Origin of the sequence: Amycolatopsis azurea DSM 43854, from assembly GCF_001995215.1 — a bacterium.
Lineage (GTDB): Bacteria > Actinomycetota > Actinomycetes > Mycobacteriales > Pseudonocardiaceae > Amycolatopsis > Amycolatopsis azurea.
On the sequence record NZ_MUXN01000036.1, the window covers coordinates 1 to 57318 of the forward strand.

Annotated in this window: 56 protein-coding genes and 2 pseudogenes; 30 read left to right on the top strand and 28 right to left on the bottom strand. The window is 68.7% G+C overall.

Annotated elements, in window-relative coordinates; translation table 11 throughout:
• The 4 genes from B0293_RS40710 to rimP form a co-directional block, all read right to left on the bottom strand.
• A partial coding sequence (locus B0293_RS40710; RefSeq protein ID WP_039919656.1) for a translation initiation factor IF-2 N-terminal domain-containing protein occupies nt 1–285 on the bottom strand: 285 nt, incomplete at its 3' end.
• 145 nt (nt 286–430) lie between these two features.
• Nucleotides 431–733, bottom strand: a complete 303-nt coding sequence (locus B0293_RS40715) for a YlxR family protein (protein WP_052014612.1) — start codon at nt 731–733, stop codon at nt 431–433.
• Nucleotides 734–756: 23 nt separating this feature from the next.
• Nucleotides 757–1797, bottom strand: coding sequence for a transcription termination factor NusA (gene nusA, locus B0293_RS40720; RefSeq protein ID WP_039919654.1), 1041 nt, complete (start codon nt 1795–1797; stop codon nt 757–759).
• Nucleotides 1794–2333: a ribosome maturation factor RimP gene (gene rimP, locus B0293_RS40725; protein WP_005166663.1), complete on the bottom strand. Its 540-nt coding sequence runs from the start codon at nt 2331–2333 to the stop codon at nt 1794–1796. Before rimP ends, nusA begins: the two co-directional genes overlap by 4 nt.
• Before the next feature lie 135 nt (nt 2334–2468).
• Here rimP and B0293_RS40730 point away from each other — a divergent pair, with 135 nt between their 5' ends.
• Nucleotides 2469–3407 (top strand): ferritin-like domain-containing protein, encoded by a 939-nt coding sequence (locus B0293_RS40730; protein WP_005166662.1) that lies wholly within the window; start codon nt 2469–2471, stop codon nt 3405–3407.
• Nucleotides 3408–3470: 63 nt separating this feature from the next.
• On the opposite strand, the gene B0293_RS40735 is transcribed toward B0293_RS40730, so the two are convergent.
• The 5 genes from B0293_RS40735 to B0293_RS40755 all read right to left on the bottom strand — a co-directional run bounded on the left by B0293_RS40735 (nt 3471) and on the right by B0293_RS40755 (nt 8253).
• Nucleotides 3471–4091, bottom strand: a complete 621-nt coding sequence (locus B0293_RS40735) for a hypothetical protein (protein ID WP_005166661.1) — start codon at nt 4089–4091, stop codon at nt 3471–3473.
• Nucleotides 4092–4179: 88 nt separating this feature from the next.
• The gene (locus B0293_RS40740) at nt 4180–5199 is read right to left on the bottom strand and encodes an aminotransferase class V-fold PLP-dependent enzyme (protein WP_005166660.1); all 1020 of its coding nucleotides are present in this window, start codon (nt 5197–5199) and stop codon (nt 4180–4182) included.
• Between the two features lie 10 nt (nt 5200–5209).
• The gene (locus B0293_RS40745) at nt 5210–5971 is read right to left on the bottom strand and encodes an isocitrate lyase/PEP mutase family protein (RefSeq protein WP_005166659.1); all 762 of its coding nucleotides are present in this window, start codon (nt 5969–5971) and stop codon (nt 5210–5212) included.
• Nucleotides 5972–6247: 276 nt separating this feature from the next.
• A complete protein-coding gene (locus B0293_RS40750) occupies nt 6248–7753 on the bottom strand; it encodes a PH domain-containing protein (RefSeq protein WP_039919652.1) in 1506 nt (501 codons plus the stop codon).
• On the bottom strand, nt 7750–8253 hold the full coding sequence (locus B0293_RS40755) for a PH domain-containing protein (protein ID WP_005166656.1): 504 nt from the start codon (nt 8251–8253) through the stop codon (nt 7750–7752). The genes B0293_RS40750 and B0293_RS40755 overlap by 4 nt, the downstream gene beginning before the upstream one ends.
• A gap of 95 nt (nt 8254–8348) precedes the next feature.
• Between B0293_RS40755 and B0293_RS40760 the strand changes: the two genes are divergently transcribed.
• Entirely contained in the window at nt 8349–8969 is a 621-nt protein-coding gene (locus tag B0293_RS40760; protein ID WP_005166655.1) for a TetR/AcrR family transcriptional regulator, read from the top strand.
• Here B0293_RS40760 and B0293_RS40765 read toward each other — a convergent pair.
• Both B0293_RS40765 and B0293_RS40770 read right to left on the bottom strand, forming a co-directional pair.
• Nucleotides 8952–9596, bottom strand: coding sequence for a GOLPH3/VPS74 family protein (locus B0293_RS40765; protein ID WP_005166654.1), 645 nt, complete (start codon nt 9594–9596; stop codon nt 8952–8954). The two genes, B0293_RS40760 and B0293_RS40765, sit on opposite strands and share 18 nt — an antisense overlap.
• Before the next feature lie 2 nt (nt 9597–9598).
• Nucleotides 9599–11053 carry an ArnT family glycosyltransferase gene (locus B0293_RS40770; protein ID WP_005166653.1) on the bottom strand — a complete coding sequence of 485 codons (1455 nt, stop codon included), beginning with the start codon at nt 11051–11053 and terminating at the stop codon, nt 9599–9601.
• A gap of 114 nt (nt 11054–11167) precedes the next feature.
• Between B0293_RS40770 and B0293_RS40775 the strand changes: the two genes are divergently transcribed.
• Nucleotides 11168–12376 (top strand): sensor histidine kinase, encoded by a 1209-nt coding sequence (locus tag B0293_RS40775; RefSeq protein ID WP_005166652.1) that lies wholly within the window; start codon nt 11168–11170, stop codon nt 12374–12376.
• Nucleotides 12373–13023 carry a response regulator transcription factor gene (locus B0293_RS40780; protein WP_005166651.1) on the top strand — a complete coding sequence of 217 codons (651 nt, stop codon included), beginning with the start codon at nt 12373–12375 and terminating at the stop codon, nt 13021–13023. Before B0293_RS40775 ends, B0293_RS40780 begins: the two co-directional genes overlap by 4 nt.
• Here B0293_RS40780 and B0293_RS40785 read toward each other — a convergent pair.
• The 5 genes from B0293_RS40785 to B0293_RS40805 all read right to left on the bottom strand — a co-directional run bounded on the left by B0293_RS40785 (nt 13013) and on the right by B0293_RS40805 (nt 17641).
• A complete protein-coding gene (locus B0293_RS40785; RefSeq protein ID WP_005166650.1) occupies nt 13013–13375 on the bottom strand; it encodes a winged helix-turn-helix transcriptional regulator in 363 nt (120 codons plus the stop codon). The genes B0293_RS40780 and B0293_RS40785 overlap by 11 nt on opposite strands.
• A 35-nt stretch (nt 13376–13410) precedes the next feature.
• Nucleotides 13411–13992 carry a TetR/AcrR family transcriptional regulator gene (locus B0293_RS40790; protein ID WP_005166648.1) on the bottom strand — a complete coding sequence of 194 codons (582 nt, stop codon included), beginning with the start codon at nt 13990–13992 and terminating at the stop codon, nt 13411–13413.
• Between the two features lie 51 nt (nt 13993–14043).
• The gene (locus tag B0293_RS40795; RefSeq protein WP_005166646.1) at nt 14044–14481 is read right to left on the bottom strand and encodes an SRPBCC family protein; all 438 of its coding nucleotides are present in this window, start codon (nt 14479–14481) and stop codon (nt 14044–14046) included.
• A 680-nt stretch (nt 14482–15161) separates the two neighbouring features.
• Nucleotides 15162–15818, bottom strand: coding sequence for a hypothetical protein (locus tag B0293_RS40800; RefSeq protein ID WP_039919649.1), 657 nt, complete (start codon nt 15816–15818; stop codon nt 15162–15164).
• A 20-nt stretch (nt 15819–15838) separates the two neighbouring features.
• Nucleotides 15839–17641, bottom strand: coding sequence for a CocE/NonD family hydrolase (locus tag B0293_RS40805; RefSeq protein ID WP_005166643.1), 1803 nt, complete (start codon nt 17639–17641; stop codon nt 15839–15841).
• Between the two features lie 73 nt (nt 17642–17714).
• Between B0293_RS40805 and B0293_RS40810 the strand changes: the two genes are divergently transcribed.
• From B0293_RS40810 to B0293_RS40850, 10 genes are all read left to right on the top strand, one after another.
• On the top strand, nt 17715–18086 hold the full coding sequence (locus B0293_RS40810; protein ID WP_005166641.1) for a hypothetical protein: 372 nt from the start codon (nt 17715–17717) through the stop codon (nt 18084–18086).
• Nucleotides 18083–18256, top strand: coding sequence for a hypothetical protein (locus tag B0293_RS43845; protein ID WP_005166640.1), 174 nt, complete (start codon nt 18083–18085; stop codon nt 18254–18256). Before B0293_RS40810 ends, B0293_RS43845 begins: the two co-directional genes overlap by 4 nt.
• A gap of 12 nt (nt 18257–18268) precedes the next feature.
• The gene (locus tag B0293_RS40815; protein WP_005166639.1) at nt 18269–18958 is read left to right on the top strand and encodes a response regulator transcription factor; all 690 of its coding nucleotides are present in this window, start codon (nt 18269–18271) and stop codon (nt 18956–18958) included.
• Nucleotides 18955–20304 (top strand): HAMP domain-containing sensor histidine kinase, encoded by a 1350-nt coding sequence (locus B0293_RS40820; RefSeq protein WP_005166637.1) that lies wholly within the window; start codon nt 18955–18957, stop codon nt 20302–20304. The genes B0293_RS40815 and B0293_RS40820 overlap by 4 nt, the downstream gene beginning before the upstream one ends.
• 4 nt (nt 20305–20308) lie before the next feature.
• The gene (locus tag B0293_RS40825) at nt 20309–21217 is read left to right on the top strand and encodes a LysR family transcriptional regulator (protein WP_005166635.1); all 909 of its coding nucleotides are present in this window, start codon (nt 20309–20311) and stop codon (nt 21215–21217) included.
• 750 nt (nt 21218–21967) lie between these two features.
• Nucleotides 21968–23125, top strand: a complete 1158-nt coding sequence (locus tag B0293_RS40830) for a CaiB/BaiF CoA transferase family protein (protein ID WP_005166633.1) — start codon at nt 21968–21970, stop codon at nt 23123–23125.
• A 9-nt stretch (nt 23126–23134) separates the two neighbouring features.
• The gene (locus B0293_RS40835; protein ID WP_005166631.1) at nt 23135–23902 is read left to right on the top strand and encodes a crotonase/enoyl-CoA hydratase family protein; all 768 of its coding nucleotides are present in this window, start codon (nt 23135–23137) and stop codon (nt 23900–23902) included.
• A 1-nt stretch (nt 23903) separates the two neighbouring features.
• The gene (locus B0293_RS40840; protein ID WP_039919648.1) at nt 23904–24650 is read left to right on the top strand and encodes an acetoacetate decarboxylase; all 747 of its coding nucleotides are present in this window, start codon (nt 23904–23906) and stop codon (nt 24648–24650) included.
• On the top strand, nt 24647–25576 hold the full coding sequence (locus B0293_RS40845) for a 3-hydroxyacyl-CoA dehydrogenase NAD-binding domain-containing protein (protein ID WP_005166628.1): 930 nt from the start codon (nt 24647–24649) through the stop codon (nt 25574–25576). Before B0293_RS40840 ends, B0293_RS40845 begins: the two co-directional genes overlap by 4 nt.
• Before the next feature lies 1 nt (nt 25577).
• Complete coding sequence (locus B0293_RS40850; protein ID WP_005166626.1) at nt 25578–26765, top strand: acyl-CoA dehydrogenase family protein; 1188 nt, start codon at nt 25578–25580, stop codon at nt 26763–26765.
• 67 nt (nt 26766–26832) lie between these two features.
• Here B0293_RS40850 and B0293_RS40855 read toward each other — a convergent pair whose 3' ends face one another.
• From B0293_RS40855 to B0293_RS40870, 4 genes are all read right to left on the bottom strand, one after another.
• Nucleotides 26833–27885 (bottom strand): neutral zinc metallopeptidase, encoded by a 1053-nt coding sequence (locus tag B0293_RS40855; protein WP_005166625.1) that lies wholly within the window; start codon nt 27883–27885, stop codon nt 26833–26835.
• Between the two features lie 387 nt (nt 27886–28272).
• Nucleotides 28273–29172, bottom strand: coding sequence for a lipoprotein (locus B0293_RS40860; RefSeq protein WP_005166623.1), 900 nt, complete (start codon nt 29170–29172; stop codon nt 28273–28275).
• Nucleotides 29173–29325: 153 nt separating this feature from the next.
• The gene (locus tag B0293_RS40865) at nt 29326–29982 is read right to left on the bottom strand and encodes a response regulator (RefSeq protein ID WP_005166621.1); all 657 of its coding nucleotides are present in this window, start codon (nt 29980–29982) and stop codon (nt 29326–29328) included.
• The gene (locus tag B0293_RS40870) at nt 29979–31124 is read right to left on the bottom strand and encodes a sensor histidine kinase (protein ID WP_143254759.1); all 1146 of its coding nucleotides are present in this window, start codon (nt 31122–31124) and stop codon (nt 29979–29981) included. Before B0293_RS40870 ends, B0293_RS40865 begins: the two co-directional genes overlap by 4 nt.
• A gap of 141 nt (nt 31125–31265) precedes the next feature.
• Between B0293_RS40870 and B0293_RS40875 the strand changes: the two genes are divergently transcribed.
• Nucleotides 31266–33026, top strand: a complete 1761-nt coding sequence (locus B0293_RS40875) for a PDR/VanB family oxidoreductase (protein WP_005166616.1) — start codon at nt 31266–31268, stop codon at nt 33024–33026.
• Nucleotides 33027–33464: 438 nt separating this feature from the next.
• On the opposite strand, the gene B0293_RS40880 is transcribed toward B0293_RS40875, so the two are convergent.
• Complete coding sequence (locus B0293_RS40880; protein WP_005166613.1) at nt 33465–34676, bottom strand: LCP family protein; 1212 nt, start codon at nt 34674–34676, stop codon at nt 33465–33467.
• 174 nt (nt 34677–34850) lie between these two features.
• Nucleotides 34851–35594, bottom strand: a complete 744-nt coding sequence (locus B0293_RS40885; RefSeq protein WP_039919646.1) for an SDR family NAD(P)-dependent oxidoreductase — start codon at nt 35592–35594, stop codon at nt 34851–34853.
• Between the two features lie 100 nt (nt 35595–35694).
• Here B0293_RS40885 and B0293_RS40890 point away from each other — a divergent pair, with 100 nt between their 5' ends.
• Complete coding sequence (locus B0293_RS40890) at nt 35695–36321, top strand: acyl-CoA-like ligand-binding transcription factor (RefSeq protein WP_039919663.1); 627 nt, start codon at nt 35695–35697, stop codon at nt 36319–36321.
• A gap of 37 nt (nt 36322–36358) precedes the next feature.
• Nucleotides 36359–37933, top strand: a complete 1575-nt coding sequence (locus B0293_RS40895; protein WP_005166610.1) for an MDR family MFS transporter — start codon at nt 36359–36361, stop codon at nt 37931–37933.
• Between the two features lie 95 nt (nt 37934–38028).
• Here the strand turns inward: B0293_RS40895 and B0293_RS40900 are convergent, their stop codons facing one another.
• Nucleotides 38029–38280: a WhiB family transcriptional regulator gene (locus tag B0293_RS40900; RefSeq protein WP_005166609.1), complete on the bottom strand. Its 252-nt coding sequence runs from the start codon at nt 38278–38280 to the stop codon at nt 38029–38031.
• A 188-nt stretch (nt 38281–38468) separates the two neighbouring features.
• Here B0293_RS40900 and shbA point away from each other — a divergent pair, with 188 nt between their 5' ends.
• On the top strand, nt 38469–39647 hold the full coding sequence (gene shbA / locus B0293_RS44770) for an RNA polymerase sigma factor ShbA (RefSeq protein ID WP_005166608.1): 1179 nt from the start codon (nt 38469–38471) through the stop codon (nt 39645–39647).
• 45 nt (nt 39648–39692) lie between these two features.
• On the opposite strand, the gene B0293_RS40910 is transcribed toward shbA, so the two are convergent.
• Nucleotides 39693–40268, bottom strand: a complete 576-nt coding sequence (locus B0293_RS40910) for a hypothetical protein (RefSeq protein ID WP_005166607.1) — start codon at nt 40266–40268, stop codon at nt 39693–39695.
• Nucleotides 40269–40492: 224 nt separating this feature from the next.
• On the opposite strand from B0293_RS40910, the gene B0293_RS40915 reads away from it, so the two are divergent.
• On the top strand, nt 40493–40771 hold the full coding sequence (locus tag B0293_RS40915) for a DUF3892 domain-containing protein (RefSeq protein WP_005166603.1): 279 nt from the start codon (nt 40493–40495) through the stop codon (nt 40769–40771).
• Nucleotides 40772–40828: 57 nt separating this feature from the next.
• Here the strand turns inward: B0293_RS40915 and B0293_RS40920 are convergent, their stop codons facing one another.
• Nucleotides 40829–41518, bottom strand: a complete 690-nt coding sequence (locus B0293_RS40920) for a GntR family transcriptional regulator (protein WP_005166602.1) — start codon at nt 41516–41518, stop codon at nt 40829–40831.
• Between the two features lie 104 nt (nt 41519–41622).
• Between B0293_RS40920 and B0293_RS40925 the strand changes: the two are divergent.
• The 4 genes and pseudogenes from B0293_RS40925 (at nt 41623) to B0293_RS40940 (ending at nt 45221) form a co-directional block, all read left to right on the top strand.
• Nucleotides 41623–42785: pseudogene (locus B0293_RS40925) on the top strand (amidohydrolase family protein).
• A 43-nt stretch (nt 42786–42828) separates the two neighbouring features.
• On the top strand, nt 42829–43686 hold the full coding sequence (locus B0293_RS40930) for a fumarylacetoacetate hydrolase family protein (protein ID WP_005166599.1): 858 nt from the start codon (nt 42829–42831) through the stop codon (nt 43684–43686).
• Nucleotide 43687: 1 nt separating this feature from the next.
• Nucleotides 43688–44611, top strand: coding sequence for a VOC family protein (locus tag B0293_RS40935; protein WP_005166597.1), 924 nt, complete (start codon nt 43688–43690; stop codon nt 44609–44611).
• A 94-nt stretch (nt 44612–44705) separates the two neighbouring features.
• Entirely contained in the window at nt 44706–45221 is a 516-nt protein-coding gene (locus B0293_RS40940) for an SRPBCC family protein (protein WP_005166596.1), read from the top strand.
• Nucleotides 45222–45297: 76 nt separating this feature from the next.
• On the opposite strand, the gene B0293_RS40945 is transcribed toward B0293_RS40940, so the two are convergent.
• Nucleotides 45298–45954, bottom strand: a complete 657-nt coding sequence (locus B0293_RS40945) for a GntR family transcriptional regulator (protein ID WP_005166595.1) — start codon at nt 45952–45954, stop codon at nt 45298–45300.
• A gap of 105 nt (nt 45955–46059) precedes the next feature.
• Between B0293_RS40945 and B0293_RS40950 the strand changes: the two genes are divergently transcribed.
• Genes B0293_RS40950 through gdhA form a run of 4 tightly spaced genes read left to right on the top strand, consistent with a single transcriptional unit; the run spans nt 46060 to nt 53189 of the window.
• Nucleotides 46060–49416, top strand: a complete 3357-nt coding sequence (locus B0293_RS40950; RefSeq protein WP_039919644.1) for a molybdopterin-dependent oxidoreductase — start codon at nt 46060–46062, stop codon at nt 49414–49416.
• A gap of 16 nt (nt 49417–49432) precedes the next feature.
• Entirely contained in the window at nt 49433–50374 is a 942-nt protein-coding gene (gene lhpI / locus B0293_RS40955) for a bifunctional Delta(1)-pyrroline-2-carboxylate/Delta(1)-piperideine-2-carboxylate reductase (protein WP_005166592.1), read from the top strand.
• Between the two features lie 16 nt (nt 50375–50390).
• Nucleotides 50391–51830 carry a short-chain fatty acid transporter gene (locus tag B0293_RS40960; protein ID WP_005166591.1) on the top strand — a complete coding sequence of 480 codons (1440 nt, stop codon included), beginning with the start codon at nt 50391–50393 and terminating at the stop codon, nt 51828–51830.
• A gap of 15 nt (nt 51831–51845) precedes the next feature.
• Nucleotides 51846–53189 (top strand): NADP-specific glutamate dehydrogenase, encoded by a 1344-nt coding sequence (gene gdhA, locus B0293_RS40965; protein ID WP_005166589.1) that lies wholly within the window; start codon nt 51846–51848, stop codon nt 53187–53189.
• 193 nt (nt 53190–53382) lie between these two features.
• On the opposite strand, the gene B0293_RS40970 is transcribed toward gdhA, so the two are convergent.
• Entirely contained in the window at nt 53383–54180 is a 798-nt protein-coding gene (locus B0293_RS40970; protein WP_005166587.1) for a hypothetical protein, read from the bottom strand.
• Between the two features lie 316 nt (nt 54181–54496).
• On the opposite strand from B0293_RS40970, the gene B0293_RS40975 reads away from it, so the two are divergent.
• Nucleotides 54497–55240 (top strand): polysaccharide deacetylase family protein, encoded by a 744-nt coding sequence (locus tag B0293_RS40975; RefSeq protein WP_052014611.1) that lies wholly within the window; start codon nt 54497–54499, stop codon nt 55238–55240.
• A gap of 82 nt (nt 55241–55322) precedes the next feature.
• Here B0293_RS40975 and B0293_RS40980 read toward each other — a convergent pair whose 3' ends face one another.
• Nucleotides 55323–55865, bottom strand: a complete 543-nt coding sequence (locus B0293_RS40980; protein ID WP_039919642.1) for a GNAT family N-acetyltransferase — start codon at nt 55863–55865, stop codon at nt 55323–55325.
• Nucleotides 55866–56018: 153 nt separating this feature from the next.
• Here B0293_RS40980 and B0293_RS44570 point away from each other — a divergent pair.
• Nucleotides 56019–56246, top strand: a pseudogene (locus B0293_RS44570) (histidine kinase dimerization/phospho-acceptor domain-containing protein); the annotation flags it as partial.
• A gap of 118 nt (nt 56247–56364) precedes the next feature.
• The gene (locus tag B0293_RS44575) at nt 56365–57228 is read left to right on the top strand and encodes an ATP-binding protein (RefSeq protein ID WP_245192135.1); all 864 of its coding nucleotides are present in this window, start codon (nt 56365–56367) and stop codon (nt 57226–57228) included.
• Nucleotides 57229–57318: the final 90 nt, after the last annotated feature.

Sequence of the window (57318 nt, forward strand, 5' to 3'; positions counted from 1 at the left end):
GGCCGGGGCCTCGGTCTTCGCCGCGGGCGCGGGCTGAGCGGGCTTCGCGGCCGGAGCCGGGGCAGCGGGCTTCGCCGGCGGGCGCGGGCCGGGAGTCGGGACGGGCTTCTTGCTCTGGCCGTCCTTGGACGAATAAGCGTCACGAAGACGTCGGGCCACGGGCGCCTCGACGGTCGACGACGCGGACTTCACGAACTCGCCCTGATCCTTCAACTTGGCGAGAACTTCCTTGCTGGTGATGCCGAGCTCTTTCGCGAGCTCATGTACTCGGGCCTTGCCTGGCACAGCTCTCCTCATCTGGGGAGGCCGGCGGCAGACCCGCAGACCTCGTCCTATTGTCGCGCGTTCATTGATTCAGCTTCACGGCTGACTCATGACGGGTCGACCTGCTTCCTGATTCCATCCGGCACCGGGGATGTCCCGGCGCCCTTCACTCCTCGGCGAGCCGCTCCAGGCGTTCGTGGACACCCTGGGCGTCGAGCGACCCCGGAACACGAAGTGCTCGGGGAAACGCCCTGCGCCGCTCGGCCTTGGCCAGACAGTCCGGCTCGGGGTGCAACCAGGCACCCCGGCCCGGCAACCGCCGACGTTCGTCGACGATCAGCCGACCGTCCGCCGCGACCACTCGCAGCAACTCGCCGATCAAGGCCCGCCGACGGCAACCCACACAGGTGCGGACCGGGGCTACCCGGTCGTGCTGGGGGTCGGTTCCCGGCGGCGGACTCTGAACCACTCGTAAGTCTAGCGCTTCGACCTTCACTCAGCCGAACCGGTTGCCGCGGCGGGCCGCGCCTCACCGGCGTGTGCTTCATCACCCTGCTCAGGAGCGGCATCGCTGCGGATGTCGATCCGCCAGCCGGTGAGCCGGGCGGCGAGGCGGGCGTTCTGCCCTTCCTTGCCGATCGCGAGCGAAAGCTGGAAGTCGGGGACGACGACGCGAGCGGTCTTGGCCCGCTCGTCGACGACCCGGACCGATACAACCTTCGCGGGCGACAGCGCATTCCCGACGAACTTCGCCGGGTCCTCCGAGAAGTCGATGATGTCGATCTTCTCGCCGGCCAGCTCGCTCATCACGTTGCGCACGCGCGCGCCGACCGGGCCGATGCACGCGCCCTTGGCGTTGACGCCGGGCACCGTCGAACGGACCGCGATCTTGGTCCGGTGTCCCGGTTCCCGTGCGACGGCGGCGATCTCGACCGTGCCGTCGGCGATCTCGGGGACTTCCAGGGCGAACAGCTTGTTCACCAGCTTCGGGTGCGAACGCGACAGCGTGATCTGCGGGCCGCGGTTGCCGCGCGAGACGGTGACGACGTAGGCCTTGATCCGGTCGCCGTGCTCGTAGGTCTCACCGGGCACCTGCTCGATCGCGGGCAGCACGCCTTCGATGTCGCCGACCTGGATGACGACCATGCCGCGGGCGTTGGCGCGGGCGTCGCGCTGCACCACGCCGGCGACGAGCTCGTTCTCCTTGGCGGAGAACTCGCCGAAGGTCTTCTCGTGCTCGGCGTCGCGCAGGCGCTGCAGGATGACCTGCCGCGCGGTGGTCGCGGCGATCCGCCCGAAGCCCTCGGGGGTGTCGTCCCATTCCTCGTCGGTCTGGCCGTCCGGGGTCAGGGTGTGCGCGAGGACGCGCACCAGCCCGCTCTTGTGATCGATGTCGATCCTGGCGTGCGGCTGGTGGCCCTCGGTGTGCTTGTACGCGGTGAGCAACGCGGTTTCGATCGCTTCGATCACCGTCTCGAAGGGGATGTCCTTGTCCCGCTCGATCGCGCGCAGCGCTGCGATGTCGACGTTCACTTCGGCTCCTCCTTCGGCTCCGTGGTGGCGGCGTTCAGGGCCGACGCATCGGTTTCCAACAGTTTCAGGTCCTCGGCAGGTGGTTGCTTGAACTCGATCTCGATGACCGCTTTGGCCACCGAGGCGTAACCGACGTCCCGGATCTCGCCATCGACGAGCACGCGCGCGGACTTCTCCCCCGCGTGCCCGACCCGGCCGATGAACGCGGCCCCTTCGGCCGGGGTGACCTTCACGAGGCGGAACTTCGCGCGGCGCCAATGCCGTCGCACGGTCAGCGGCCGGTCGAGACCCGGCGAAGTGACTTCGAGCGTGTACGCGCTGGCGAGCACGTGCTCGTTCTCGTCGAGCGCGGCGGAGACCGCCCGGCTGACGTTCGCCACCTCGTCCAGCCCGACTCCGTCGTCCCCGTCGACGACGACCTTGACCAGCTGACGGCGGCCTGCCTGCTGGACCTCGAAGGAATCGAGGTCGAAACCCGCGGCCTTGACGGCTTCGGCCACGATGGGCTCCAGCCTGCTGGCGAGGTCGTTGGGCACGGTGGAGCGCTCCTGTTCGGCTGTGGGCGACCCGGCGGCGTGGATCCGGGTTCGGTAGTGGACCAGCTTATCTGGTGACCCCCGCGTGACGCGCGAGCGGCGGCCCCGCACGGGGTACTGGCAGGATGGGGCGGCGTGACCGGAAGATCGACAGAGCCCACCTTGCCGAGCCGTCGCACTTTCCTGCGGTTGGGAGCGCTGGCCGCGGTGGCCGTGCCGCTGGCGGCCGCCTGCTCCCCCGGGTTCGACGAAAGCCCCGACCCGCTGGGTCCCCTGCTGCGCGCGGCGGAGTCCGACACGGCGGGTGCTAAGGCGGTGAAGGGCGCCGAGGGTGAGGCCGTCGCGACAGCCCGGGCCGCGCACGCGGCGGCGCTCAAGACCGAGGTGGACCGGCTCAACCGGCCCAAGCCGGAGCAGTCCGGCCCGGCGGAGACGCCACCGTCGTCGGTGGACGGGCTCAAGGAACGGCTCGCCGCGGCACGCAAGCAGGCCGAAGGTCTCGTGCCTTCGCTGCCCCGCTACCGCGCCGGGATGGTCGCGTCGATCGCGGCGGGCTGCGCGGCCTTGCAGCAGAGTTCGGAAAAACTCGGCCGCGGCGACGACGCCGGCGCGGTCGAGGTGCCCGCCGGTGTCCAGCTCGCCGGGGAGACGGCGGACGCCGTCCAGCAGGCGCTGGGCGCCGAGCACGCGGCGATCTGGGTCTACGGCCTGGTCAGTGCCTACCTGCCCGCGGCGTTCACGGGCGCGGTGTCGCGGGGTACGGCCGAGCACGTCAAACGCCGGAACGTCTGCGAACGGATGCTTTCCGCGGCGGGACAGACCCCGGCCGGGCCGGAAGCCGCGTACGTGCCGCCGAAGCCGGTGACCGACGCGAACACGGCGATGGAGCTGGTGGCGACGGCCGAGTCGGACACGGCGGCGGCCTGGCTCGGCGTGATCGACCGGACCGACGACGCGGCGCTGCGGACCACTGCGCTGAACGCGCTGGTCGGGTCGGCGCGGCGGGGTACGGCGTGGCGGGCGGAGTTCGGCGCGAAGCCGGTGGCGATCGCGATGCCGGGCCAGTCGGTCTGAGCTACATGAAGGCCCCCTTGCTTGCGCCTGGCGCAAGCAAGGGGGCCTTCATGTACTGAAAGCTCAGCGGCGCAGGTCGCCCGAAAGCCGCAAGGCGTCGGTCGCGATCCGCTCCAGCAGCGGCTTGTCCTTCTGCTTGTCGTAGAAACCGGCCAGCACGATGGCCACCTCGGGCCCGGTGACGTGGGAGTCGTAGGCCGCGTCCTGCCCGGAGATCTTCGGGACGCCCTGCCCCTTGAAGGTGCCGTCGCGCACCAGGTCGGACACGTTGCCCGTGCCGTCCTTGTCGGTGAGCGCCTTGAGCTGGGTCGCGGTGACCTCGCCCGGCATGGTGACCAGGACGACCGACACCAGCGCCTTCTTCCCGCCGGACTCGGTCGTGTACAAGGCCCGCGACAGCCGCGTGCACGGCGTCTGGGTGAAGAAATCCTTGGTCTGGCCGTAGGCCTTGCTCACGCAGTCGGTGGTGACCTGCGGCCCCTCGGCCATCGTGTACTGGAACTGCCCGGTCTTCGACGGCGTGTCCGCGACCGGGGTCACCTCCGGCTCGTGCCGGATCAGCCACCAGAGCAGCGAAGAGACGACCGCGATGGCGACCAGACCGGCGCCTTTCAGCGCCAGGGCCTTGGTGTCCCTCGACGGCGCGGGCGCAGGCGGCGGCCCTGCCGGCCCTGCCGGTCGCACCGGCTGAAGCCGGGCAGTTTCCGTCGGTCCCGGGGAATATTGCGCACCAACCACGGGAACATACGGTAGTTCACGCCGGGCGGGCGGTTCACCTGAACGTGCTTATCACCCGTTCGACGTCGTCAGCGGTGTTGTAGAGGTGGAACCCGAAACGCTGCCTTCCGGCCCGGGTACCGGCCACGATGCCCGCTTCCCGCACCCTGGCGGCGTCGGCGTCGAGGGAAACGATCGCACTCCCCTGAACGGGTGAGCCGAGCGCTTCGAGGAGCGAGTCGGCGAGACCTACGCAGTGCGCGCGGACGGCGTGGAGGTCCAAGGAGCCGAGGTAGTCCAGCGAGGCGGCGGCGCCGACGTAGGCGAGCCAGGCCGGGGACAGGTCGAGCGACCGGGTGCCCTCCGCGAGCCGCAGCGGAAGGCCGTAGACGGTCTGCCAGCGGTCTTCCCCCGCGTACCAGTTCGCCGCGACCGGCACCGCCCGCTCCAGGACTCGCGGATGGACGGCCAGCCAGGCCGCCCCGCGCGGCGCGAGCAGCCATTTGTACCCGGCGGCGACCACCCAGTCGGCCCAGCCGAGGTCGAGCGGCTGCCAGCCGGCGGCCTGGGTGGCGTCGAGCAGGACCGCCGCGCCCGCCGCCTCGGCCGCGGCCCGGAGCCTGCCGAGGTCGATCTGGGCGCCGTCGGCCGACTGCACGACGCTGACCGCGACGAGGTCATGCCCGTCGACACGTTCGGTCAGTTCGGCGAGCGGGACCTCGGTGACCTTCACGCCGCGGTGCGCCTGAGCCGCGAACGGGAAGGTGACGCTGGTGAAGTCGTTCCCGGCGACCAGCACGCTCGCGCCGTCGGGCAGGCCCGCCGCCACGTTCGCGATCAGCTGCGAGACGGACGCGCCGATCGCGACCCGCTCCGCCGGGACCCCGATCAGCGCGCCGAACCCCGCCCGCGTCCGCGCGACGGGCTCGTCGAAGTCCGTCGGACGGGCCTCACCGCGCCGCCACCGCTCGACCGCCTCCGCCACCGCGTCGGCCACGTGTCCCGGCGGGATGCCGATGCTCGGCGTGTTCAGATATCCGGGCGGCACGGTGAAATCGGCTCCGAAGGTCTGCATGCTCCCGAGGTTAATGAGATTCCGGGAGCAGGGTCGCGACATCGGCGTAGGACGGCGGGGTCAGCGGGAGTTCGCCGCCGTCCCGGACGGCCTCGACGGTGCGCAGGGTGGCGGCCAGCGCCATCCGGTACGGCAGCGAACCGAGGCTGACGCGGGCGACACCGAGCCCGGCGAGCGCGGCGACGGTCACCTTTCCGGGCAGGAACAGCAGGTTCACCGGCGCCCCGACGGCGTTCACCAGCCGCTCGACGTCCGCGGGCTCGGCGAGCCCCGGCACGAACACGCCATCGGCCCCGGCGTCCACATAGGACAGAGAGCGCTCGATCGCGGCGTCGATGTCAGGCGTCCCCAGCCAATGCGTGTCCGTGCGCGCGTTGACGAAGAGACCGGGAGCGCGGTCCTTCGCCGCCGCGATCTTGGCCGCGTGCCACACCGGGTCGCCGAGGGCGTCTTCGAGGTTGATGCCCGCGACACCGGCCTCGGCGAGCTCCGCCGCCAGCGCGCCGACCTCGCCCGGGTCCTCACTGAACCCGTCGGCGAGGTCGACGCTGATCAGCGCGTCCAACCCGGTGAGCCGCCGGGCCAGCCGGACGGTGGCGTCCTTCGAGGACGGGGCACCGTCGGGCTCGCCCTCGACGGCCGAGACGCCGAGACTGGTCGTGCCGAGCGCCGGGAAGCCTTGCGCGGCAAGGAAGGCGGCCGCGCCGAACTCCCAGACGTTCGGCAGGAGCAGCGGGGAGCCGGGGACGTGCAGAGCGGCGAATGCGGTCATGGCACGACGGTAGCCAGCGGACGTTTCGGCCGCGGCCGAAGTATGGGGCACTCACGACCATAGGGACCTACCCGCTGCCGGCATTCACCCTCCTGAGGTCCGGCGACCTCGGGTGTTGCGAAAGCCACTTTCGCAACGTTAAAGGTTGCGAAAGTGGCTTTCGTAACGCTTCGGGAACTCCGTCCAACCCCGGTCCGTGAAGGCCTCCTTGAGGGACCCAGAGTCCCTCAAGGAGGCCTTCACGGACTTCCGTCGCCCTTCCCGGAGCACGAGGGATCAGGCTCGTTCCAGGAAAGGCGTCAGCAGCTCCGGCACGGACTCCTCCGCGAACAGCAGGCCCTGCTCCTCCCCCGCGTCGTACACCGAGTACGCCCCGGTCCCGGCCGCCGTGGTCGCCACGACGGTCAGCAAACCCTTGCGCCGCTGGAAGATCGACTGCTTGACCGTCCAGCCGATCACGCCTTCGCGCTCCAGCGCGAAGGTGCTCCGCCGCACGGTCCCGTGCCGTCCGACGAGGTACCGGCCGGTGATCCCGTGCCCGAGGTTGCGGTAGGCGTCCAACGCCAGCAGGACCGACACCGGCAGCAGCACCACACCGAGCGCGGCGCCGATCACCAGGAGGACGTCGGTCAGCAGGAAGCCGAGGATCGCGAAGATCGCCAGCAGGACCACCACCGAACCGACCCACCAGCGCAGCAGCCGTCCCCGCGCGGCGCGCGGATGCCCGGCGAGCCGGACGGCTTCGGTCGGCGAGACCGGCTCGCGCAGGACCTCCGCGGCGATCCGGGTGGCCGTCGCGACCGGCGCGGCGGGAAGGAGCGTGTGATAGTCGGTCTTGTCCTGGTCGTCGGCCTGCCGCATGCCGGTGGCGATCGCGTCGACGCGGGCCGCGCCGGAGATCCGGTTCCCGAGCGGTTCGACCAGTTCGATGCCGCGCATCCGGCGTTCCTCGATCGAGATCGAGCGTGTGGTGAACAACCCGCGACGCACTCGCAGCGTGCCGCCCGCCTCGCGGTCGAGCCGGTAGTTCCACCACATCTCGATCCACAGGCCCAGCGCGCCGACCACGCCGACGACCATCGCGATCGCCAGCAGGATCAGGATCGACACCACCAGCGGGATGCCGCGGAACAGGTCCAGCACCCAGTCGATCAGGCCTTTTTGCAGCCCCACCCACTCGGAGATCTGCATGAGCCCGCCTCCGGCCGCGAGGCCGAGCGCCGGGCTGAGGAACGACATCGGCGCGTACCGGATCCAGCTCCGGTCCAGCTCGGCGAGCGGGGCGTCGTCGTCGGTCTCCGCGATTTCCGCGCGGCGCAACAGATCCGCGCGCAGCCGCTCGGCCTCGGCGCGCGAGACCGGGTTGAGCTTGATCCGGCCCTGCCCGCCCGACTCGTGCGATCCGGTGCCGATGGTCACCACGGCGACGCCGAACAGCCGGTGCAGCGGGTTCGCGGTCAGGTCGACGTTGCGGATCCGGTCGCGCTGCAAGGATTTCCGCGAGCGGAAGACCAGGGTGAACGCCGTCTCCAGCCGGTCCGGCGTGACGCGGTACCGCACGCCCTTCCAGTAGAACAGCTCCGCCAGCACGCCGCCGCCGACGAGGACCACCCCGCCGGCCACGACCCAGGCGAGCGCGACCCAGAACCGTCCTCCGCCGCCCACGATCGCGGCCGTGGTGGGGATCCCGGCGCCGATCGCCACACCCGCCATCGTCAACGCGGTGACCGGGAGCGTCCGCTTGTCGAGCGTGCTCCAGCCTTCGAACTCCCCCGAGGTCATGTCGCGTCCCCGGGCGTCGCCTGCGTCGTCTCCGTGAGCTGCTCCGCCAGGCTCGCGGCCAGTTCGTGGTCGAGCCCGCGGATCTTGACCGCGCCACGCGCCGACGCCGTGGTGACCGTGACGGTGGCGAGCTTGAACACCTGCTGCAACGGCCCGCGCAGGGTGTCCACGGTCTGGATCCGCGACATCGGCGCGACCCGCCACTCCTGCCAGAAGAACCCGGAGCGCGCGTACACCGCGGTCTCCGTGACCTCCCAGCGGTGCACCTTGAACCACCACAACGGCATCGCGATCACCCAGAGCGCGCCCAGCACCGCGAACACCGCCGCCGGCATCAGCAGCCAGAACCGCGCGGGCGGGATGAGCAGCCCGAGCAGCACAAGCACCAGCACCGGCGACACCCAGAAGAGCGTTCCCTGCAGCCGCCACCAGCCCACGACCCGCTGGTCCAGCGCGTTCCTTGGCGGCCTCAGCCGCGCCTTCCCCCGATCGGCTTCCACCGAGTCCTCCCCCGACGAATCGTTTACAATGCGATCGCATCGTAATAGCGTGGGACGGTAGTGGCAATGCGATCGCATTGCAAACGGCGGAACGGATGGTGAAGGTGCCGAAGCAGGTGGATCACGCCGCGCGCCGCGCGGAGATCGCCGAGGCACTGACGCGGCTGACGGCCACGCGAGGTCTCGAAGGAGTCAGCCTGCGGCACGTCGCCGCCGAGGCGGGCATGTCGATGGGCTTGGTGCAGCACTACTTCAAGACCAAGGACGAGATGCTGCTCTTCGCGATCGAGCGCCGCTCGCAACTCTACGAAGAGGGCATCAAGGCCCGGCTGGAGTCCGGCGAGGTGCCTTCGACACCCAAGGCCATTCTGCGCGCGATCGTCGCCGAGATCCTGCCGCTCGACGAACGCCGCCGCGGCGACTGGCTGATGGGCGTGGCGTTCTTCATCCGGTCGATTTCCGACCCCTCCTTCGGGGCCGCGCTCACCGAAGGCGTGCCTCAGCTGTTCGAACTGTTCGCCGTCCTGATCCGCCAGGGCCAGGACGCGGGCGATGTCGACAAATCGGCCGACGCGATGCACGAATCGACGGTCCTCTGGGCACTCGCGGATTCGCAGGGCACCAACATCGTGATGAAGCACCGGACGCCGGACGAGGCGATGTCCACTGTGGACTACTACCTCGACCGGCTGTTCGGCTCAGCTCCCCCCGGATGACGACACGGCCGACGCCCGCACCGCCCGCAGTTCCCGGAACAGCTTGCGCAGCGCCGGAACCGCGTCCCCGCCCCGTTCGGCCAACTCCTCGATCCGGTCCTTGTACTGACGCCTGTCCTTGCCCGAGACGACTCCGCGGAGTTCCACGGCGGCCACCAGGGCGGTGAGCGCGGCGTCCTCGTCGGACACCGGCGAGGGTCCGCGCAGCGCCTGATCGACCGACGCCCGCAGCCGTTCGACGGTGGCCGTGTCCCGCACGATCGGGTTGCGCGACGGGAACAGGCCGAGCAGCCGGCCGGTCTTCATGTCGATCACGCCCGCGGTGTCCAGCTGGGACTCCAGCGCCTCCAAGGTGCCGCGCGCGTCCTTGCGCACCCACCATTTCCACTTGCGGGGGCTCTCTCCCGCGATCTCGGCGAGCATCTCGTCGAGGACCAGGTCACCGGTCGGCCCGGCGCCCGACACCGCGACCTTGCCGTCGTCGTCGGCGACACGGCCGCGCAGCACGAGATCGGTCAGGGCGGCACCGCGGATCATCAGGCCCGCCCGCTGCCGGTCGCGCAGTTTGTTCTTTCCTACGTCGCAGGCGAGCAGATACGCCTTGGCGGGCAACGAAAGTTCGGTCATCGTCAGTGCCTTTCCAGCTTGGGCCAGATCTCGTCCCAGGAACCCTGCCTGCCGTCATACCGCCACAGCAGCCCCTCCACCACCGGGGTCACCGAGGTGAAGTACGGCTTGAGCAGTCCCGGATCGAAGCCGAGGAACAGCACGCTGTCCGCGGACTCCGGTGGCCGGTCGAAGTACCAGTAGCCGCGGTGGCCACTGTAAACGCGATCGATGCCGTACCGCTGACCGTAGAACTCGGTCGCGGCGGCGAACGGGTAGATCTCGGCGTAGACGGCGGTGCGTGCCCGCTGCTCCGGCGGCAGTGCCGCGTACGTCTCACCGATCGCCTTGACCAGTTCCTGCTGCGGCAGTTCGCCACCGGCGAAGGAGCTGCCGAGCGTGATCGGGCCGAAGCTCGTCCGGGTCATGGTCGCCGGGTAGATCGGCAGGCCGGCGAGGGTGATCACGGCCGAAAGCACCATCGCCGGCCAGGCCACCAGCCGCCACTTGGGCACGTGCCGGGCGAAACCCGTCGCGGCGGCGGCGAACGGCAGTGCGAAGACGCTCATCAGGTAGTAGGAACGGCCGTGCAACAGCAGGAACGCCACGATGAGCGCAAATATCGCTACCCCCAGGAAGCGATATCCGCGAAGTTCACGCGAAAAGATCAGCCGGACGAGGCCGTAGACGAACGCGAGCACCCCCGCGCCGACACCCGCCGTCAGGAATCCGTCGCGCAGGAAGGGCCACGTGCCGGGGAACTCCGCCGAGACGACGTCGTTCATGATCAGGTACGGCCAGCCGTTCGAGGCCTGCCAGAGCAGCGTCGGGATCGTCGCGACGACGGCGATTCCCGCGCCCAGCCACAGTTTCGGCCGTCGCAGCAGCTCTCTCGGCCCGAGCACGAGCGCGGCGAGCAGAGCCAGCGCCCAGAAGGCGGGGATGAGGAACTTCGTCTCCAGGGAGATCGCGGTGACGACACCGGCCCAGACCAGCAGCCCGTCACGGCGGACCCGCACCCAGCGGACGACCAGCCAGACGATCACCGTCCAGAGGAACGGATCGAAGACGTAGGTGCCGATCCAGTGGCTGACGATGATCACCCCGGACGACGCGTAGAGCCCGGCGGCGAGCACCTGCGCGCCGCGTCCGCCGCCCAGTTCCCTGGCGATCAGCGCGGTGACGACCACCCCGGCGGCCGCGGCCAGCGTCATCGGCAGGCGCAGCATCACCAGCGAGCCGGGGAACAGCGTGTCCATCGCCCCGGCCAGCGCCGGGATCAGCGGCGGCTGGTCGAAGTACCCCCACGCCAGGTGTTCCCGGCCCGCCATCAGGAAGTACAGCTCGTCGAAGCCGTGCGCGTACCGGCCGCTCGTGGCCAGCAGCGCGGCGGCGGCCAGCGCGGCGACGACGAACACCGGCAGCCGGGCGAAGACCTGCTCCTGTCCTGTTCGGACTGTCTGGGTCGCGATGCTCATGGGCTTCAGTCCACCGGAAACGGTCGCGGCCGGAAACCGGGTAAGGAGGGTGAACGGATAGACGAAAGTTGCGGATCTCCCCGCCTTCGGGCGGCCGCTGGTTACCGTGACCGGGTGGAGAGAAGCAGGCCGTTCCGGCCGGGACCGGTCGACACCTTGTGGCTCACGCTGGCCTCGCTCGCGTTCGTCGGCCTGGACCTCGCGCTGTACATCTTCGGCGAACCGACGACGGGCTGGGCGGGCCCCGCCGCGGGCGTCACCCTGCAGGTGGCGCTCGATCTCTCGCTGATCCTGCTGTTCCGGTATCCGCGGCTGGTCGCGGGCCTGGTCGTGGCGGGCGGGCTGCTGATGCTCGCCTCCGATCTCCTCTCCCCCGGGCTGCTGGTGCCGGAGCGGCAGCTGACACTGATGACCGTCCCGACCATCACCCCCGTGGTGCTGAGCCAGCTGGCCCGCTTGATCGACCGGCGGACCCTGCTCTGGCTGACCGCGATCCTGGTTCTCTGCGCGTCGCGGCCGTGGGACGCGCAGTGGAACACCACCCCGTTCGGCCTGCTGGGCACGGCGTTGCCCGCCACGCTTTCGCTGTACTTCGAGGCGCGGCGCCAGTTGCTGCGCTCACTGCGAGACCGTGCCGAACGCGCCGAACGCGAACAGCACCTGCTCGCCGAACGCGCCCGCGCCGAGGAACGGCGGAAACTGGCCGAGGAGATGCACGACGTCGTCACGCACCGGCTGAGCCTGATGGTGCTGCACGCCGGCGCGCTCGGCGTCGTCTCGGCGGACGAGGCGGTGCGGACCTCCGCCGAGGACATCCGGCGCGAAGGCGCGCTGGCACTGGACGAACTGCGGGATCTCGTCGGGGTGCTGCGCAACGGCGCGAACGCCGGGCCGCGCACGCTCACCGACGGCGCGGCGGGCGATCCGGCGACGCTGGTCGCGGAATCGGCGTCGGTCGGCATCCCGACCGAACTGGCGGTGCACGGCGATCCCGGGCGGATCTCCCCGACCGTGGCGCGCACGGCGTACCGCGTCGTGCAGGAGGCGCTGACGAACGTCCGCAAACACGCTCCGGGGTCGACAGCGACCGTCGATCTCCGCTATCACGCGGGCGGGCTGGACATCGCGGTGGAGAACACGCGAGCGGGTGCCGCGCCGGATCCGGCGCTGGCGGGGAGCGGTTCCGGCGCGGGACTCGCCGGGCTGCGGCAGCGCGTCGAACTGATCGGCGGCCGGTTCGACGCCGGACCGCGAACGGGCGGCGGGTACCGCGTCGATGCGATACTTCCGGCCTACGTCCCGACGACGGAAGGAGACCGGTGATCCGGGTGGTCGTCGTCGACGACGAACCGATGGTCTGCGCGCATCTGCGGACGATCCTCGGTTCCGCGGCCGACATCGAGGTCGTGGCGCAGGCCCAGGACGGCGCCGAGGCCGTCGAAGCCGTGGTCCGGCACCGGCCGCGCGTGGTGCTGATGGACCTGCGGATGCCCGGTGTCGACGGGCTGACCGCCATCGAGCGGATCGCGAAACTCCCCGAGCCGCCCGCGGTCGTCGCGCTGACGACGTTCGACGCGGACACCTACGTCATCCGCGCGCTGCGGGCGGGAGCGGCCGGGTTCCTGGTGAAGTCCACGCCGCCGGAGGATCTGATCGGCCTGGTCCGGGTCGCCGCGGACGGGCACACCGTGCTCTCCCCCGAAGCGGCGCAACGGCTCGTGGCGATGTCGGCCGACGGGCGGCGTCGCGGGGACGACGCGCGGCGGAAGACCGACGGGTTGACCGAACGCGAGACGGACGTCCTGGCCTGTCTCGGCGAAGGACTGTCCAATGCGGACATCGCGGCGAGACTGCATCTGGCCGAGGCGACGGTGAAGAGCTACGTGTCGCGGATGCTGGTCAAACTGGACTGCGCGAACCGGACCCAGGCGGGTCTGCTGGCGCACGAGGCCGGTCTGGTCAAGCGGTGAGCTGGCCGTCGTAACTCTTGCGGGCGTCGAGGACCTCGCCCATGTGGACGCGAGCCCATTTGTCGAGCATGTCGAGCGGTTCGGCGAGGTTGCGGCCGAGCTCGGTCAGCTCGTACTCGACGTGCGGCGGGATCTCCGGGTACGCGGTGCGCGTCAGGATGCCGTCGCGGACGAGGCTGCGGAGCGTCTGGGTGAGGACCTTCTGCGAGATGCCGCGCACGCGTTTGCCGATCTCGGTGAACCGGAGCGGGCCGTCGCCGAGCACGCCGACGATCAGCACGGTCCACTGGTCGCCGATGCGGTCGAGCAGCGCGCGGGTGGGGCAGTCGGGGTCGTACGGGTTTCCGAGCACGTGACCTCCTCACTCTCTCCGGGAGAGTAACATGCCTAGTGGGAGCGAGCGGGCTGCATCAGCGTCTCGAACAACAGGATCAGGTGACGGCGGCCGCGCTCCCAGCGCGCCTCCAGCTCGGTCTGGTCGCGGGTCGCCCAGCTGGCGATGAGGATGCCGCGGACGACGTCCATCGCCGTGTACACCGCGTGCAGGAACTCCGGATGCGCCGAATGGTCCGGCAGCAGCGCCTTGCCGAAATCGACCAGGCTGCTCGTCGCGATCGGCTCGACCACCGCCATCTGGGCACGCAGTTCCGCGTCGGTCCGCGAGGCCACCCACAGCTCCACGGTCGCCGAGAAGACCGGGCCCTGGTGCATCTCCCACAGCAGCTGCAACGCGTCCCCGACCGGGTCGGCCGACGCCTTGAGCCTGTCGATCTCGGCCATCGCGACCTCGGTGCGCTTGGCCGCGAGATGCCGGATCGCGGAGGTGACGAGGTCGGTCTTGGTCGGGAAATGGTGCACCTGCGCGCCGCGGGTCACCCCGGCGCGATCCGCGACACGGGTGGTCGTGGTGCCCGCGTAGCCGTACTCGACGAGACAGTCGATCGTGGCGTCGAGCAGCCTGACGCGCATCGCGGCGCTGCGTTCCTCCTGCGTGCGTCGTGGGGCTGCCATGCGCCTACTTTATGGGGCGCCTCGCGAGGCCCGCGCCACGAGGCCGTCGACCATGCGCCCGAAGAAGCGGCCGAGGAACCGGCGGTAGAGCCCTCCGGTGCCGGGGATCTTGGGGACGAACGACGCGTGCCAGTGGATGTCGGTGCCGCCGAGCGCGGGCGTGAGGTCGACGTACGCGCGGTAGTCGCGCAGCGGCATCCCCTTGCGCAGCGTGTAGCCGAAGCGTTTGCCGGGTTCGAGCGCGATGACCTCTTCGCAGGCGTTGACGCCGTTCGTGCTGAAGACGCCGATGGCGCCGAGGCCGTTCCGGTCACCCGTCTCCAGGACGCGGAACTTGCCCAGCGGGGACCAGTCGGGCCAGTGCTCGCGGTCTTCGAGGAGGGCGTAGACGGCCTCGGGGCTCGCGCTCGTGTGGCCGTTCGCGGAAATGCGCTGGATCTTCGCCATGCGGTCTCCTTCTCTGCTCGTCGTGAGTGGCGAACTCGGGCTCTTGAGCCGAAGGTCAAAGGTGTCTTGCGGGCTGCTGGGCGACGCCTGCCCTCCGGGCTGGTGGCCTCGTCAGGAAGCGTTGTGAAAGCCACTTTCACAACGCTGATTGTTGCGAAAGTGGCTTTCACAACACCCGGTGCCGCCCGGTCAGCGTCGGTACGGCGGGTCGTGCGCGACGATTCAGGTTGTTGAGGGTAAGGCAAATATGGCGCGATCGAGCCTCTTGTTGAGCAGGCTCTCTCCGTTGACTTCAGGGCAGGGTCTTCGAGGTGCGGCCTGAACTGGTCCACAGGAGCCGATCGCGACCTCGGCTGTCCACAAGGGACTTTCCTTCCCGCAGGAGCGCCCGTTTTGGGTACTTTGTGTGGCTTTGCGCAGGGGTCGTGAGTGATAAGGAGCGTTCTAACCCTCTTTATCACTCACGACCCCGCACAAAACCGTTCATACCGACATCAATCGGACACCCAGTAGCCGCCAAGCGTCCTATGTGGACACTCGGGGCGCAGTCGGCCTCACTGGTCAGTCCAGAACCATGCCTTGATGCGGCGAAGAAGGTCAGTTTGACAGGGATCGATCACGCCATATTTGACTTACCTCTCAAGAGAACACGAATCGCCACTCACGACCCCCTCGAATCGTCACCCGGGTTCGTGCCACGGGAAGCCGTCCGGCGCGGCGGCGGCCCTGGCCAGCAACTCCTCGTCCTGATGGCCGTGGACGTCGTGGAGGAAGGGAAAGTCCTCCGGCCGGACAGTGAGCTTGGCGACCGGCCGGACCGGCACCGGGCTGGCGGCCTGGGTCGGCCGGATCTCACCGTCCGCCGGCTCGAGTTCGAACGTCGCGGACGGCAGCAGGTACACCGTGCCGGTCCGCCACGGCCGCCGAGCCAAGGCAGGCGCGCTGATGGAGAAGTGATAGCGGGCCTCGCCACCGGCCCGCACGCACGCGTTGCACATCGACACCGGCAGGCTGTCGCGGTCCAGGATCGCGTAGAACATCGGCCAGATCCCGTCGGCCGCGGCGAACACCGCGTGCCTGCTGCCGAAGTCCGTGATGTCCGGCGGCTGTCGTGGCACGAATTCGGTGATGCCGGAGTCGCCCGAGCCGTGCAGGACGAAGTCCGCCCGGTCGGCGGCGTGGCACAGAAACTGCCATTTCGGAGCGTCGAGACGGTAGTCGAAGGGTCGGTCGGGACCGGCCGCGAGCGCTTCGTCCAGCGTCGCGTCGAACCGCTCCCGCAGCGCGGCCGACGCCGGCATGGCCGGTCGGCGCAGCCAGAAGTCGGGCAGGCTCATGATTCCGACGATAGCCAGAATCACCCACGCGAGGAGGCGACCGGGACCGAGAGCGAAGTCCCGCCCAGTTCGAAGGTCACCCGGGCACCGGGCGCGGGCAGCGCCGGGTCGAACATGTCCGCGTCGGTGCCGCCCAGCACGAGCGCCAGCCGGTGCCCGGCCGGGACGACGTGGTCGAGGCTGCTCAACCGGAACGTCATCGTGTACGCCTTGCCGGGCTCCAGCGGCTCGCCCCGCCACAACGACCTGTGGTGGCCGAGGTCCGCCCAGCCGGTCGCCACGATCCGCTTGTCCACGGTGGTCAGATCGGCGACGGTGTCGAGGAAACACCCGGTGTCCGCGGCCGTTCCCGCGCCCCAGCAGGACCGGCTCGTCAGGTCCTTGGTGCCCAGCGCGGGGAATTTCGTGTTCCGCGCGGTCGCGGGACCGTAGTCGACCAGCACCGCCCCGAGCCGCGCGCTCGGCTTGTCGGAACGGGCGGTCACCGTCACCGTGGCGGTCCCGGCGATCCGGGTGTCCGCGCGCACCGGCTCACCCGCGAAGACGACGCGGTCCGGGCTGGCCTGCGACGGGTTCTCCACCCACTGGGACGCCCCACGCGCCGGGTCTTCGGTCACCGAAGCCGCGCCTGACGACGGCCGGCTCCCGAGCCCTCCCGACGTCGAAGGCCACAAAGTGCGCGATCTCGCACCGGCAGGCGGCCAGCGGCGTTCGTCGGCCCACCGGTCCGGGGTGTGCTCGATCCGGATCGCGGGTTCGGTCTCGACACCGTTGCGGACGCCGAGCAGCCACCGGTCGAACCAGCGGTGCAGGGTCCGCACGAACAGCGAGCGGTCGAGGTCGAACGGGTCGACGTGCGCCGCCTGGTGCAGCCACGCCTTGCGCGGCACGCCGTACGCGTTCAGCGCCTCCCACCAGGGCCCGAACTGGATCGGGTTGACGTTGAGATCGTGGAAGCCCATCGACGCGAAAACGCTTGCGCGCACCTTCCCGGTCTTCGCGACGTAGTCGAGCCCGCGCCAGTATTCGTTGAAGTTCCCGTCTGTGCCCGCGCGCCGCGCGTTGTCCTCCTCGAACGGACGGCACAGCTTCTCGGCCCGCTCGTTGTACAGCCCCGGACCGCCCGCCCAGCCGAAGTACGCGCCGTCCGCGTTGTGCACCTCGTAGTACGAACTGACCCCGGCGATCGGCACGATGGTCTTCAGGCCCTCGATCCCGGACGCCGCCATCCCGATCGCCGTCGCGCCGTCCTGCGACTTCCCGATCGCGCCGACCGACCCGTTCGCCCAGCCCGCGCGGACCCGCTCCGGCCCGAACGGCGTCCGGAACGCGTTCGCGCGCCCGTTGAGCCAGTTCACGACCCCGTTGCCGGACGCGACGTCGTCGAAGCACCCGGACGAGCGATTCGTGCCCCCGACGTCGACCAGCACGACCGCGTATCCGCGCGGCACGAAGTAGTTGTCGTAGAAAAGCGGGAACTGCGACGGCGTGCCGTCGGAGAGGTAGGTCTTCGGCTGACGCTCGTTGCCGCGCCCGATCTTCTCGAAGTACGGGCTGACGTCCATGATCACCGGGACGCGGTGCCCGCGCGCCGCCGGTTCGGCCGGGCGGATGATGTCGGCGGCGACCCTGTCGACCTGGCCGTCGCGGTCGAGGTCCTGGCCGGTCTCCACCCAGGCGGTCTCGCGGATGGCCTTCTCGTAGGAGAACACCGGTTCGCTGACGCCGTCCCGCAGGACGAACGCGGGTGGTGACGCGATGGCGGGTGCGGCGGTGAGCAACAACATCGCCACGACGGTGGCGGTCACGGTCTTCAGCCCCATCGTCCGAGTATCGCTTACGAAACCCGAACATTTCCCCCACATTCCTCGTATCCGCCCGCGCGACGCTCTTCGCATGCTGAAACACACCATCGCCGTCTGCCTGACCGCGGCGGGCCTCGTCGCTCTCGCCCCGGCCGCCTCCGCCCAAACAGCCCCGATCACCCTCAGCCCCGAGGAGTCGCAGCAACTGTGTGCCGAATGGCTGCCCAAGCTCACCGAGCGCACCACGAAACTCACCGACCGCGTCAATGGCGGCCCCGAGGTCCGCGGTTCGGTGGCGAACCTCAAGGCCAGGGCCGAGGACCAGCGCAAGAAGGGCCACAACGACACCGCGGACAGGCTCCAGAAGCGCGCCGACAAACGCGGCGGACGGCTTCCCGAGCTCACCGCGGCGAAGCAGAAGCTGGACGCCTTCGCGAACGCGCACTGCAAGGCGGGCAAGTGAAACGCCTCCTGGCCGCGACCCTCGCCGCGCTCACCCTGTTCACCTTGTCCGCGTGCACCGACGAGAAGCCGACATCGAGCCCGGCACCGGGCGCGCCGGGCGAGCTGAGCGACGTCCAGCGCACCCTCGACTCGATCGAGCAGGACATGGCCGGCGACCCGGCCCCGTGACAGGATCTGCCGGTGACGACACAACCGGGACGCGGGCTGGTGCTGGTCGTCGAGGACGACCCCGCGATCGCCGAACTCGCCACGCTGTACCTGCGGCGGGACGGGTTCGGCGTCCAGGTCGAAGCGGACGGCGGGGCGGCGCTGGGCACGATCCGGCGGCTGCGCCCGGTCGCGATCGTCCTCGACATCGGACTGTCCGGAATGGACGGTATCGAGATCTGCCGGACGCTGCGCGCGAACGGCGACTGGACGCCGGTGCTGTTCGTGACCGCCCGCGACGACGAACTGGACCGCTTGCTGGGCCTGGAGATCGGCGCGGACGACTACCTGACGAAACCGTTCAGCCCGCGTGAGCTCTCGGCCAGGGTCCGGACCGTCCTGCGCCGTGCCGCCGGAGCGGCGCCGCCCGCCGAGACCTACACGGCGGGCGGTGTCCGTGTCGACGTCACCCAGCGCCGCGTCTGGGCGGCCGACACCGAGGTCGCGCTGACGTCGACCGAGTTCGACCTGCTCACCCATCTGGTGAAACGGCCCGGCCAGGTGTTCAGCCGCGAGCAGCTGCTCAGTTCCGTCTGGGGCTACGCGGCTTCGGCGGGAACGCGGACCGTCGACGTCCACATCGCCCAGCTGCGGGGGAAACTGGGCGGCCACAGTCCGATCAGGACGGTCCGCGGGATCGGCTACGCGGCGGACGCCGGATGAGACGGACGTCGCTCGCGCTGCGGATCACCGTGGTGTGCCTGGCGATCGCCGCGGTCGCGGTGGTGGTCGCCGGGCTGGTCGCGGCCCGCCTCATCCGCACGACCGGGATCGACGTGCTCCGGCAATCGCTCTCGGCGCAGGCCGACGTGGTCGCGAGCCAGCTCGACGAGACCGGGATCGGCAACCGGCTCGGCATCGGCAAGGCCGCGGAAGTCGTTCGGGGACAAGGAATCGACGTCGTCGTCCGCCGTCCGAACGGGTCACTCGACGGTGCCGGGACGGTCGCGTCGATCGCCGCGACGAAGGCGGGGTTCACCCGCTCGGACACGGTGGTCGTCGAGGGTCAGCAGTACCTGGTCGAAGGCCGCGCCGTCGGAGCGAAGGGCGCCGCGTTCGCGCTCGTCCAATCGACCAAGCTCGGCGAAGCGCGTGGACGGATGCTGGTGCGCAACACCGTCTTCGCGCTCGGCGCCGGTCTGGCGGTCGCCGCGATCGCGGGGCTGGTGCTGAGCCGGATGCTCTCGCGACCGTTGCGCCGGGCCGCGTCGGTGGCGAACGGGATGCGATCGGGACGCCGTGACCTGCGCGTTCCGGTCGAGGGGCCGTCCGAGGTCGCGGACGTGGCGAAGTCGGTCAACGAACTGGCCGACGCGCTCCAGTACAGCGAGGCGCGGCAACGCGAGTTCCTGCTGTCGGTGTCGCACGAACTACGGACGCCGCTGACCGCCGTCACCGGCTTCGCCGAGGCGATCGGCGACGGCGTGGCCGAAGGCGAGGACGCGCGCCGGGCCGGGCAGACCATCCACCGTGAGGCGGCCCGGCTGGAACGCCTGGTCAGCGACCTGCTGGAACTGGCGAGGCTGGGCGCCGACGAGTTCCGGCTCGACCCGGCACGGCTCGATCTCGCCGCGCTGGTCGGCGAATGCGCCGACGTCTGGCGGCTGCGATGCGCGCAACAGAACGTCACGCTGCTGGTGGAACGGCCGGACGGCGAGGTCCCGGTCATCGCCGATCCGCGGCGGCTCCGCCAGGTCGTCGACGGGCTCGCCGAGAACGCGCTGCGCGTGACCCCGGCGGGCGCGCCGATCGTGTTCTCCCTGGTGGCCGCCGAAGGACAGGCACGGCTGGCGGTACGGGACGGCGGACCCGGCCTGGCGCCGGAGGATTACCCGGTCGCGTTCGAACGCGGCGTGCTGAACAAGCGCTACCGCGACAGCCGTCCGGTCGGTTCGGGGATCGGGCTCGCGCTGGCCCACGGCCTGGTCACCCGTATGGGCGGCACCCTTACGGCAGGCCCCGCGCCGGAAGGCGGAGCCGCGTTCACCGTCGCGTTCCGGCTAGGGTGATCACGTGGAGATGTTGCACCTGCGGTACTTCGTGGCCGTCGCCGAGGAACTGAACTTCTCCCAGGCGGCCCGGAAGCTCCACATGGCCGCCTCCCCGCTGAGCCAGCGGATCAAGGATCTCGAACACGAACTCGGCCACAGGCTGTTCGACCGCAGCACGCACCACGTGACGCTCACGGCCGCGGGTTCCGCGCTGTTGCCGATCGCGCGGGACGTCCTCGACCAGGTCAACGCGATTCCCTGGCGATTGCAGGAAGCGGTGAAACCGCAGCGGAGCACAGTGTTCGTCGGGATGCCCGCCGGTGTGCACCCGGCGCTGCGGGAACGCGTCAAACGGCTCGAAGAACGCTGTCACGACCGGTTCGAACTCAAACGCTGGCCGGGGACGACGCCGGATCTGGTCGCCGCGGTCCACGAGGGCAAGCTCGCGCTGTCGCTGGTCCGGATGCCCGTCACCGATCCCGCCTTGGAGTTCGTCCCGGTACAGGTGGAGCGGCTCGGCGCCGTCGTCCCGGCCGAGCGGTTCACCGGACGGGAAACGGTGGACATCGCCGAATTGAGTGACCTGTCCTACATCCCGTCCGCCTCGGAAAGCATTCCCGCCTATTCGGACGACATGGACCGGAAATTGTCGAACGCGGGAATCAAGAAAAGGCTCAAAGTCGGCGGAACCGAGTATTCGGGCATTTCCGAACTGGTGGCGAACGGGTCGTCGTTCTCGATCACCATGCTCGATCCGGCCAGCCCGATGCATCTGTTCCTGGTCGACGGCGCCACCATCCTGCCGTTCGCCGATTTCCGGCCCCAGCTGGAGACCGCTTTGGTCTGGCGACGTGACCGCGCGGAGGACGGCGACCTGGCCGAACTCGTCGCCGGGGTCCGCGAGATCTTCGCCGAGCCGCTCTCGACGTAGCGAGGGGCCGCTCACCACTCGTCTCGGTCGGGGTGGTCGTGAGTGGTAAGTGTCGTTCTATTGAGGGGTAAGGCAAAGGCGTAGCTCGTGTGTTCAGGAGCGGATCTCGCGTGATCGCCGCCTGATCACGCGAGATCGCCTGTTCGCTTACCGGCATGGCTGCTTGGGATATTGCGAAAGTGGCTTTCGCAACACCGCCGGGCCGCCTGCTCCCGGTCCTTGTTCCTAATGTCGCATCTGAGACGCTCAGCGACTCAAATGCGACATTGGGAACATCCGCCACCGAGACCACGAAATCGCCATCTTTGCCTTATCCCTCAATAACAGCACTTACCACTCACGACCACCCCGACCCAGTGCACCCCAGCGCGACCAACGGGAAGCGGCGTTGTGAAAGCCACTTTCGCAACGTTTGAAGGTTGCGAAAGTGGCTTTCACAACACTTTCCGGCGAGACCAGGCCCGGCGAGCGCAAGCGGCAGCGCGTCTTGCCCGACCAGCGTCCTTCCGTGTCACAAAAGCTACTTTCAGAACATCCTTCCGTGTCCCGAAAGTGGCTTTCGCGACACTTGAGACAGGCCCCCGCCCCCAATAACAACAATGACCGCACACGCCGACCAAACGCGACCAATTCGGACAATAAATGGTATGACCACCGTGGTCATACCATTCTTCGTTTCTTGATCATTCCCTTTATCGCTATTCGCGCCTAACTTCGGTTGTAGAGCGAACAACGGCGAAGGGAAGCAAAATGACTCAGACCGCCACCGGACCCCTGGACGGCGTTCGCGTGATCGACCTCTCGACGGTCGTCATGGGCCCGTACGCCGCGCAGATCCTCGGCGACCTCGGCGCCGACGTGATCAAGATCGAGTCCCCCGCCGACACCGTGCGGGTGGGCAAGTTCCGCACGACGCCGGGGATGACGCCGCTCAACCTGAACGTGAACCGCAACAAGCGCAGCGTCGCCCTCAACCTCAAGGACGAGGAGCAGCGCGAGCAGGCGCTCAAGCTGATCGACACCGCCGACGTGCTGATCACGAACATGCGCCCGGGCGCGCTGAGCAGGCTCGGCATGAACTACGCCGACGTCGCCGCCCGCAACCCCGGCCTGGTCTACGCCCACGCGCAGGGCTTCCGCGGCGACTCCGACCGCGCGGGCCACGCCGCCTACGACGAGACCGTGCAGGCGTCGTCCGGCCTGGTCGACGTCGCGAACCGAGCGCTGGGCAGGCCGGTCTACCTGCCGACGATCATCGGCGACAAGGTCTCCTCCCTGACCATCGCCTACACCGTGCTCGCCGCGCTGGTGCACCGCGACCGGACCGGCGAGGGCCAGCGGGTCGAGATCCCGATGACCGACACGCTGATCGCGTTCAACCTGGTCGAGCACCTCGCCGGGCACGTGTTCGAGCCCGCGGAGAGCCCGACCGGCTTCGGCCCGTCGATGAACCCCGGGCACCAGGCCGTGCACACGAAGGACGGCATGGCCTGCGTGATCCCCTACAACCCGCAGAACTTCCGCGACTTCTTCCACGCCGCCGGGCGGCCGGAACTGGCCGAGGACCCGCGGGTCAACGGCGACGCGATCGACGGCGCCGACCACGAGGCCCTGGCCGCGATGATCGCCGAATGCGCCCCGGCGCTGACCACGGAGGAGTGGAACGAGGTCTGCGCGAAGAACAGCATCCCGATGGCCCCGGTCCTCGAACTGGACAAGGCGCAGGACGACGAGTACGTCCGCGACGGTCACTTGCTCGACGTCGTAGAGCACCCGAGCGAGGGCTCGATCCGCACCATCGGCATCCCGGTGAAGTTCTCCGCGACCCCCGGTTCGGTCCGGCGCCTGGCTCCCCTGCCGGGCCAGGACACCGAAGACGTCCTGCGCGAACTCGCTTCTGTGAACTGAGGAAGAACCATGAGCACCAACGAAGTAAGGACAGAACGGGTCGGCACCACGCTGCTGATCACGATCGACCGGCCGCGGGCCCGCAACGCGGTGAACGCCGCCGTCGCGACCGGTCTCGCGGAAGCGCTCGACCTCCTGGAAACCGATCCGGGCCTGCGGGCCGGGGTCCTGACCGGCGCGGACGGCTCGTTCAGCGCCGGGATGGACCTCAAGGCGGCGCTGAAGGGCGAGTCGCCGGAGATCCCCGGCCGCGGGTTCGGCGGGCTGACCGAGGCCGAGCCGTCGAAGCCGCTGATCGCGGCCGTCGAAGGCTGGGCCATGGGCGGCGGGTTCGAACTGGCGCTGGGCTGCGACCTGATCGTCGCCGCCGAGGACGCGAAGTTCGGCCTGCCCGAGGTGAAGCGCGGGCTGATCGCCGCCGGCGGTGGCGTGATCCGGCTGCCCAAGCGGATCCCGCACCACCTGGCGATGGAGTTCCTGCTCACCGGCGAGCCGATCGGCGCCGAGCGCGCCGGCAGCCTCGGCCTCGTGAACCGCGTCGTCCCTTCCGGCGAGGCCGCCGCCGTCGCCCTGCAACTGGCCGACCAGGTCGCCGCGAACGCTCCCCTGGCGCTCGCCCTGGTCAAGAAGATCGTCCGCGCGGCGGACGGCGTCCCCGACGCGCAAGCGTTTGCCACCCAGCGTTCGGAGCTGCCGGCGCTGATGAGGTCGGCCGACGTCCGCGAGGGCATGCAGGCCTTCGCCGAACGCCGCGCTCCTATGTGGACCGGTGAGTGAAATGAAGCAGCAAGAAGTCCTGCGGCACGTGACCACCCCGCTCACGAACCCGGCGTACGCGCCGGTCGTGCCCCGGTTCACGAACCGCGAGTACCTGAACATCGTCTACCGCACCGACGCCGAGGCCCTGCGCGCCGTCGTCCCGGAGCCCCTGGAGATCGACGAGCCGCTGGTGCGGTTCGAGGTGATGAAGATGGGCGACGTCAGCGGTTACGGGCCCTACACCGAATCCGGGCAGGCGATCCCGGTGAGTTTCGAGGGTGAGCGCGGTGAGTACCTGCACGCGATGTACCTCGACAACTTCCCGGCCACCGCGTCCGGCCGCGAAATCAGCGCCTACCCGAAGACCATCGGCTCGCCGAAGCTGTTCCCCGAGAACGGCGCGCTCGTCGGGACACTCGACTACGGCAGCCAGCGGGTCGCGACCGCGACCATGGGGTACAAGCACCATCGGCTGGACGTCCGTGAGGCCGAAGCGCAGATCACCGTGCCGACGTTCATGCTCAAGACCATCCCGGACTACGACGGTTCGCCCCGGGTCTTCGAACTGGTCCGCACCGAGATCACCGATGTGGTGGTCAAGGAAGCGTGGACCGGACCGGCTCGGCTGCAACTGTTCCAGCACGTCCTGGCGCCGCTCGCCGATCTCCCGGTGCTGGAGGTCGTGTCCGCGAGCCACATTCTCACCGACCTGACGCTCGCCCCGGTCAAGCCGGTCTTCGACTACCTGAAGGGAGCTCGGTCATGACTTTTCGCACCGCCGCGGTGATCGGCGCGGGAACGATCGGCCTGTCGTGGACGGCGTTGTTCGCCGCGCACGAGATGGAGGTCTGGGTCTCGGACCCGCGGCCGGACCTCGCCGACGCCGTCGCCGGCGCACTGGAGGCGTTCGCCCCGCATCTCGGCCGGGACGCCGCGGACCTTGCCCCTCGCGTCCACCTCGCCACTGACGTCGCCGAAGCCGTCCGGAACGCGGATGTCGTGCAGGAGAACGGACCCGAGAGCGTCGAGTTCAAGAAGGACCTGTTCGCGACCCTGGTCCGCGAGGCGCCGTCGCACGCGCTGCTGCTCAGCTCGTCGTCGGCGATCCCGTCGACGGCCTTCGCGACGGACCTCGACGACGCGTCGCGAGTCCTCATCGGACATCCGTTCAACCCGCCGCACCTGATCCCGCTGGTCGAGGTCGTGCCCGGCGAGCGCACCAGCACCGAGGCGGTGGACCGCGCCGTCGAGTTCTACCGGTTCGTCGGCCGCACGCCGGTGGTGGAACGCAAGGAGATCCCCGGCTTCGTCGGCAACCGGCTGCAGAACGCGCTGAGCCGCGAGGCGATCTACCTGGTGGAACAGGGTGTCGTGTCACCGTCCGAACTGGACGCGGTGATGACGAACTCGCTCGGCATCCGCTGGTCCACGGTCGGGCCGTTCCTCGGCTCGCATCTGGGCGGCGGCCCCGGCGGCTACCGACACATGGCCGAGCACATCGGCAAGTCGATGAAGAAGATGTGGGCCGGCCTCGGGCAGCCCTCGCAGAACCCCGAAGAACAGGAACGGCTCATCGAAGCCGTGGAATCCGCTTACGGCTCCTCCACGTACTCGGAACTCGCCGAGACGCGCGACCGCAAGCAGCTCGCGGTGCTGTCCGCTTTGGACAGTGCCCGTACGGAGGAGAACTGACATGAGCAGGGAAGACCAGCTGATCGCCGACTTCTACGACTACGAAGCACTGCTGCCGGACGAGGAGCGCAAGCTGCTGCTCAAGGCACGCGACTTCATGCGCACCGAGGTCAAGCCGCTCGTGAACGAGAACTGGGCCAAGGGCGAGTTCCCGCACGAACTCGTCGGCAAGTTCCGCGAACAGGGCCTCGCCGGCCTGCCCTACGAGGGCTACGGAGAGCACCTCCCGGCCACGAGCCACCTGCTCAGCGGCATGATGGCGATGGAGATGACCCGCACGGACCCGTCCGTGGCGACGTTCTTCGGTGTCCACAACGGACTCGCGATGTACAGCATCTACTCGGGCGGCGACCAGGAGCAGCGTGACCGCTGGCTCCCGTCGATGGCGGCGATGGACAAGATCGGCGCGTTCGCGATGACCGAACCGCTCGGCGGTTCCGACGTCGCGGGCGGCATGCGCACCACAGCTCGGCGCGAGGGCGACACCTGGATCCTCAACGGGGCCAAGAAATGGATCGGCAACGCTACCTTCGCCGACCTGGTCATCGTGTGGGCTCGCGACGAGGACGACAACAACGTCAAGGGTTTCGTCGTTGAGAAGGACTCCCCCGGATTCGTCCCGGTGAAGATCGAGAACAAGTTCGCGTTCCGGATCGTGGAGAACGCGGAGATCACGCTGACCGACGTCCAGGTGCCGGAAGCGAACAGGCTGCAGGGCATCGACTCGTTCCGCGACGTCGCCGAGATCCTGCGCGCGACCCGTGGCGGCGTCGCCTGGCAGGCGCTGGGCGTGATGATCGGCGCGTACGAACTCGCGCTGGACTACGCCAAGGAGCGCAAGCAGTTCGGCCGTCCGATCGCGCGGTTCCAGCTGGTGCAGGACCTTCTGGTGAAGAGCCTCGGCAACATCACCGCGTCGTGGGGCATGCTGGTGCAGCTCGCCCGGCTGCAGGACGCCGGGATCTTCAAGGACGAGCACTCGTCGCTGGCCAAGGCTTTCGTGACCTCACGGATGCGGGAGGTCGTCGCCTGGGGCCGGGAGATCTTCGGTGGCAACGGGATCGTGCTGGACAACGACATCATGCGGTTCTTCACCGACGCCGAGGCGATCTACTCGTTCGAGGGCACCCGGGAGATGAACACGCTGATCGTCGGGAAGGCCATCACCGGCCAGAGCGCCTTCGTATAAGCCTCGCTTTGCGCGTGAAGGCCCCCTTCCCTCGGCTGAGCCGAGGGAAGGGGGCCTTCACGCGCGTTCAGCGGTACTTCTTGCCGCAGGTGCCCTGGTCGCCGGAGGAGAAGCCGTCACGGAAGGCGGCGACCCTGGCGAAACCGGCCGGGAGCGTCCGGCCTCGCACGTCCGCCGCGATCAGGCTCTTCCGCGTCAGCATCTCGGCGATGGCCTCGTCGAGGTCGCCCGGCGACAACGTGAGCGACCCGCGTTTCCCGTCCACGATCGTCGAAGCCCAGTAGCCGGTGAGGCACGCCGTGCGCTGCGCGGCCACCGGGCCGTCGAGCCGGAACCCGCCCTCCTGCTGGACCGCGAGGGTGTAGCGCGACGCGACCTCGGCGAACGCGGCGAAGTCACCGATGCCGCCCTGCCGTCCCCTCCGCGGCGGGGTCCCGATGCTGACGAGGCCGTCGAGGTCGAGATCGATCTGGTTGGACTCCGAGCAGTACGACGCGAGCACGTCCTCCGTCGTCACGCCGCAGGCCGCTCCGGTGGTGAGCGTCGGCGGGGTGGCCGCGAGCCGGAAAGCCTGCCGGAGGCTGGTGGTGAGGTCGGCGAGGGCCTGCCGGTCGTCGAGGCGGACGTTCGCCGCCGCCGCCCGTTCGTTCGCCGCGGCCGAGCCGAAACCGCCTTGCGTGCTGCGGCCCTCGATCTCCCGTTCGTCGATCATCGCGCACCGGGCGGGCCCGTCGGTGAAGCCGAACTGGAACGCGGAGACCCGGTCGAACGCGTTGCCGTGCGCGCCGTCGTCGGAGAAGGCGACCCCGGCGGAGTCGCGGATCTGGAACAACGCGGTGAGCACCTCGTTGAGCCCGCGACCGGTGGAAACCTGGAACATCGGTGACTTGCCCTCGGCGACCCAGCGGAAGTACGCCCCGGTGTAGCAGTCGGCCTGCTGTTCCTTGACGATCGACGGCGTCGCGGCCGGGACGCCCAGCCGGAACTGGACGGCGTGGCCGATCTCGTGCGCGAGCACGGCCATCACCGCCGCCGAACCGATGGAGTCGTTGAGCATCGGGAGCAGTTCCCCGCGATCCCACGCGACGACGTCCTCTCCCGCGCAGTAGAAGGCGTTCACCAGCCCTGCCGTCGAGGCCCCGCAGATCACCTGGCCGCGGCCCGCCGAATCGTACGAGGCGAGGTCGGTCCAGCGGCCGGAAATCGCGGTTGAAGACCGCCGGCAGGTGCTCCTGCCAATACCGCTGGACGTCGGCGACGGCGTTGGCCGCGAGCTTGTCGATCTCCCCGCCGTCCCCGCCGTCGACCGGGAGAGCGGCGTCGCGCACGCCGGGCTTGAGGCCGCTGGGCCCGTCGGTGACCTCGAGCCCGGCGACGCGGGTGGGGTCCACCGGTTGTGCCGCTCCCCCTACAGTCGCGGCACAACCGGTGAGGAACAGAGACAGGCTCGCCACGATCGCCCAGCCGGATCGACGTTTCATCACACCATTCCCGTCTCTGTCGTCCGTCAACCGAAGAAGACCGAGCTGACCGTGTCGTCGAACCCGAGCTTCGCGAGATCCTTGACGTCACCGTCGATGACGAGGGACTTGCCCTCGCAGTCCTTTTCGGACCACAGCTTGAGCGAACCGGAGGCGGAGACCGACGACGTCACGTCCGGGCGGGCGACGTTCTGGCAGCCCTTGCCCGCGAGCCCCTGTGACGGCTCGTCGTCGCTGAAGTTCTTGCCGTCGAACAGGATCGCGCTGGACGCGGGCTTCTGCGGAGACGTGCTCTCTTCCGGCTGCCCGCCCTGCGCCTTCTGACCGTTCGGGGCGAGGCCGAACCACGTTCCGCCGACACCCTGACCGAGCGTGTCACCGGGCTTGGTGTCCTTCGCGAACCGGTAGGCGGGCCAGCCGCCGACGGTCAGCTGCAAGGTCCCGTCGTCGCGCTTGACCGTGCCGACGGCGGATTTCTTGATCCCTGCCAGGAAGACCTTGCTGCCCGGGGTGACGAGCACCGGCGGCCAGGTCTTGGCGCAGTCGCCGTTGCAGGTCGACTTCGACGGCTTGGCGGTGTCCTTGTCGAAGCGGTACAACGTCAGGCCCGCGCCGTTGACGACCACCGGGTCGAGGTCTCCCGCCTTGGAAGCCTTGAGCTGCACCCATTTGCGGGCGACGTTCTGGTCCGCGGTGTTGGGCGTCCCGTCGGAACCCGTTGCCCAGTCACCGGTCTTGGGCTGTGCGTTGTTGGCCTTCGCGGTCCCGGTGAGGAACGACAGCTCGGTGGCGGCCTGCTCGACCGGCGCCGATTCCTGCCGCGGCGCGGCTTCCTGCGTGCCACAGGCGGCGAGCGACAACGCCCCGGCGGTGACGAGCACCGCGATCGAAACGACCCTCTTGCCGAGCTTTGGCTTGCTGAACACGATTCCTTCTCCCCTGCACCCTGGGTTCCAGGCTGTCTGGAACTCCCCTACGCCACCGACACGGACGGCGGCGCGATGCGGTTCAAAAGAATCTTGGGAAAGTTTCGGGACGCCCCGAAAGCGCATTCAGAGGACTAATTGCGGCTGTGTGGGCTAGTCGAGCAGGGCGGCGCGGTGGGCGAGCAGCGCGATCTGGACGCGACTAGTGCACCCGAGTTTGGCGAGGATCCGGCTGACGTGGGTCTTCACCGTGGCCTCGCTGAGATGGAACTCGGCGGCGATACCGGTGTTGGACAGGCCGCGAGCGACCGCGACGAGCACCTCGCGTTCCTTGCCGGTCAGGACCTCGAGCCGTCGTTCGGCTTCGGCGCGCGGTCCGGTGGCGGGATCCTCTTCGGTGAACCGGGCGAGCAGACGACGGGTGACCCTAGGAGAGAGCATCGCGTCGCCGCGGGCGGCGGCCCGGACCGCGGTGAGCATGTCGTTCGCGGTGGCATCCTTCAGCAAGAACCCGACGGCCCCCGCGCGCAAGGTGGTGTCGACGTACTCGTCGAGGTCGAAGGTGGTCAAGACCACGACCTCCGGTGGCTCCGGCAGCCCTCGAAGCCGGCGCGCGGCGTCCAGACCGTCGCCACGGGGCATCCGGACGTCCAACAGGACCACGTCGGGCCTGGTGGATCGAGCCAGGCTCACCGCTTCGGCGCCGTCGGCCGCTTCGCCCGTGACGGTGATGTCGCCGGCGGACTCCATGATCGTGCGCAGCATGGACCGCACCATCCACTCGTCGTCGGCGATCAGGACGCGGATCATCGGCCGGACCGCTCGTCAACGGGGACGACGGCTTCGACGAGGAAGCCGCCGTCGGCAGTGGGCTCGGCGGTCAGTTCGCCCCCGACGAGCCGGATCCGTTCGGCGATACCGAGCAGGCCGTGCCCGCCGCCGGGCAGTCCGCGTTCCCGGCCGGTCGCGGTACCGACGCGGTTGAGCACGACGAGCCGGAGCAGGTCCGTTTCGCGACGCACGCGGACCTCGGTCGCGGCGTCGCCGGCATGTTTCCGGACGTTGGTGAGCGCCTCCTGGACCACCCGGTAGACGGCGTGCTGGACCAGCGCGGGAGTGGGCGCGCCGCTCTCCACGTCGAGGAGGACCGGGACGCCGAGCGCGCGGGTCTGGTCCACGAGATCGGCGAGGTCGGCCAGGCCCGGTTGGGGCGCCAGCGGAACCGCGCCGTCGGCGCGCAGCACGGACACCACGGAACGCAGTTCGTCGAGCGCCGCGCGGCCGATCGTGCCGATCCGCCCGGCGACCGCGGTGGCGTCGCGGCCGCGGGTGGCCTCCAGCGCGGTCGCATGCAGCACCATCAGCGAAACGCGGTGAGTGACGACGTCGTGCATGTCGCGAGCGATCTGGGCTCGTTCGTCGCTGCGGGCCTGCCGGACCCGAAGGTCCCGTTCCTGCTCGGCCCGTTCGACCCGCTCACGCATCTCGGAGATCAGTTGGCGCCGAGTGCCGACATAGAGACCGAGCAACGCGGGGGCCACGCAGACGGCGACGCATTGCGGGAGCCCCGCGTCGAGCCCACCCAGCCGCCAGATCGGCAGGCCGACCACGATCAGGGTGCCGACGGTGCTGACCGCGGTGAGCCGCCAGGAGCGAGTGCGTTCGGCCACGGTGTACTGGGCGAGCACGACCGCGAAGATCCCGGACAGCGCCACCCAGCCCGCCAGCGCGGTCACGGCGAACCACCACGGACGGCCCCGCCGGAACCAGGCCGCGACACCCACCAGCACCGCTGCCGGTAGCCAGAACCACAGCGGGGGCTGCCAGCGGAAGTAGCCGTAGATGAGCCCCGAAGCCGCGAACGGGGTGGTCGCCACCGCGCAGCCGGTCGCCAGCACGCCGTCGACCACCCGTGTCCGCACGGGGGCCGAAGACGTGTACGCGGAGGGCATACCGATCAACGTAATCCGATCGCCGCCGCCGGGCATCAGTGAAAAGTTGTAGATGGAGACCGCGGAAATCCCTCCATCGGCGCGCGGTCCGCGTCGTCGTGCCGATGCGATCGGCCCGGCGCGGCCAAGACGCTTGAGCACATGACGAAAACCCACTGGCACAAGATGACGCCCCGGGCTCACCCGCGACGATGGCAACTCGGCTTCGCGGCGTTCGCCGTCGTCGCGATCGTGATCCTGTTTCCGGGCGAGGACGCTGTTCTGCCGACGATCCGCACGATGGGCGTGATCGGCTACGCGGTGGCGGCCGCCGTGTCGCTCGGATGCGCCGCAGCCTTGCCGAAACAGGGCGCGCGCAGGCTGCTCATCGGCTTCCACCTCGCGTTCGTGCCGATGCAATTCCTCTTCGCCTTCCCGAACCCCGTGCCGAACCTCGGAATGGCGCTGTCGGTGGGGATAGTGGTCGGGCTGCGGCCACGGTTCCCGCGGCTTTCCCAGCGGGCCAGGAAGATCTGGCTCGTCCTGCACATCGGTATCAGCGTTGGATGGCTGGGCCTTTCGCTGGGAATGCTGACGCTCGCACTCACCGGATCGCTCGCGAGGACCCACGCCGTGCGGCACGGCGCCTACGAGATCTTCCACGTCTTCGACCTCGTGATCGTGATCCCCAGCGTGGTGCTGACGATCGTGACCGGTCTCGTTCTGTCGCTCGGCACGCCATGGGGGCTGGTCAAGCACCGGTGGGTCCTGACGAAATTCCTGATCTCCCTGGCTATCCCGGGCGCGGCGGCGGTGGAAAGCAGGTGGGTCACCGAACTGGTCGCACGCACCGAAGACCCGGCGACCGAGCCGGGGGCACTAGGTGTCGCACTCGCCGTCACCGTCGGATGCTTCGCGATTTCGCTGTGGACCGCCACCATCCTGTCGGTCCTGAAACCGTGGGGCAGGACCAGATGGGGCCGCGACGCCGGTTCGCCGTCCACCATCACGGTCACGGTCACCGACCGCGGGCAGGTCGCCGAAGACACCGTCGCGTTGACACTGGAGCCGGTGGGCGATCGCGACCTGCCGCCTTGGGAACCCGGTGCGCACGTCGACCTGATCCTGCCGTCGGGCCTGATCCGGCAGTATTCGCTCTGCGGCGACCCCGCCGAGACACGGCGCTACCGGCTCGCCGTGCTGCGCGAGCCCGGCGGCCGCGGCGGTTCCTTGGAAGCACACACCCTGCACCCCGGAACCCGGCTGGAGATCCGGGGGCCTCGCAACAACTTCCCGATCGCGGAAGCCCCGGCACATTTGCTGATCGCCGGTGGCATCGGGATCACGCCATTCCTGCCGATGCTCCCCCGGCTCACCGCGGCCGGTGTCCCGTGGCGGCTGGTCTATCGAGGACGGTCCCTCGACCGGATGGCCTACGCGGGTCAGCTCGAAGCTGCCTATCCCGGCCGGGTGTCGCTCCACCCGGCCGACACCCATCCTCGGCCGGATCTCGCCGAACTGGTGCGGCGGTTGCCCGCCGGGGCCGCGGTCTACTGTTGTGGCCCGACAGGGCTGATCGAGGCAGTGGCGCAAGAGTGTCCACACGGGACTCTCCACGTCGAGAGATTCGCCTCAACTTCAAGGGAAGGATCCCGCCATCCGTTCGACGCGGAACTCCGTCGCAGTGGGCGGACCGTGCGGGTGCCCGCTGACGGCACCCTGTTGGCCGCCCTTCACGAGGTCGACCCCGGGCTACCCGCTTCGTGCACCAACGGGGTGTGCGGCAGCTGCCGTACACCGGTGCTCGACGGCGTCCCCGACCATCGCGACGACGTCTTGCAGCCCCACGAACGAGACCGCACCGACGTGGTCTACCCCTGCGTCTCACGGGCCCGCGGCGACAAGCTCGTGCTCGACGTCTGAGGCTTCGTGCCGGTCGGTCGTGAGTGGCGATTCGTGTTCTCTTGCGAGGTGGGGCAAAGGTGTCCGGTCGGGTGCCAAGTCCCCTTCGCCGCGGGTCTCGCGTCCTCGTGTGCGGCGGAGGCTCCGAGGTGTCGCGAAAGCCACTTTCGGGACACCTGATGTCCCGAAAGTGGCTTTCGCGACACCCGTAGGACGGCACGTGTGATCAGAGGGACGACACACGTGACTGCGGGGACGACACGCGCACTCGGCCTATCCGCCGCGAGTCGTCCACCTGATCACGCGTGTCGTCCCTCTGATCACGCGTGTCGTCCCCGCAGTCACGGCCTGGCGAGAAGCTGGTGTCGCGAAAGCCACTTTCGCAACACTGAAGGTTGCGAAAGTGGCTTTCGCAACGCTGTCCGGGCGAGGCCACTCACGGCCACACCGGCCGGCACCTCAGTTGACGCAGCCGTCCATCGCGGGCGGCGCGGAAGACGAGGAAGACGAGGAGGACGACGAAGGCGGAGCGGCGACGGACGACGTCGCCGCCACCGGCTTGACCCCGATCCCGCCGGTGGGCTCGCCCACCGCGGCGACGGTCGTCGACGACAGCGCGGACTTCACGAACGCCTTCACCTGGGCCGGATCCACCTTCACCGCGTCACCGTCGGACGGCGTCGGCAGGGAAAGGCTCTGGACCGGGATCGTCTGGAACTTCAGCGCCCCCGAACTCATCCCCCGCAACTGCTGCGCGAAGCTCAGCACGTCCCAGCCGCGGTCGAGCACGACCGAACCCTGGATCGCGCCGACCAGGGCGCTCAGCCTGGAGGGATCGGTGAACGTCCCGGCGCCGAGGACGGTCTTGGCCATGCTCGAAAGGAACGCCTGCTGCCGCGCGATGCGGTCGAGGTCGCTGGGCAGCCCGTGCCGCTGCCGCACGAAGGCGAGCGCCTGCGGGCCGGAGAGCAACTGTTTGCCCGCGGGGAACGAAGCCCCGGAGAACTTGTCCTGCACCGGTTCCTTGAGGCAGACCTCCACGCCGCCGACGGCCTCGCTCAGCGCGGAGAACCCGGCGAGGTTGACCGCCGCGTAGTGGTTGATCGACAGCCCGGTGAACTGCTCGATCGTCTGGATCGTGAGTTTGGCGCCCGCCTCGTTGGCCTTGACCTCGAGTTGCGCGCCGGTCAGACCCTGCGCGCGCAGGGAGTTCATCGCGGCGTTCTTGCCGCGGCTGTACGCCGAGTTGATCTTGTGCTTGCCGAGGCCGCCCGCGATGTCCACATAGGAATCGCGCGGGATGGAGATGGCCGTCGCCGCGGCGCCGCCCGCCGGGATGTGGACCACGATCATGGTGTCGGTGGTGTCGCCGCCATCGTCGCCGTCCCCGGCGTGCAAGGCGTCGAGGACGTTCTGTGGCAACGGGTTCCCGTCGGGGCCGGTGCGCGAGTCGATTCCGACGAGCAGGATGTTCTGCGCCACCCGCAGCGGTTCACCCGCCGGCCCGTCGGGCAGTTGAGCGGACGGCGCGATCACGTCGGCCGTGACGATCCCCGCGTCCAACCGGCTCAGCTGGGTCCACGCGTAGCCCGTGACCCCCAGGACGGCCATCGACACCAGGCCCAGTGCGACGCGGCCGCCGATCCGCCGTCCTCGCGACGTGAGCAGCACGACCTTCTCCCCGCTTCAGTGAATGATCCCCCGCATTCGAGGATCACCGCGTTAGCTGGGAATTAGCTGAGAAACATGTCATGAACGGGTCTTAAAGCCCGATCGGCCCAGCAAGAGTGACCAAGGAGACAGCCGGCCGCGACACCGCGTGCCGGAATGATCGCGCAGCGCTTCCTAGCGCGGCATCCGGCGCCAGATCGCCCGCGGCACCACGCGCATCACCGCGAACACGAGCCTCAGGAGTCCCGGCACCCACACCGTTTCCCGGCGTTTCCGGAGCGCCGCGACCGTCGCGTCGGCGACCTGATCGGGCGTGCTCGAGAACGGCGCGGGCGACATGCCCTCGGTCATCCGCCCGATCACGAAGCCGGGCCGGACGAGCAGGAGGTGTACTCCGGTGCCGTGCAGGGCGTCGGCCATGCCGCTCGCGAAGCCGTCGAGACCCGCCTTCGCCGATCCGTAGACGTAGTTCGCCCGCCGGACCCGCACCCCGGCGACCGACGAGAACACCACGAGGCTGCCGCTTCCTTGCTCACGAAGCACAGTGGCCACATGCGTCAGCACACTCACATGAGCCACGTAGTCGGTGTGCACGATCGCGACGGCGTGCCCGGCGTCCGCTTCGGCCCGCGCCTGATCGCCGAGGATCCCGAAAGCGGTGACGACGACGTCCAGCGGACCGTGTTCCGCGACGACCTTCTCCAGGAACGGACCGTGCCCGGCCAGATCGTCGGCGTCGAACTCGACGACGTCGACCTTCTCCGCTCCGGCGGCGCGCAGCCGCTCGGACTCCGCACCGAGGTCCGCGCTGCGCCGCGCGGCCAGCACGATCTCGCGCGCCCCGCCCATGGCGAGCCGTTCCGCGACCGCGAGGCCGATCTCGCTGCGTCCGCCCAGTACCAGCACCGTTCCGCTCACCCGCCGCAGTCTGCCAGGCGGGAACCCGCCGCTCGCGAGTGGCACGGTTCACAAACTGCAATTTTGCAGTATCTGCATCTTTAGGCGTATCGTCGTGCTCATGCCCGAACCCGCCAAAGGTCTCCGCGAGCGCAAGCGGCTCGAAACCCACCGCGCGCTGGCGACCACCGCCGTCCGGCTCGTCGCCGAACGCGGTCTGGACCAGGTGACGGTCGAGGACATCAGCGCGGCGGCGGGGGTTTCGCCGCGGACGTTCTTCAACTACTTCCCGTCCAAAGAGGACGCTGTCGTCATCGCGCACGCCGACAACGCCGAGCGGTCACAGCGCATCATCGAGAAATTCCTTGCCACGCCGGAGGAAGTCAGCGCGCCGCGCGCCTTCGTCGACGCACTGAAGGAAGACTTCGCCCACGTCGACGAGAACCGCGAAGAGTGGCTCGGCCGGATGAAGGCGATCCATGACAACCCCACCCTGCATTCGCGCGCGGTGGCGATGAACCACGACACGGTAGCGCCGACGATCGAGGCGATCGCGCGTCGCACCGGGCTCGACCCGAAGGCCGACCTGTACCCGACGCTGCTGCTGTCCACGCTCGGCGGCGCGGTCAACGCGGCACTCAGGCACTGGTACCAGCACGACGGCCGGGTGTCCGCGCTCGAACTGCTGGACGACGCCGTCGAACTGCTTCTCGCCGGGCTCCCCGAGCCCGGCGGCCGCGCGCGCTGACGCGCCCGGCTCCACAGGAACACGAAGGGGGACACCCATGTCCGTATCCATGACCGAGCCACGAGAACCGGAGGCCCCGGCGGGCTCGATGGGCCGCAAACAGGTCCTCGAAGCGATGTCGGGGCTGATGATGGGCATGTTCGTCGCCATCCTCGCCTCGACGGTGGTCGCGAACGCGTTGCCGCGCATCGTCTCCGAACTGGGCGGCTCGCAGGCCTCCTACACCTGGGTGGTCACCACCGAACTGCTCGCGATGACCGCGACGGTTCCGCTCTGGGGCAAGCTTTCCGATCTGTACAACAAGAAGCTGCTGATCCAGCTCTCGCTCGGACTGTTCGTCGTCGGCTCGCTGGTCGCCGGTTTCGCGGGCAACATCGAACTCCTGATCGCCAGCCGGGTCGCGCAGGGCATCGGCGCGGGCGGGCTCACCGCGCTCGCGCAGGTGATCATGGCCGCCATCGTCTCGCCGCGGGAGCTCGGGAAGTACTCGGGGATCTTCGGTGCCGTGTTCGCCGTCGGGACCATCGCGGGCCCGCTGATCGGCGGCGTCATGGTGGACACCTCCTGGCTCGGCTGGCGCTGGTGCTTCTTCCTGGGCGTGCCGTTCGCGGTCGCGGCGATCCTGCTGCTGCAACGCACCCTGAACCTGCCGACGATCCGGCGGGACGTGAAGGTCGACTACCTGGGCGCTTTCCTGATCATGGCGGGCGTTTCGACGCTGCTGGTCTGGTCTTCGCTGGCCGGGCACCAGTTCGCGTGGGGCTCGTGGTGGACCGTCGGCCTGGTGACCGCGGGCGTGGTCGTCCTCGCCCTCGCCGTCTACGTCGAATCGAAGGTGGCCGAGCCGATCCTTCCGCTGGGCCTGTTCCGCAACCGCACGGTCAGCCTGACCACCCTCGCGAGCTTCCTGGTCGGTGTCGCGATGTTCGGCGGGACGGTGTTCCTGTCGCAGTACTTCCAGTTGTCGCTCGGGAAGTCGCCGACGGTGGCCGGACTGCTGAGCCTGCCGATGATCTTCGGCATCCTCGTGTCCTCCACGGTCTCGGGCCAGCTCATCAGCCGGACCGGCAAGTGGAAGAGCCACCTGCTGCTCGGCGCGACCCTGATGACCGTCGGCCTTGCCCTGCTGGGCACGCTCGACTCGAAGACGAACCTCGTCGTGCTCGGCGCGTACATGGTCGTCCTGGGCGTCGGCGTCGGCATGCTGATGCAGAACCTGGTCCTGGTGTCGCAGAACGACGTCGACGCGCACGACCTCGGCACGGCGACCTCGACGCTGTCGTTCTTCCGCAGTCTCGGCGGCTCGATCGGGGTGAGCGCGCTGGGCGCGGTGCTGGCGAACCGGGTCACCGCGCAGATCACCGAGAAGCTCGGCCCGCTGCCCGGTGGCGGTGAAGGCGGCGCGGTGCCGAACGTCGCCGCGCTGCCCGAACCGGTCGCGAGCGTCGTCCGCGACGCCTACGGGGAAGCGACCAGCGAGCTGTTCCTGATCAGCGCACCGATCGCACTGCTGGTCATCGTCGCCGTCGCCTTCCTCAAGCACAAGCCGCTCAAGACCCAGTCGGGCAACGAGCGTCTGGCCGAGGAGACGGCCGCCGACGCCGTCGCCTGATCCACCACGAGAGAGGGCCCGGTTCCACTGAACCGGGCCCTCTTTCGCGCGCACGAAAGACACCCAGGGAATTCCAGTCGTGCGATCGAGTCGTTTCAGGCGGCGCTGCCGACCCGAATCAGGCGGCGCCGTTCGGTACCGGTCAGCCCGCCGAAAACGCCGTGGGCCAGTCCGTTGTCCACGGCATAGGCCAAGCAGGCCGAAATGACCGGGCACCGGGCACAGACGGCCTTCGCCCTGGCAGCCTGCCGGGCGCCGGGACCGGTTTCGGTGACCGGAAAGAACAGTTCGGGATCCTCACCGCGGCAAGCGGCCTCACCCAGGTCACCCACCATCCTCGTTTCCATTTCCTATCACCTCCTTTTTTCCGATTTTCCCTTCCGCGTCAAACGACTTCCGCTCGCAGCCGGGTAGCCGCCCCGGTACGGGCCGCAAACATCACCTTGACCGAATCGTTACACTCAGCGGCCCGCTCGCTGCACCTGTTCTGGTGAGGGCATTCGCGTCAGGCGGCTGAGAGCGGTGAGTGCGGGTGATGGGCCACGACGGGTTCGACGAGTTCTTCCACGCCGAATTTCCGCTGCTCACCGGCTTCCTGTGCAAGGCGGGGTTCGCGCTCGACCCGGCGCGTGACGCGGCCGCGGAGGCGATGCTCAACGCCTACGAGGACTGGCGGTCCATCATCCAGCCGAAAGCGTGGGTCCGCCGCGTCGGGCACCGGCGGGCGAAGGAGCAGACCGCGGTCCGGGCCGACTGGGCCTTCGCAGACGCCGGCCGGGAAGACAAACTCACCGTTCTCGCCGACGAGGCGTCGTCCGTCCTGACCATGCTGGGGCGGCTGCCGAAACGCCAGCAGCTCGGCATGGCGTGGGTGCTGGACGGCTTCACACCGCGCGAGATCGCCGCGGTGCTCGGGATCGCGGACGAGGCCGTCGGCGCGACCTTGCGTCACGCGCGAAGCCGCTTGGAGGAGCACGACCCCGAATCCGCCGACCGCCTGGACAGCGCCAACGATGCCTTCATCGACGCGCTGCGCGTCGGCCTCGACAGCGAAGACACCCTGACCAGGATCAAGAACCGCGCGATGATCCGGGAACTCTCGCTGGTGGAGCCGGGCGCCCCGGCGGAGGCCGAGCCCGAACAGGCGGCGCCGTCCCACTGGTACAGCCTCGACGAATCCGTCGCGGCCGCCGGACGAGGCGACCAGCGGGCGCTGAACCACCTGCTGACCACCATCCGCCCGCTCGTGATCCGCTACTGCCGCGCGCGGATCGGCAGACAGGAGCGGACGTACGTCTCCGCGGACGACGTCGCGCAGGAGGTCTGCGTCGCGATCCTCCGCGCACTGCCCACCTATCGCGAACGAGGACGGCCCTTTCTCGCCTTCGTCTACGGCATCGCCCAGCACAAGGTCGCCGACGCCCGCCGGGCCGCCGCCCGCAACCGCTCCGATCCCGTCGCCGAAGTCCCCGACGGCGTCTCGGAATCCGCCGGCCCGGAACAACGAGCGCTGCACAACGAATTGAGCGACCGGATGGGCGAACTACTGCGGATCCTGCCGGACAAGCAGCGGGAAATCGTCGTGTTGCGGATCGTCGTGGGCCTGTCGGCGGAAGAGACCGCGGGGGTGGTCGGGTCGACGGCGGGCGCCGTTCGCGTTGCGCAGCACCGGGCTTTGGGGCGGCTGCGCAAGATCCTGGAGGAGGAGCCGTGAGTGGTGAGGCCGATTCCAGATCTCGTCCTCACGACTCACGAGGCATTAGGGGCGGCAGCGTTCGGCGGTCGCGGCGGCCTTGGTCAGTTCCGGCGAGTCCAGCACGGCCTTGACCGGGTCGAGCGCGCCGTGCGCGTCCTTCTGGGCCGCCATCAGACCGTCGACAGCGCGGGCCTGCGCGGCCGTGTCACTCCTCTTCGCAGCGTCCAGATCGGCCTTCGCCTTCACGACCTTGTCGCGCGCCGCGGTGTATTTCCCGAGGAAGTCCTTCTTGGCCGCGTCCGCGGCGGGGACCGGCGCGGAAGGCAGCGCGTTGAGCTCCTCGACCGTCTTCCCCAGGATGCTCGCGTAGTGCCCGAGCTGGTCGCTGGTGCTCTTCGTGATCGCCTCGACGGTGTCACCACCGGCAGCGGGCATCTTGTTGTTACCGTCGATGAAATCCTTGACGGCGCCGCAGAACCCGTTCATCCAGGCCACCGTGGCGGACTGGTCGGCGGCGGACGACGAGGGCGCCACGGGCGCCTTCTCCATCGCCTGCGGAGCCGGAGTGCAGCCGGTCAGGGCCAACGCGATTCCGATCGCGGCCACGACGGCGGCCGGTGCTTTCTTGGCGGCAAGCATGTCTCTTTCCCCTCTCTTTCCGGCTCGTGTTCCGGCCGGCGCGAGGACTTTGACACGGTGGAACGGGCGCGGTCTGCGTCATCTGACTCAGAACCCGGCACCTCCACGCTCGAATTCGTAACGTTCGAGGCACGGCGGCCGGAAGGCGTAACAGGGTGCGGACGGACGGCGAGTACGCATTACCCCTGTTCACTTCGAGGACACCCAGCCGAAGAGGTAGCACCATGGCCATCAAGATCATCGCAGCGCGGCTCGAAGGCGGGAAGTTCCACGAAAGCGTCACGAAACTGCGCTGGGTCAACCCCGGCAGCGGCGAAACCGGCGAGAGTTTCGTCTCGGCGATCGTGGCGTGGATCGAAGACGACGACGGGAAAGCCTATGTGGACGAGGGAATCCACCGGGTGGGGGTGGAGGTCGTCAAACCGACCTTCGGCCCGAAGTTCCTCCGCACCCGGGCGGACGGGATCTGGAAGAACAACCTCGTCGAGCTTCCCCGATTCTGAGGCGACTCGTCCACAATGGACAGCAGGGTCCGACTGCAGGCCGGGTCGGGCCCTGTTTCATCCGGCCTGGTCGGGTTGATCGGGTGCGCAGCTGATCAGCAGCCGGGTGGTGTGCGCGATGTGGTCACGCAGCAGGTTCTGCGCGTGGTCGGCGTCGCGCGCGAGAGCGGCGTCGAGTAGTGCTCGATGCTCGGCGGCGACGTCGCGGCCGGGTTCGTTGCCGAGGGATACCGACCACTGCCGGTACAGCTCGGCCTCCTGCCGCAACGACCGTGCCGTGTCGAGCAGCCGCTGATTGCGGCAGCCGGCCAGCAGCGCGTGATGGAAAACCGCGTGTGCCTGCGACCACTCGTCGGTCAGGTGGTCCGGATCGGCCGGGTCGCGATAAGGCGCGCGTTCCAGAAGGTGGTGCGCGGCAACGGCATCGGCCTCCCAGCGTGTGTCACCTTCCCGCACTGACAGCCCCAGTACCAGGGATTCGATCTCCGCCCGCGCCTGAGTCAGCTCGGCCAGGTCCTGGTGAGACAGCGGCCGGACCAGGTAACCCTGACGCGGCCTGGCCACCACCAACCCTTCGGCGACCAGTCTCGTCAGCGCCTCGCGGGTGGCACCGACGCTCACTTGGTAGCGGTCGGCCAGGTCCGGGAACTTGAGCCGGTCACCCGGGACCAGGCGACCGGCGAGGATGTCGGCGCGCAACGCCTGGTGGATGCCGTCGGTGCGGGTCGCTCCGCCGCTCTTGGTCATGTCGTCCAGCCTAGCACTTTACGAATCCAGGTTGAACTTTCGAAAGTTTGGGGTTAGTTTCGAATTATTCGGTTCGAGCCTGCCAGCGACATGAGGAGTCACCGATGCCCACGAACGACCTCCGCCCGACCGTTTTCCGTGCCGGGACGGTCCTCACCATGGATTCCGGCCGTACCGTCCTCGATGGCCACGACGTGCTCGTGGTGGACGGCCGGATCGCGGCCATCGGCGTCGATCTGGTCGTTCCCGACGGCACCGACGAGATCGACGCCCGCGGCGGCGTCGTCATGCCCGGGATGATCGACACCCACCGGCACATGTGGCAGACCACGACCCGCGGTTACGGTGCCGACTGGACTCTCACGCAGTACTTCGTGTGGTACTACCTGAACTGGGGCAAGAAGTTCCGGCCGGAGGACATCCACGCCGGGAATCTCCTCGGCGCGCTGGAGGCGCTCGACGCCGGCGTCACCACCTGCGTGGACTGGTCGCACGGCCTGCAGACGATCGACCATGCCGACGCCGCGGCTACGGCGAGGCCAGGACGGTGTACGTGCACGCCTCGACGCTCTCGGCGGACTCCTACGCCCGCATAGCGGCGACCGGCGGGTCGGTGTCGGTGTCCACGGAAAGCGAGCAGAGCGCCGGGCAAGGCTATCCCGCGATGACCGCCTTGCGTGCCCACGGCATCCCGGTGTCGCTGTCACTGGACAGCTGCGTGCTCTGCAGCGGCGACCTGTTCTCCGCCATGCGCACGACGCTGGGTGCCGCTCGTGCCCACGAACACCAGGAGGCGCACGCTCGCGGTGAAACCGTCACCCACGCTTCCCTGCATGCCGAGCAGGTCGTCGAGTGGGCCACGAGGGGCGGCGCACGAGCGCTCGGGCTGGAAGACGAGATCGGCAGTGTGGAGGTCGGCAAGAAGGCGGACCTCGTGCTCGTCCGCAACGACGACTCACCGGCGATGACACCGCTGCTGAACCCGCACGGACACGTCGTCCTGCACGCACAGCGCGCCGACGTCGACACCGTCCTTGTCGACGGCCGGATCGTGAAGCGCGATCACCGCCTGGTCGGTGCCGACCTGGCCGGTGCGCGTCGTGCGGTCGAGGCCACGGTCGACCACCTGCGCGCCGAACTCGGTGAGCAGGCCTGGCGCGAGGGCATGAACCCGGAGATCCCCGACACCAAGGTCCTCGACAACCCCTACACCTACACCGACTACCGGTCGGCGGCCACGCACAGCGACACGGTGGCGAAGCGATGAACTCGCAGTGGCGCGTATCCCTGTCAACGGGAAAGGAACGAACATGAAACTGGCCAATGTGGACGGACGCGCGGTCCTGATGACCGCCGACGACACCGGAATCGACATCGAAACGGCGTCGGGCGGCAGGTTCGGCCCCGGTCTCGTGTCCGTTTACGAGAACTGGGACGGGTTCCGGGCCTGGGCGAGACAGCCGCCCACCGAACCCGGCGTCGTCTTCACCCGCGCGCAGCTGGGTTCTCCCTCGCCCACCCCGCGGCAGATCGTCGCGATCGGCCTGAACTACGACACCCACGCCGCCGAGTCCGGTTTCGAGACACCGGAAGGACTTCCCCCGACGTTCACCAAGTTCGTCTCCGCGCTGACCGGTCCTGACGCGGAGGTCGTGCTGCCCTCAGGCGGCAAGGTGGACTGGGAGGTGGAACTGGTCGCCGTCATCGGCCGGACCGCCATCCGCGTCGCGGAATCGGAGGCGTGGGACCACGTCGCCGGGGTGACGATCGGGCAGGACCTCTCCGAGCGCGTTTCGCAACTGGCCGGTCCCGCCCCGCAGTTCAGCCTGGGCAAGTCGTTCCCGAACTTCGCGCCGGTCGGCCCGTGGCTGGTCACGCCGGACGAGCTGGCGGACCGGGACGACCTGGCGCTCGGCTGCGCGGTCGACGGCGAGACCGTGCAGGACGGCCGCACCCGCGATCTGATCTACCCGGTCGCCCGTCTGGTATCCGCGCTGTCGCGGACCATCACCCTGTATCCGGGCGATCTCGTTTTCACCGGAACCCCGGCGGGCGTGGGCATGGGCCGTACGCCGCAGCGGTTCCTGCGGGCAGGCGAACGCCTCGTCAGCTGGATCGAAGGCATCGGCGAGATGCGCCAGACATTCGTTACCGCGCAGGAGGATTGACATGGGTCTGCACCGCCTCACCCGGGTCACCATGGGAGTCCCGAACGTCGCGGAAACCATCGCTTACTACGCCGATTTCGGCCTCACTCACCTCGGCGACGGGGCCTTCAGCACTCGCGACGGGGGCGAGCAGCTGCGGGTCCGGCACGCCGTGTCCCGGCGGGTGCTCGAACTCGGGGTGGGAGTCGACGACCTCGACGACGTCGCGCGGACCGCGTCGCGGCTGACCCGCCTCGGCGTGGCGGGCCGCGCAGAGGGGACCGCGGTCACCGCGATCGAGCCGGTTTCCGGGTTCACCGTCCGCGTCGAGATCGCGCCGAGAATCGCGCAGCGGCCCGTCCCGGCCACCCCCTACAACGGGCCCGGCCGCATCGAGCGGTTCGGCCGCGCGCCCGGAGTGCTGCGTGAGGACCCGATCCGGCCCAGGAAACTCGGCCACTGCGTGGTGGGCACGACCGATCTCGAAGCCACCATGCGGTTCTTCACCGAAGGACTCGGTTTCAAGGTCAGCGACTACATCGGGGACAAAGGCGCCTTCATGCGCTGCTCGGTCGATCACCACAACGTGCTGGCGCTCGCGGCACCGGTGAACTTCCTGCACCACACGTCCTGGCAGGTCGACGACATCGACGACGTCGGACGGGGCGCGGCGGCGATGCTGGCAGGCGACCCCGAGCGGCACGTCTGGGGACTCGGCAGGCACCACGCGGGATCCAACTTCTTCTGGTATCTCAAGGATCCGGCGGGGAACTTCAGCGAGTACTACGCCGACATGGACTGCATCCCCGAAGACGAGATCTGGACCCCGGCGGTTTTCGAAGGCGCTCAAGGCCTGTTCAGCTGGGGCCCGCCCCCGCCGCCGTCGTTCCTGGAACCGGACGACCTCGCCGCGCTCATGACCGGACAACACGCACCCTCCCGGTGACCGCGGCCGGATCGGCGAGATGACCCGTCACCGGAAATCGGAACAAGACTCCAGGCGCCGGAAGAATCCACGCCTGATCGGAAAAGGAGAAGTCGTGTCGGTGGAATTCTACGTCCCCCAGATCCCGGACAACCTGAACATCCGGTTCGTCGAAAACCGTATCGTCATCAATCGACCGGCCCAGGCCGTGTACGACTGGGTGACCACCTGGTCGAATCTGCCGAAATGGCTGCCGATGGCCCTGGGTACCGAGGTGCGACGCGGCACCGAAGGCGTCCCCGCCGAGATGGGCGACGTACTGCTCGAGACCATCCAGCCGGAGCTGAACGAGAAGCCGAAGCTCTACACCGTGGTGGCGCGGGTCCCCGGCAAGCTGTGGACGGTGGTCGGCCGGGACGTGCTCGACGACGGCTCCCTGGCTCCGGCGATGCACGCGATCGCCACCTTCACCACGTTCGACCTCGGCGACGGAACGACCCTGTTCTGCCGACTGTTCGAACGACTGGTCCCGGACACGGAACCGCCCGGCCCGCACCCGGTCGAAGACCCGGTTCGCATCCAGCCCGGCCTGGAACTGATCAAGGCACACCTCGAGGGCACGGCCGGATAACCGCGAGGTGCGGAGGTAGCCGCCGGAGATCCGCCGTGTTGGCCTGCCGACTTCGTTCGGCAGGCCAACACGTGCGTCACCCGGCGGCCCAGTCAGCGCGGGTGTGCCGCAAGTGGGTGTGCATCAGGTTCTCCAGGGCGTCCCAGTCCTGCGCCGCGATCGCGGCGAGGATCTCCCGATGTTCGCCGGCCGCTCCGGTGAGCCGGCCGCTTTCCGCCAGCTTTTCCAGGCCGTACAGCCGGGTCTGGTCGCGCAGGTTGGCGATACTCTCCAGCAGTCGGCGGTTGCCCGCGAGCGAGAGAAGGGCCAGGTGGAACCGCCTGTCCGCGTCAAGGAAGCTGGCGACATCCCCCGCGCGGGCGGCACGCTCGATCTCTCCAGCCAGATCGCCGAGGCGCTCAAGGTCCGCCGGCCCCGCTTTCGCAGCCGCGGACAACGTGCCCGGCACCTCCAGGAGCTGACGCATCTCGTAGATCTCGTCGAGGTCTTGCTCCTCCATCGCGACGACCCGGTAGCCCCGGTTCCGCACAGGTTCCATCAGCCCCTGGTTGACCAGCGTCAATAACGCTTCCCGCACCGGACTGCTGGACACGCCCAGTCGCGTCGCCAGCGCAGCCGCGGAGTAGATGTCACCCGGCCGGATTTCACCGGACACCATCGCCTGCCGAACCACCTCGAGAACCTGGTCCCGCAGGCTCGTGTGCCGCAGGCGAACCGCTCCGTTCTCCGTCAAGACCCACCCCCTTCGTTCCACAGAGCTTGACTTCTGCATCCTCCGGGCGCATCTTACTCGTTACCGGTGAACGGTAACCGGTAGCCGGTTACTTAGGAGTAACTTATGACGAAGGCGTCTGAGGTGCGGGGTTACTGCACGTTGTGCCGCTCGCGGTGCGGAGCGGTCTACACGGTCGACAACGGTTTGCTCGTCAGTGCCCGGCCGGATCCCACGCACCCCACCGGGGCCGCCCTTTGCCCGAAAGGCAGGGCGGCTCCCGAACTCGTGCACTCCACCGAACGCTTGCGCAGTCCTCTGCGGCGGACCACCCCCAAATCCGATCCCGACCCGCGCTGGCGAGAGATCGGTTGGGAGGAAGCCATGACCGAGGTAGCCGAAAGGCTGGGCACGATCCGGGCACGCGATGGAGCAGAGGCGGTCGCCTTCTCCGTGACCTCCCCCAGCGGAACACCGATGTCGGATTCGATCGACTGGGTGGAACGGTTCATCCGGCGCTTCGGCAGTCCGAACACGCTGTACTCGACTGAGATCTGCAACTGGCACAAGGACTTCGCGCACGCCTTCACGTTCGGCAGCGGACTGCCGGTCCCGGACTACGCGAGTACCGATCTCGCTGTCCTGTGGGGTCACAACCCGGCGAAGTCCTGGTTGGCTCAGTCCGCGGCGCTGGCCGAAGCACGCGCCCGAGGGGCGAAACTCGTCGTGATCGACCCTCGACGGTCCACGAGCGCGCTCCAAGCCGACCATTGGCTGCGAGTTCGACCCGGGACCGACGGCGCCCTCGCCCTCGGAGTCGCCGAGCAGTTGCTCTCCACGCGAGGTCACGACGAGGCGTTCGTGCGGGCGTGGACCAACGGACCGCTGCTGGTCCGGATCGACACCGGCAGGTTCCTTCAGGCGAAGGACGTCGATCCCGAGCTCTCCGGCTATGTGGTGTGGGACGAACCGGCGGGACGCCCCGAACCGTTCGACACCACGCAGGCGGCCTCCCGACCGGAACGTTTCGCTCTGACGGGACGTCGACGAGTGGCCACCCGGACCGGGCCGGTGGACTGCGTGCCGGCGTTCGACCACTACGCCCAGGCGTGCGGTGCCTGGCCGCTGGACCGGACCGCGGCCGTGACCACGGTCGACCCTGCCGCCATCGAAGCCTTCGCCGCGGAACTGGCCACTGCTCAGTCGGTTTCCTACGCCGCGTGGTCCGGCGTCGGCCAGCACACGAACGCCACGCAAACCGAGCGGGCGATCGCCACCCTCTACGCGCTCACCGGCAGCTTCGATGCCCCGGGCGGTAACGTGATCCTGCCCAAGCTTCCCGTCAACCCGGTCACCTCGCCCGATCAGCTCGGCGAGCCGCAACGAGCCAAGGCTCTGGGACTGGACCGGTTCCCGCTGGGCCCGCCGGCACAGGGCTGGATCAACGCACGCGACTTCTGCCACGCGGTCCTCGAAGGCGAGCCCTACCCGGTACGCGCACTGGTTTCGTTCGGCGGAAACCTCCTGCTGTCGCAACCTGATCCACGGCGGACCGCGGAAGCGTTGCGCAGCCTGGACTTCGGCGTTCACCTCGACCTGTTCGAGAACCCCACCTCGCGGGTCGCGGACCTTCTTCTTCCCGTGCAGACGCCTTGGGAACACGAGGCGATCAAGGTGGGTTTCGAGATCACTCGCGCCGCCCAGGAACGAGTCCAGCTGCGACCACGAATGACCGCCCCTGTCGGCGAATCGCGTTCGGACACAGAGGTCGTCTTCGACCTGGCGGTCCGGCTTGGATTCGAGGACGATTTCTTCGGCGGCCACGTCGAGGACGGCTGGGACCACCAGCTCGGCCCGCTCGGCGTCACCGTCGAAGAACTCCGTCACCGGCCCGGCGGAATCGACCTGCCGCTGAGGACCCGCCACCGCAAATACGCCGAGGAGTCGGGGAATGGGTCCGTGGCAGGGTTCGCCACGCCCACGCGTCGGGTCGAGCTGTACTCCGAGCGGCTCGCCGAGTACGGGCGATCACCCGTTCCGGACGCGCACCCACCAGCACCCGATCCCCGGTATCCGCTCGTGCTCACCTGCGCCAAGAACGGCTACTTCTGCCATAGCCAGCACCACGGGATTTCTTCGCTACGGAAGCGTTTCCCCGAACCGACCGTCGAGCTGAGCACCGAGCTCGCCCACGACCGCGGGATCGTGGACGGGCAATGGATCAGCATCACGACCTCGCGAGCCACCATCCGGATGCGGGCGCGGATCGACCCGGCGCTGCACCGCGACGTCGTCGTCGCCGAATACGGCTGGTGGCAACCCGCGCCCGACCTGGCATTGCCGGGCTCGGACCCACTCGACGACGGCGGCACCAACTACAACCTGCTGATCGGCGACGAGGCACGCGACCCGATCAGTGGCTCCATAGGCTTGCGCTCGACGTTCTGCGACATCCAGGCGGACGAGCTCGCACCCTGGACGGCCCAGCGGGAATTCGTGGTCGAGAACACCGCCTTCGAAACGGACGAGATCATGTCCGTCGAACTGCGTCCCGCCGATGACGGCCCGCTGCCGGCGTTCCGCGCAGGGCAGCACATAACGGTGGCCTGGCGCGATGATCCCGGCCTTACCCGTAGTTATTCCCTCATCGGGGCCGGGACGGAAGCACAAACCACGTACGCGCTCGCGGTACGACGGGTCGACGGCGGCCGCTTCTCCCCGACTGTCCACGAGCGACTACGTCCCGACGAAAGGGTGCTGGTGACGCCACCATCCGGTGGTTTCGCCATCCCGCTCGTCCATTCGCGACCGATCGTGCTCTTGGCCGCCGGTATCGGCATCACTCCGTTCCTGAGCTATCTCGAAACCCTCGCCGAGTTGCCCACGACCGCACCCGAGGTCGTCCTGCACTACGGCAACCGGGACAGCGCGAACCACGCGTTCCGTGAACGGCTGGCCGCGCTCACCGCGGTACTTCCCACAGTCCGCGTCGTCGATCACTACAGCCGGCCCGCCCCGGAAGACCGCTATGACGCGCGCGGGCGGATATCGGCCGAAAGTGTCGATGCCGCACTGATCCGCAAACGTGCGCGCTTTTACCTGTGCGGACCCGAGACCATGCTCGAAGAGGCGACCGCCGGCCTCGTCGCACGGGGAGTCCCGCGGTTCGACATCTTCAGCGAGAAGTTCCACGCGAGACCCGCGCCGATACGGATTCCCGATGACGCCACCGCAATCGTGAGGTTCGCCCGTACCGGACGTGAGATCACCTGGGCCAAGTCCAACGGCACGCTGCTGCAGCTGGCCGAGAAGAACGGGATCTCCATGCCGAGCGGCTGTCGCGTCGGCCAGTGCGAGAGCTGTTCGGTCCCCGTGCTCGACGGGACGGTCTCGCATCTCGTCACGCCATCCGAGGATCTCCCTGACGACCACTGCCTCACCTGTCAATCCGTGCCGACATCAGACCTTGTGCTCGACGCGTGAAAGAGAAAGGACCGCCGTGTACACCGTCTCCGCCGAGGAAACCGCCGCCGCATTGCCCTTCGGCGCGCTGATTCCCGCCCTTCGCGAAGGTCTTGCTCGCGGGGCCACCACTCCCCCACGCCACCACCACCAGATCGACAAGACGGCGGGCTCCACGTTGCTGCTGATGCCTTCCTGGCGCCCAGGTGGCCTGCTCGGAGTCAAGCTGGTGAACGTCTTCCCCGAAAACAGTGCGAGTGGCCGCCCCGCGCTGTCCTCGGCCTACGTTCTCGCCAGTGCGGACACCGGGGAACACCTCGGGGTCATCGACGGGAACGAACTGACCCGTCGGCGCACGGTCGCCACCGCGGCACTCGCCTCCTCTTACCTCGCTCGTCCGGACAGCCGCGTCCACCTCGTGGTCGGCGCCGGCCATATCGGATCGCTCGCCGCCGAGGCCCACGCGGCCGTACTCGGCATCCGCACCGTCCTCGTGCACGACCAGCGTCGCGAAGCCGCCGCCGCCCTGGTCACCAGGCTCCAGGAGTCCGGTGTGGACGCCCATGTCGCCGACGACCTCGACACGGCGATCCCCCGGGCCGACGTGATCTCGTGCGCCACACTCGCCACCAGCCCGATCATCCGAGGTGAGCTGTTGACCCCTGGCACGCATCTCGACCTCGTCGGCAGCTTCCGCCGGGACATGCGCGAAGCCGACGACACCTGCCTGACCCGCGGATCGCTGTACATCGACAGCGAGATCGCACTCGACGAGTCCGGCGACCTCACCCAGCCCCTCCTCGACGGCATCATCACCCGCGATGCCGTAGCGGCCACCCTCCCGCAGCTCTGCCGACGGGAAGCACTCGGCCGCGGGGATGACCGCCAGATCACCGTGTTCAAGGCAGTGGGAACAGCGCTGGCCGACTTGGCGGCCGCAGCCCTCGTCCATCGCAGCCGTGTCCAGCCGGCCGGTTGACCCCTGGGAGCTCCGCATGACTTCGTCCGATTCACCCTTCATCACCGAGCCGCCCCGCGGCCGTCTGGCCCGCATCGCCACCCGCAGTGCGGCCTGGTCCGAAAAATGGTTCCCCAACACACTCGTCTTCGCGCTGCTCACCGTCGCGGTCGTCGCTGTCGCCGCGATGGGGATCGGTTCGTCACCCGCCAAGGTCGCCACCGTGTTCGGGGACGGGTTCTGGGATCTGATCCCCTTCACCATGCAGATGGCCATGGTCGCCATCGGCGGTTACGTCGTCGCCACCGCCGGGCCGGTCCGCAAAGCCATCACCCGGCTGGCCCGCGTCCCCGGCAACCCGCGCGCGGCCATCGCCATGGTCGCCGCGGTCAGCCTGCTGTCAGCGCTCCTGAACTGGGGGTTCAGCCTCATCTTCAGCGCGCTTCTGGTACGACGGCTAGCCGAACGGCACGACCTGCGCATGGACTATCGGGCCGCGTCCGCCGCCGCCTATCTCGGCCTCGGCGGGAGCTGGGCGCTCGGTCTCAGCTCCTCCGCCGCGCAACTCCAGGCCAACCCCGCCAGTATCCCCAAATCGCTGCTCCCGGTCACCGGCGTCATCCCCTTCCGAGAGACCATCTTCAGCTGGCAATCCCTCCTGCTCGCCGCGGTCATCGTGGTCGTGTGCGTGATCGTCGCGTTCCTGACGGCTCCCCGGGCATCGGCCGCTCGCACCGCGGCTGACCTGGGCATCGACCCACGTGATCCCGTCGAGGACGACACTCCTCGGTCACGCCCCGGCGAATGGCTCGAGTACAGCCCGCTGCTGACGATCGTCGTCGTCGCCCTGGTCGGAGGCTGGGCTGTTCAGGAGTTCGCCGGCAACGACCCCATCGTCGCGATCTCCGGCCTCAACACCTACAACCTGCTGTTCCTCACGCTCGGCCTGCTGCTGCACTGGCGCCCCCGCCGATTCCTCTCCGCGGTCACCAAAGCGGTCCCCGCCACCGGCGGTGTCCTGATCCAATTCCCGTTCTACGCCGGTATCGCGGCGATCATGACCAAGGCGACCGACGGTGCCGGCACGTCGATCTCCCATCACCTCGCCGCGCTCTTCACCTCCGCGGGCAACGACACCACGTTTCCGCTGTTGATCGGCGTCTACTCGGTGGTGCTCGGCTTCGTGATCCCCTCAGGCGGCGGTAAATGGATCATCGAGGCGCCGTATGTCATGCAGGCCGCGAACGACGCGCACGTGAACCTCGGCTGGACGGTGCAGATCTACAACGCCAGCGAGGCCCTGCCCAATCTGATCAATCCCTTCTGGATGTTGCCGTTGCTCGGGGTTCTCTCCCTCAAGGCACGCGACATCGTCGGCTACACGTTCGTCTACCTCATCGCGTTGTTCCCGATCGTGCTCGGGTTGCTGACGTTGCTGTCAGCGACCTTGCCCTACCACCCGCCCATCCTGCCCTGACGTGGAGGGACAGTCATGACCCTAGACAGCGTTTCGAGCACGTTGTACGAGGCGTTCGTCCGGAAGAACCCGGCCGAAACCGAATTCCACCAGGCCGTTTACGAAGTCCTCCACGCCATCCAGCCCGTGCTGCGCCGCAGCCCCGAACTGCGCGACGCGGCGATTCTCGAACGGCTGTGCGAGCCGGAGCGGCAACTGATGTTCCGCGTCGTCTGGACCGACGACTCCAGGCGTGTCCAGGTCAACCGCGGCTTCCGGGTCGGCTTCAACTCGGCCCTGGGGCCTTACAAGGGCGGACTGCGGTTCCACCGCGACGTCACCCTCGGCACGATCAAGTTCCTGGCCTTCGAACAAATCTTCAAAAACGCCCTCACCGGCCTCGGCATCGGTGCGGGTAAAGGCGGATCCGATTTCGACCCGACCGGCCGCAGCGATACCGAGATCATGAGCTTCTGCCAGGCATTCATGACCGAACTCCATCGGCACATCGGTCCCGCCACCGACGTACCCGCCGGTGACATCGGCGTCGGCTCACGCGAGATCGGCTACCTGTTCGGTCAGTACAAGCGCCTGACCAATCGCTACGACTCCGGCACGCTGACGGGCAAGGACCCCTTACTCGGAGGGATCCCCGCGCGCCCGGAAGCAACCGGGTACGGCACCGTGTACTTCCTTCAGGCGATGCTGGCAGCCAGAGGAGAGTCCCTCGACGGCTACACGGCCGTGGTGTCCGGATCCGGAAACGTCGCCTTTCACGCGATCGCCAAACTCCGCGAACTCGGTGCGGTACCCGTCGTGTGCTCGGACTCGGGTGGCTATGTCCACGACCCGGCCGGGATCGATCTCGAGGTGCTCCGAGACCTCAAGGTCACCCGCCGCGAACGGCTGTCCGCCTATCCGGAACACGTACCGTCCGCGCGATTCTTCCCCGGCGAGTTCCCTTGGGACGTGCCTTGCGACGTCGCTCTTCCCTGCGCCACCCAGAACGAACTCGACGAACAGGACGCGCTCAGACTGGTCAAGAACGACGTGCGAGCGGTCGCCGAGGGCGCCAACATGCCCTGCACTCCTGCCGCCGTGCAGATCTTCCGCGAAGCGGGCGTCGCGTTGGCGCCGGGCAAGGCGGCCAACGCAGGCGGCGTGGCCACCTCCGCCCTGGAGATGAGACAGAACGCCGCACGCGACCGCTGGACCTTCGACCACACGGACCGGACTCTCCGGAAGGTCATGGAAGACATCCATACCGAATGCCTCAGCACCGCCGAGGAACACGGGCTGTCCGGCGACTACGTCATCGGCGCCAACATCGCCGGATTCCGCACCGTCGTCGCCGCGATGGAGGCGAACGGTTACATCTGAGACCGCGAGGTGGTGGCTCCCCGCCGCCAGAGCCACCACCTCGCCCCTTTTTGCCCGCCAAAAACAGATTCGCGGCCGAATCCAGCCGTTGATGACAACGAAACGCGCGCTTCCACTCAGACGCCGGATCTGGAGGCCCGATGAACGACCATGACAGCGCGCTGCCCTGGAATGTCTTCGCGGACCTGGTTCGTCAGGAGCATTTCCAGGTGGCGGGCAGCCAGGTCTGACCGTCCGCCGAAGCGCGCTGCCCGGCGAGCTCGTCGGTCTCCGTTACCACTCGAACCCTCCGTTCGGCGGTGATGTTTCCGAGGAACGTGGCCCCTCGCCACACACCCAGCTCCCGTTCGGTGCCGCCGACCGGGGTGTACGAAGCGACCATCAGCCCATGGGAGTTGACGCTCCTCGGAGTGGGGCGGTCCTGTGCCTCGTACCGGTGCACCAGACTCCCCGTGGTGTCCCACTTGTGCAGGCCGGTGTAGTCCCCGAACGCCTGGCCGAGCGCGTAACCGCCCTGGAAGACCTGGACCTGGAGGTTGGGCGAACCGGCGAGCCCGCGGGTGGTGCCGTCCGGGGACCACACCGAACCCTTCTCCGTCACCACGCTGCCCGCGTTGTCGATGCCGATCGCCACATCGTCGGCGATGATCCGGTAGGCGCCCGGCTGGCTCCGCTTCCACACGACGCTGCGATAGGGATCCGGGAACTTGTAGGCACTGCCGACGACGTCACCCGAGTCGTTGATCGCCGTGGCGGACGTGACGGTTCCCGCAGGGGCGGGAAGCGTCTGGAACGAGCCGTCGCGGTACACGAAAGCCGAACTCGAACGCCCGTCGTACCCGACGATCTCGCCGCTGCCGTTGACCCCGGCAACGCTGATGGACGTGCTGACCGGCGCGTTCACGGCGACGGGCTGGCCGTTGTGCCAGAGCAGCACCCTTCCGTCGGGCGCCTGGCCTGCCAAGTAGCCGTTCGAGCCCGCGGCGCTCACCGACCCGCTCGTCACACCCGCCGGCAACGGAAGATACGACGGCGTCCAGGCGCATTGATCCTGAGTTCGCTCCTGGGCCAGGGCCGGCGACGACGCCATGATCCCTCCCCCGACGAGGATCACGCCGACGACCGCCGCTCTTACCAGCCGCGCTCGAAACTTCAACCCCATTGGTCCCTCCAGTAAAAAGTTCGATCTTCATACGGAGCACGTCGCGAACCACACGAGGTTGCCCCGTCCTCGCGGTCGTGACCTATCCGTGATGAGCACGCCACCTGCTTCCACCGGAGGACGGGTGATTGGCCATGCTGGCCGGATGCGCCTCCTCCCCTCTTCCCCGCGTGGTCGCAAGGGCGTGGTGATCGGCCTGATCGTCGCGGTCGTGCTGGCAGCGTCGGCCTACGGCCTCGACTTGCTGGTCAACGCACGGACCTTCCAGTTCTACGGCGGCCTCACCCACCGGGTCGACGTGCCGGACAAGGTCGTGGCACTCACCTTCGACGACGGGCCGGATCCCGCGGGCGCTGTCGGGCTTCTCGACAGCCTGGCTGCCGCAGGGGTTCCCGCCACCTTCTATCTGACCGGCCGGGAACTCGAACGAAACCCGGACCTCGGCGCGAGGATCGCCACAGCAGGCCACGAGGTCGGCAACCACTCCTACTCCCACGGGCGAATGGTCTTCGTGTCCGCCGAGACGGTGGCCACCGAGATCGAGCGCACCGACGCCCTGATCCGCCGGACCGGCTACCGCGGCGAGATCACCTTCCGGCCGCCCCACGGCAAGAAGCTGCTGGCCCTGCCGCGCTACCTCGCCGATCACCGGCGTCGCACGATCATGTGGGACGTCGAACCGGACTCCTACCCCGAGGTGGCCGCCAGTGCCTCCGGCATCGTCGAGCACACCGTCGAGCACGTCCGGCCAGGCTCGATCGTCCTGTTGCACGGGATGTATCAGAGCCGGGCCACGACCAGACAGGCAGTGGTCCCCCTCGTCGAGCGGCTGCGCGGACTCGGCTACCGCTTCGTCACGGTGTCGGAACTGCTGGCCCGACGGCCCTGATGACCATCCCCTTTCCAGAAGTGGACGCGGTCATGGTTCCAGGCCTTTCCCAACCTCACTCTGAACAGGTTGGGAGGAGTGCTCATGGCGTTCCGGGACAATGCTCTGAGCGGAGCAGACCGTAGACGAGCACATCGACATACTCGCCGTGCAGGAAGGACCTGCCGCGCATGACCCCTTCCCGGCGGAACCCCAGGCGTTCGAGGGCTTTCTGCTCGCCGAGGTTACCGCCATTGGTGAGGGCTTCGATTCTGTTCGCGGTCGTGCGGCCGAACAGGTAGTCCACGAGCAGCCTCTGCGCCACCGTGCCCACCCCCTGTCCACGATGCTCGGGTAGCACCCCCACGCCGATCTCGTAGGTGACACCCGAGGGGAAGCCGCGGGGCTTCCAGGTGGTGATGCCGATGACCGTGTCGTCGGCCCGCGCGATCGCGACCGCCGCGGACTCGGCGGAGATGTACCCGTCGATCTCCCATCGCTTGCGACGTGCCCTCGGATCACCGAACCCGGGCCAGTCGAACTCGCCGAGCGCATCAGGATCCGCGCAGAGGCGGTCGAGAAAGGAGAGGTCTGCCTCGGTGAACGCCCTCAAGTGGACTTTGTCCGGGCGGTTCGCTGGAGTCATGGAGGCCACAGTATCGCGCCCGGAACATCACCCGTCAGGAAGTGAACGCCTTGTGATTGCTTTACCAGGGCGTGTTCTCCACCGAGCTCGACGGCGCGACGAGGCCGTGCCCGCGGCGACCTCGGGGCGCGCACCGAACCGAAGGGCGCCGACGAACTGGCCGAACTCACCATGACCGTCAACGACATGGCCGAGTCCGTGCAGACGTCGATGACCACGATGGAGCGGATGCGCAATGACGCCAAGAGGTTCGCCGCGGACGTCTCCCACGAATTGCGTACCCCGCTGAGCACCCTCACCGCGGTGGTGGAAGTGCTCGCGACCACCACGGACGGGATGGAGCCCGATGCCAGGGAATCCGCGCAACTGGCCATCACCGAAACCCACCGGCTCGTGAACCTCGTCGAAGACCTGATGGGGATCTCCCAGTTCGACGCCGGAACGGCTCAGCTACGGCTGGAGGAATTCGACGTCGCCGACGCCGTGCACCGCTGCCTGCGTGCTCGTCGGCAATGCCCTGCGCCACGGTGCGCAACCCGTCCGCGTGCGCGTCTCCACGTCCGCCGCCAAGGTGTACGTCGAGGTGACCGACCACAGCCGCGGGCTCTCCGAAGAGGTCTTGCCGCACGTATTCGATCGCTTCTACAAGGCCGACACCGGGCGCGCCCGTACCCCTGGCAACGGGCTCGGCTTGGCGATCGCCAAGGAGAACCCCCGCGCGCACGACGGCGACCTCGACGCGTACGACATCACGGGCGCCGGCGCCCGCTTTGTCCTCGAGCTGCCCCCGGAATCCGGAGGCCAGGTGAAACTTCTTCGAGCATTGGCCGCTTGCTCGCTGCTCGCGGGCTGCGGCGTGAGCCCGGACGGGCCGACACCCGGCGGTGACGCCCCGACCGGAGTCGCGCCCGGCGTGACGCTGTACTTCGTCGACGCGCAGCAGCGCTTGCAGCCCGATGAGCGCAGGAGCGGCAGACTGGGTTCGATCGCCGACGCGCTCGCGCTACTGTTCAGCGGAGCCGCTCCCGGCCAGGGCCTGCACACCGAAATCGCGCTGTCCGCGCTCCCCCCGGGTCACGGTGACGACCGAACTCGAACTCATCCAGCTCAACCTTCCCCTGACGCGCAGAGAGGTGTCGCCGTTGGGGATCGATCAGATCGTCTGCACCGCGCTCGGCGTCCATGTGCAGGGCGGCGGTGCGCGCACAGCGAAAGTGCGGCTCGGATTCACCATCGGGACCACCGAAGCGGACGCGTCGCGGACGTGCCTCTTGATCAAGTAAACCGACCGAGTGGGCAGGAGATCGCCACCGACACTTTCGGATCGCGTCGCTCTTGTACAAGCATCGTCCGCACAACCTGACGAGGTAGCGTTCCAAGGCTGGCGGGCCAAGCGACAGAACCCGGCATTCGCGAGCCCGAGAGGCGTTCGAGAGGTCTGAAACAGTCTTTG

Bases quoted from the DNA above. Each gene is read 5' to 3' on its own strand.
- B0293_RS40805 (WP_005166643.1), bottom strand. From the start codon at position 17,641: ATGGGGCTGAAGACCGTGACCGCCACCGTCGTGGCGATGTTGTTGCTC.
- B0293_RS40810 (WP_005166641.1), top strand. From the start codon at position 17,715: ATGCTGAAACACACCATCGCCGTCTGCCTGACCGCGGCGGGCCTCGTC.
- B0293_RS40835 (WP_005166631.1), top strand. From the start codon at position 23,135: ATGAGCACCAACGAAGTAAGGACAGAACGGGTCGGCACCACGCTGCTG.
- B0293_RS40950 (WP_039919644.1), top strand. From the start codon at position 46,060: ATGACGAAGGCGTCTGAGGTGCGGGGTTACTGCACGTTGTGCCGCTCG.
- B0293_RS40740 (WP_005166660.1), bottom strand. From the start codon at position 5,199: ATGCAGACCTTCGGAGCCGATTTCACCGTGCCGCCCGGATATCTGAAC.
- B0293_RS40765 (WP_005166654.1), bottom strand. From the start codon at position 9,596: ATGACCGAACTTTCGTTGCCCGCCAAGGCGTATCTGCTCGCCTGCGAC.
- B0293_RS40750 (WP_039919652.1), bottom strand. From the start codon at position 7,753: ATGACCTCGGGGGAGTTCGAAGGCTGGAGCACGCTCGACAAGCGGACG.
- B0293_RS40915 (WP_005166603.1), top strand. From the start codon at position 40,493: ATGGCCATCAAGATCATCGCAGCGCGGCTCGAAGGCGGGAAGTTCCAC.
- B0293_RS40745 (WP_005166659.1), bottom strand. From the start codon at position 5,971: ATGACCGCATTCGCCGCTCTGCACGTCCCCGGCTCCCCGCTGCTCCTG.
- B0293_RS40800 (WP_039919649.1), bottom strand. From the start codon at position 15,818: ATGAGCCTGCCCGACTTCTGGCTGCGCCGACCGGCCATGCCGGCGTCG.
- B0293_RS40850 (WP_005166626.1), top strand. From the start codon at position 25,578: ATGAGCAGGGAAGACCAGCTGATCGCCGACTTCTACGACTACGAAGCA.
- B0293_RS40875 (WP_005166616.1), top strand. From the start codon at position 31,266: ATGACGAAAACCCACTGGCACAAGATGACGCCCCGGGCTCACCCGCGA.
- B0293_RS40920 (WP_005166602.1), bottom strand. From the start codon at position 41,518: ATGACCAAGAGCGGCGGAGCGACCCGCACCGACGGCATCCACCAGGCG.
- B0293_RS40790 (WP_005166648.1), bottom strand. From the start codon at position 13,992: ATGCGCGTCAGGCTGCTCGACGCCACGATCGACTGTCTCGTCGAGTAC.
- B0293_RS40900 (WP_005166609.1), bottom strand. From the start codon at position 38,280: ATGGAAACGAGGATGGTGGGTGACCTGGGTGAGGCCGCTTGCCGCGGT.
- B0293_RS40770 (WP_005166653.1), bottom strand. From the start codon at position 11,053: ATGAGCATCGCGACCCAGACAGTCCGAACAGGACAGGAGCAGGTCTTC.
- B0293_RS40760 (WP_005166655.1), top strand. From the start codon at position 8,349: ATGGTGAAGGTGCCGAAGCAGGTGGATCACGCCGCGCGCCGCGCGGAG.
- gdhA (WP_005166589.1), top strand. From the start codon at position 51,846: ATGACCCTAGACAGCGTTTCGAGCACGTTGTACGAGGCGTTCGTCCGG.
- B0293_RS40820 (WP_005166637.1), top strand. From the start codon at position 18,955: ATGAGACGGACGTCGCTCGCGCTGCGGATCACCGTGGTGTGCCTGGCG.
- B0293_RS40840 (WP_039919648.1), top strand. From the start codon at position 23,904: ATGAAGCAGCAAGAAGTCCTGCGGCACGTGACCACCCCGCTCACGAAC.
- B0293_RS40895 (WP_005166610.1), top strand. From the start codon at position 36,359: ATGTCCGTATCCATGACCGAGCCACGAGAACCGGAGGCCCCGGCGGGC.
- B0293_RS40830 (WP_005166633.1), top strand. From the start codon at position 21,968: ATGACTCAGACCGCCACCGGACCCCTGGACGGCGTTCGCGTGATCGAC.
- B0293_RS40865 (WP_005166621.1), bottom strand. From the start codon at position 29,982: ATGATCCGCGTCCTGATCGCCGACGACGAGTGGATGGTGCGGTCCATG.
- shbA (WP_005166608.1), top strand. From the start codon at position 38,469: ATGGGCCACGACGGGTTCGACGAGTTCTTCCACGCCGAATTTCCGCTG.
- B0293_RS40890 (WP_039919663.1), top strand. From the start codon at position 35,695: ATGCCCGAACCCGCCAAAGGTCTCCGCGAGCGCAAGCGGCTCGAAACC.
- B0293_RS40960 (WP_005166591.1), top strand. From the start codon at position 50,391: ATGACTTCGTCCGATTCACCCTTCATCACCGAGCCGCCCCGCGGCCGT.
- B0293_RS40930 (WP_005166599.1), top strand. From the start codon at position 42,829: ATGAAACTGGCCAATGTGGACGGACGCGCGGTCCTGATGACCGCCGAC.
- B0293_RS40980 (WP_039919642.1), bottom strand. From the start codon at position 55,865: ATGACTCCAGCGAACCGCCCGGACAAAGTCCACTTGAGGGCGTTCACC.
- B0293_RS40845 (WP_005166628.1), top strand. From the start codon at position 24,647: ATGACTTTTCGCACCGCCGCGGTGATCGGCGCGGGAACGATCGGCCTG.
- B0293_RS40910 (WP_005166607.1), bottom strand. From the start codon at position 40,268: ATGCTTGCCGCCAAGAAAGCACCGGCCGCCGTCGTGGCCGCGATCGGA.
- B0293_RS40935 (WP_005166597.1), top strand. From the start codon at position 43,688: ATGGGTCTGCACCGCCTCACCCGGGTCACCATGGGAGTCCCGAACGTC.
- B0293_RS40795 (WP_005166646.1), bottom strand. From the start codon at position 14,481: ATGGCGAAGATCCAGCGCATTTCCGCGAACGGCCACACGAGCGCGAGC.
- B0293_RS40870 (WP_143254759.1), bottom strand. From the start codon at position 31,124: ATGCCCTCCGCGTACACGTCTTCGGCCCCCGTGCGGACACGGGTGGTC.
- B0293_RS40975 (WP_052014611.1), top strand. From the start codon at position 54,497: ATGCGCCTCCTCCCCTCTTCCCCGCGTGGTCGCAAGGGCGTGGTGATC.